Here is a 56,327-nt window from a genome sequence, read left to right as displayed (position 1 = left end):
GTTCCAGCGCCGCAGTGAGCGCGACCAGCTCTGTTTCGATGATGTCGGTGATGATCTCGGGATCGACACGGAAGTACTCGTGGACAAGGATGTTCCGCAGCCCCGCGACGGCCGGCCACGGAACCTTCGGCCGCGCCGCCTTGAACTCTGCCGGCAGCGCACGAACGGCTTCCCCGATGACTGCAAGGTTCCGCAGGACAGCGTCATAGGCCATGCCGGCGATCAGGGCGTCCGCGCTGCGAAGCGACGAGCGGTACGCCCCGATTCGGTCGATCGCCGACAGGATGTCATCCGTTCGTTCATCGTCACGTCGATTCACAACGGCACAGCCTCCGCGAGCGCGGGCTCGGACACGCCATCGCGGAGCAGCGAGGCAGTGACCACATCCACACGGACGCCCAACAGGTCACTGAGTTCTTCACCGAGACCCGACACCCGCAACAACGGATTCCCCGCATCCGGGAGCAGATCCACGTACAGATCAACATCACTCGTTGAGCGCGCGTCTCCCCGCGCCACCGAACCGAACACGCGCGGATTCGCCGCCGCATATCGGGTCAGCACCTCGGTGATCTCGTCACGCCGTGCGAGCAAGGCAGCAAGCGTGACGGGAGCGCCTCCGGCAATGATCGACATACAGGCAGGTTACTCGTCCCACCAATCCGTGGGACGGAGATTGATCGCCGGAAGATAGCCACTCACCGAGATCGGACAGGACGATGCGGGGTCGTCGACCCATACCGTCGTAGCTCATTTGAACGCCCCGATCTTTCCCGGCGTTTACCCATGGAGAACGGCACTCTTCCCCTTCAGTGATAGTCCTGAGAGCCGACGAGTTCGATACCTGCCCGACAAACCGGACCATGACCCGCCAGTTCACATTTGCCCACCGATCACCACCCTCGTTGTCGGGGATCTATCGCGCCACTGACCCCGACGTGAGGAGACATTCCCGATCCATTGGCGCGAGGGCGTCACGGACGAGAGGCCTATTCGGTGATGATCCTGCAGATGGCGTCGGGTGAGCAGTCGGCGGGGTCGAGGTTCCTGCTCCGGGCACGAAGTCGTTCGAGTTCGACCTCGAGTGCGGCGAGTTCGTGCATCCGGCGTCGCACGTCGAGCAACTTGGACTCGATGAGATCGCCGAGATGCCGGCAGGGCGCTGAGCCTTCGTCTCGAAGATCGAGCACGCTCCGGATCTCTTCCAGGGTGAGGCCGGCAGACTGGGCCGCCCTGATGAAGTTGATCCTCTGGATCACGCCGTGCTCATACGTGCGGTATCCGTTCGCAGCTCGCGACGGAGGAGGAAGCAGCCCGTGTCGCTCGTAGAACCGCAACGCCTGAGTGGTCTGCCCCGTTGCAGTGGCGAGAGCTCCGATCAACATCGGTTCAGGGTAGACGCTTGACCTTGTACTTGGGCGCAAGGTTTAGGGTGACGGCCATGCAGATCACTCTTCGGTACTTCGACGGGTGCCCGAACTGGACGACCACCGATCGACGACTCGTGGAACTGGTTGGCGATCGAGAAGACACCACGATCACACGTCACCGTGTCGAGTCGGCAGAAGAAGCCCAGGAGCTCCGGTTCCCGGGGTCACCGACGATCTTGATCGACGACGTCGACCCGTTCGCCGAACCGCTCGCGCCGGTCGGCCTGGCGTGTCGGGTCTATCGCGCCGATGGCGCGCCCGCCGGGGCGCCGAGCCTCGAGCAGCTTCGGATCGCCATCGACACCGCGCGTGGGGGCGCGCGATGAACGGCGACGGTCGTTTCGACCTTATCGTCGTGGGAGCGGGGATGGCGGGTGTCGCCGCCGCGAACAAGAGCGCTGCCGCCGGGTGGAAGACCGCGATCGTCGATGACCTCCCCTTCGGCGGAACATGCGCCCTGCGCGGGTGTGATCCGAAGAAGATCCTTCGGCGCGCCGCAGAGGTCGTCGAGTCCGCGCGGTTGATGTCGGGAAAGGGCATCGCCCCGGGATCGCTGTCTGTGGATTGGGGTGCGCTGATGCGACACAAGCACGGCTTCACCGACCCCGCACCGCACGACGTCGAGCAGTCCCTGAAACGTAACGGCGTCACGACGACTCACGGCACGACGCAATTTGCCGCCCCCGATGCCGTCGCGATCGACGGGAAGGCGGTCACCGCACGCCACGTCCTCATCGCCACGGGGGCCCGGCCCCGCACACTGGCTTTTCCGGGGAGTCACCACGTGATCGACAGCACCGCGTTTATGGAGTTGGAGCAACTGCCGGGCAGGCTTCTCTTCGTCGGCGGCGGGTTCATCTCGTTCGAGTTCGCTCACCTCGCCGCACGCTCGGGCAGCAGCCCCCTGATCGTCGACCATGGAACGCAGCCCCTGAAAGCCTTCGATCCCGACCTGGTGAATCTTCTCCTCGAGCGTGGCGCCGCGGATGGCATCCGTGTGCGCACGGCGACGTCGATCTCATCGATCGAGCCCTCCTCGAGGGGATACAGGGTTCAGCTGGATCATGCCGGACAGCGCGAGTTCATCGAGGTCGCACGGTGCGGGTCGGGAATCCGACCTCGACCGGCTCAATCTCACTGCGGCGGATGTCGCGTCCACCGTGCAGGGCGTGACGGTCACGCGACACCTGCAGAGCACGAGCAATCCCGCGGTCTACGCCGCGGGAGACGCCGCCGATACCGTGGGCATGCCGCTGACTCCCATCGCGGTCGCCGAAGGGAAGGTCGCCGCATCGAACATGATCAAGTCGGCGACGGTCACGCCCGACTACACGGGTATTCCCACCGCCGTGTTCACCCTGCCCGAACTCGCCCGAGTGGGCATGCTGGAGAGTGAAGCACGTCAGGAGGGTATCGATCTAGACGTGCGGTACACCGACACAAGCCGCTGGTATTCGAACTACCGGATCGGGGCTTCGACAGCCGCGACGAAGATCCTGATAGATCGCGGATCGGATCGGATCGTCGGTGCGCACCTCCTCGGCTTCGAATACGCCGAGCTCATCAACATGATCGGACTGGCGATCAAACTGAAGATCCCTGCCCGCCAGCTGAAGTCCGCCGTCGCCGCCTATCCCACCACTGGCTCCGACCTCGGCTCGATGCTGTAGTTGCCGCGCACACCGCATCCGTGGGCTGGTGACTGGGTGGCGACGGGTGCAGCGCGGGGTAGAGCTCATGGTCCACGGCGCTGCGGCTGTGAAGAGGACGAAACCATTGAGTACAGCGCCGTAGGCCTCTCGCGCTAGTCGCCACTGATCATCGTTCACTGTATAGTCATCGCATGCTGACTATTGCCACGCGTTTGGATGTGATGAACCGGCTCGGTCGCTCGATGGCGGACCCGACGCGTTCGCGGATCCTCTTGGAGCTCCTGGAGGCGCCCGGGTATCCGGTGCGCTTGGCGGAGAGTCTGGGACTGACGCGCACGAATGTGTCGAATCATCTCGCGTGCTTGAGGGGTTGCGGCATCGTCGTGGCTATGCCCGAAGGGCGCCAGACGCGTTACGAGATCGCGGACCCGCATCTCACGCGAGCGATCTCTCTGTTGCTGGACACGGTGCTCGCCTATGACGACGGGATGCCCTGCACTGACGAGCACTGCGACGTGCCTTTCTGCTGCGCGCCCGCGGGAGAAGGGGAGCCGACACGATGAGCGAGGAGTGTTGCGGGCCGGACGAATCGCGCAAGGCTCGCACACTACAGCGAGCTGCACTCGCCCGCCCGTCCACGGGGGGCGAGACGGGTGGCGTGTCGACCGGTTACGCCCCGGCTTCGACAGCTGCCGATGCCCACGATGAGGGGGACGCGTGCTGCGGCCCGAGCCCGGCGCAGCGTGCGGCTGAAGAGGGTGAAGCGCCCGAGGTGCGACCGCCATGGTGGCGCGATAAGGCTCTGCTGCCCTCCGTGATCTCCGGGGTCTTCCTTGTCGCGGGGTACTCCTTCGAGTGGTCGGGGCTGGCCGTCCCGGCGACATCCCTGCAAGGGGTCGCGCTCCTCGCCGGGGCCTACACGTTCGTTCCCGGCGCGATCCGCCGCCTGTCGCGCGGACGGCTCGGCGTCGGACTACTGATGACCATCGCGGCAATCGGGGCGGTGCTCCTCGGTCATGTCGGCGAGGCGGCTGCGCTGGCGTTCCTGTTCTCCCTGGCAGAGGCGCTCGAAGACCGTGCGATGGATCGCGCGAAAGAGGGACTGCGAGCCTTGCTCGCTCTGATTCCCGACTCGGTGCGAGTCGTGCGCTCCCACGGAGAGACGACCATTCCCGCAGTAGAGGTTCGCGAGCGGGACGTCCTCGTCGTGGGTGCGGGCGAGCGAGTCGCAACGGACGGCGTCGTCATCTCGGGAAGCTCGAGTCTGGACACCTCAGCGGTCACGGGCGAGTCGATCCCCGTCGAGGTCGAGCCGGGAGACGCCGTGGTCGCGGGCTCGGTGAACGGGTCCGCGACTCTGCGGATCGAGGCAACCGCGGGCGGGCGCGACAACTCCCTCACGCAAATCGTCACCCTGGTCGAGCAGGCCCACGCGCGCAAGGGCGAGCGCGCACGGCTCGCCGACCGCATCGCTCGACCTCTCGTTCCCGCCGTCCTCATCGCCGCGGCGCTCGTCGCCGCCTTCGGGTTCGTCGTGGGCGATCCCGAGCTCTGGATAGAGCGAGCGCTGGTGGTGCTGGTCGCGGCGTCGCCCTGCGCCCTTGCCATTGCCGTGCCTGTCACGGTGATCAGCGCCATCGGGGCCGCATCGAAGTTCGGTGTCGTCATCAAGACCGGCGAGACATTCGAGCAGCTGGGAACCATCCGCGCCGTCGCCCTCGACAAGACCGGGACCCTCACGCGAAACGCGCCGACCGTCGTCGAGGTACACCCCGCACCGGGTGTGACACGCGAGGACCTGCTCGAGTGGGCCGCCGCGGTCGAGGCCACGAGCAGCCATCCCCTGGCAGCGGCGATCACCGGTGCGGCATCACGAACAACTCCCGCAAGCGAGGTCGTCGAAGACGCAGGTCGTGGCATCACCGGCCGGGTCGGCACGCACAAGGTACGCGTGGGCAACGTCCGCTGGCTAAACATCGCTGAGCTCGCGGATGCCGCAGGGAACATGGCCGCGCGCGGGATGACGGTCGTGGCGGTCGAGAACGACGGCCACACCGCCGGCCTGATCGGCGTGCGGGACGAGCTCCGTCCCGAGGCGGAAGAGACGGTGCGGATGCTGCACGCTCAGGGCATCGCCACGGTCATGCTCACCGGCGACAACGAACGCACCGCCCGGGCGATCGCCCAGGAAGCAGGGATCACCGACGTCCGTGCCGAGAAGCTCCCCAAAGACAAAGCCGACGCCATCGCGGCCATGGTCGCCGCTCGCCCGACCGCGATGATCGGCGATGGGATCAACGACGCCCCCGCGCTGGCCACCGCCACCGTGGGCGTCGCGATGGGCGCGAAAGGCGCAGCAGCAGCAATCGAATCCGCCGACGTCGCCTTCACCGGCCACGACCTTCGCCTCATCCCCGCAGCTCTCGCACACGCCCGCCGCGGAAGACGCATCATGACGGCGAACATCGTGCTCGCACTAGCGATCATCATCGTGCTGTTCCCCCTCGCCCTGTTCGGAGTGCTGGGCCTCGCTGGTGTCGTGCTCGTGCACGAGGTCGCCGAAGTGATCGTGATCCTCAACGGCGTCCGCGCAGCCCGCCGCCCCCGAGGGGTTCCACAGGCGTCCGCAACGCCCGCACAGCAGCCGGAACCACTCCTCACGTGATCCGATCGGATCCGATTCGCTACATCCCGGACGTCGCATCACGGTAGTCGACAGCATCCTGACGATTCAGCCAGCGAGCCGCCACGATCATGATCCCGCTGATGTGAGCGGGATCCGGGAGCATGTGAGGCGCGATCGAGTGGGGGGAACGCCACCAGGTCGCGCTCTACCTGGCGGCGATCGTGGGCGGTGGGATCATCGGGCTGGTGATGCCGGAGTGGGGCAGCCCCCTCGAGCTGGTGAGCGATCGAGTGCTGGGTCTGCCGCTCTACGCGACCTTCCTGAATGTGCCGTTCACCGCGCTGGCGCGTGCGTTTCGTGACTGGCGCTTCCTCCTCGCCGTGCTGGCGGTGAACTTCGTGATCCTGCCGCTCGTGGTGTTCGGGCTGAGCCGATTCGTGGCGCATGCCTAAGCGCTACTCGTCGGCGTGCTGCTCGTCCTGCTCTCACCGTGCGTGGATTATGTCATCGTGTTCGCGGGTCTCGCCGGCGGCGCTCGAGACCGGCTGCTGGCCGCCACACCGCTGCTCATGATCGTGCAGATCCTGCTGCTGCCACTCTTCCTCTGGTGGATGGCGGGCGCCGAGGTCGTCGGCGCGTTCGACGTCGACCCGTTCGTGCACGCATTTCTGGCGCTGATCGTGCTCCCCCTCGCCCTCGCCGCCCTCACCCAGTTGCTCGCGCGGCACACGTCGGTCGGTCGCGCACTCCAAACCGGTGTGCCCGCGGCGATGGCGCCACTCATGATGGTCACTCTCGCCGTGGTCGTCGCATCGCAGATGTTCACCGTCAGCGGCTTCCTCCCCGAGCTTCTCTCGGCGGTGCCCATCTATTCTCGCTCGCTCTGCGGCGCCCTGCGCACGGACGGCCGTCGAGGTGCCTCAGATATGAGAAACCGTTGTTAGCATGGGCATGACATGAAACTCGCGGCGCCATCTCGACCGTCGAAAACGTTGTACGAGCGGCTGCTGATAACGAAGATCATTACCGGTCTGGGCCTCGCGTTCGTGCTCGTATCGGGGATCTGGTCCGCGGCCCATTCCGAGCCTGGTGGGGTTTCTTCGATCCTTGCACCTGTGGTTACGGCGAGTGCAGATGCTGCTGCCGCTATGGGGTCGGTTGAACCTGTTGCAGCGGTGTCACAAGCCACAACCCCAGGCGCCCCCGATCGGGCCGAGGTCGGGGCGGACAATTCGAGCGGCATGATGGCGGGGGTCGCCGGGTGCCTTCTCGGAATCTTCTGCTCTCTACTCCTGTTGGTGGTGAAGCGCCTCTACGCGCTGCGGGTCACGCCACGCGTCGTCGCTGTCGGCTCCCGCGCGAGCGCACCGATGAGGGCGGTCGCTCGGCGCTTCACCCCTACGCTCACTCTCGTTCAGCTCTCGCTCTCCCGCGTCTGAAGCGGGCACGCCGTCCCATGTGACGGCTGCGACCTCTGGCGACCGGCCGGGGTCCTTGACGTGCCCGTTGACGTGTTTGGAGTGTCCGTTTGAAAACCCCAATCAAGGTGACAATCGTCACCACTGCGGTCGTAGCCGCTCTGCTGCTGGCCGCCTTGATCTATGTCCTCATCAGTCAGGCGGCCACTTCCCCTCCCCCAGAGGACGGCGAGGAGTCACAAGTTGTACGACCAAATTCACACGTTCTCGACGATGGAGGGGACGGAGCGGTGACGGTGGTGGAGTTCCTGGACTTCGAGTGCGAGGCGTGCGGGGCGTTCTATCCCGTCGTTGAAGACCTGCGCGAACAATTCTCGGGGGAGATCACCTATATCGTCCGGTATTTCCCGTTGCCCGGTCACACCAACTCCACCAACGCCGCGCTGGCGGCGCAAGCCGCCGCGGAGCAGGGGCAGTTCGAGGAGATGTATCACCGATTGTTCGAGACGCAGGCGGAGTGGGGTGAAGCACAGGAATCCCGCGCAGAAGTGTTCCGCGGGTTTGCGGAGGATCTGGGGCTGGACATGGCCACATACGACGTGGCGGTCGCAGATCCGGCGACGCTGGCGCGGGTGGAAGCAGATTTCACCGAGGGACAAGCACTGGGCGTGGGCAGCACACCCACGTTCTTCGTCGACGGAGAACTGCTCGAGCTGCAGAAGTGGAACGACCTCGAGGACGCAATCCGGCAAGCGGTGAACGGCAACTCGTGATGCCGACGAGTCTGCCTCGCCGGCGCGCGGGCTAACGCGATCGCGATCGCCCGGCAGATCGTCGACGCCCGCGAAAGGAGCGAACCGTGGAAGTAGGACACAGCCACGTTGCGGGGGAAGCGACACCCCGCAACAGGCTGCTCATCGCATTCTCGATCACCTCGTCGGTCTTCGTGGCCGAGGTGGTCGGCTCGATCATCACCGGCAGCCTTGCCTTGCTCGTCGACGCCGCACACATGCTGACAGACATGGTTGGCCTCGCGATGGCGCTCACTGCCGCGCACCTGATGAACCGTGCAGCGTCCGACCGGCACACCTGGGGACTGCGGCGCACCGAGGTACTCAGCGCGCTGGCACAGGCCGCCCTGCTGCTGGGCGTCGGGATCTTCGCGCTCGTCGAGGGCATCCGACGGCTGTTCGCGCCGCCGGAGATCGCGTCGGGGAGCCTGCTGTTCTTCGGCATCATCGGCCTGGTCGCGAACATCGCGTCGCTGATGGTGCTACTGAGTGGTCGCAAGCGAAACCTGAACATGCGGGCCGCGTTCCTCGAGGTCCTCAACGACGCGCTCGGTTCGGTCGGCGTGATCGCCAGCGCCATCCTCATCGCCACGCTCGGGTGGTACCGAGCGGACGCCGTCGCCGGCATCCTGATCGCCCTGCTCATCATCCCCCGCACAGTCATCCTGCTGCGCGCCTCCGGGAGCATGCTCCTGGAGGCGACGCCGCCAGGCTTGGATCTTGGTGAAGTGCGGCGACACATCCTCGAGCTGCCCGAGGTGGTCGCAGTGCACGACCTGCACGCCTCCCAGGTCTCCGCCGACCTACCCACCCTGAGCGCGCATGTCGTCGTGGACGACACCCTCTCCCCGGAACAGTCCGCACAGCTACTGCAGGAACTGCAGGAATGTGTCGCCGATCATTTCCCGGTCAGCATCGAGCACGCCACATTCCAGATCGAACCGCAATCCCACCCCGGAGAACACACCACCCATGCGTAGATCACGCCGCACTCTCGCCACCGTCCTCGCTACCGTCCTGCTGGGAGGAGGGATCGCTCTCGCTACCGCGGCCCCGGCCTCAGCGCACGAAGAACTGGTTTCTTCCTACCCGGAAGCGAACACCACGACCAATGGATCGCCTGACGAGATCACCCTTTCCTTCAGCGGTGAGCTCCTCACAGACATGGAGTCCGCAATCATTGAGGTGATCGCTCCGGACGGAGAGAACATCGCCACCGATGCCCCCACCGTGGATGGCACGTGGGTCACCCAGCATCTGGCGCCCGACCCGTCTGACGGGGTCTTCACCGTGTTGTGGCGAGTGGTCACCAGCGACGGGCACCCGATCACCGGCGAGTACACGTACACGGTCGAACCCCTTCCGGTCGACGCCACCCCTGCCCCCGGAGTGAGCGTCGCCGAGCAGACACCCGCGCCATCTCCGACATCCACCGACACGACCGGTAGCGCCGGTGCGGGTAAATTCCCCGGGGCTGAAGCGCTCCTCCCGATCCTCGCTGTCCTCAGCGGCGTCATCATCCTCGGTGCGGCGTTCGTGGTGGTGGCTTCGCGAGGGCGTCGCCAGCGTGATCGGGCAGACGCCGACAGAGCAGCTCGAGACGATGCGGCGAGGAACAGTGAGGGGTCCCCCGATGAGCCGTGACCAGGCCCGCAGATTCGCCGTCGCGTGCATCGCCGCAGCTGGGGTAGTGCTGCTCGATCAGGCCAGCAAGGCGGCCGCACTGGCAGAGCTGAGCGAGCGGGAGCGGATCCCATTGCTGGGTGACCTGCTCGGGTTGCAGCTGGCCTTCAACCCGGGCGCGATCCTCTCCCTCGGTTCAGGGGCGACCTGGTTGCTCACCCTGCTGGGAACGGCCGCCACGGTCCTCCTCGTAGCCGCCGCGGCGCGCGCCCGGACATCATGGTGGGCGGTCGGGATCGGGCTGATTCTCGGGGGCGCAATCGGAAACCTCATCGACCGGATATTCTCCCCACCCGGATTCGCCCGCGGCCAAGTGACTGATTTCCTCGCCTACGGCAACCTGTTCATCGGCAACCTCGCCGACGTCGCGCTCGGCGCCGGCGTCGTTGTGCTCGCTACGATCCTCTGGGCCCGTCGCCCCCGCGCCAGCACGCCACACACCACGCAGGAAGCCATCCCCGGATTGAGCACGGAGGAGGCGACGTGAGCGGGAAGGAACGTGTCGCTTCGCCGTATCAACGCAACGCATTCGCGCCCGGGCTGATCGCGGCGGCGGCGTTGTTTCTCGCCCCGGCGCTGGTGGGGGGTGAGTGGTTCCTGATGGTGTTGTACGTGACCGCCATCCTGGGAGTGATCGTGGCGTGGTTCGCGGTACAGGCGCGCCAGTGGTGGTGGGTACCGATATTCGCCGCGATCGTGGTGATCTGGAACCCGGTGTTGCCGTTCGCGTTCACCGGCCCGGTGTGGACGGCCGCGCAGCCGGTCGCGGCGGTCGTGTTCCTCGTCGCTGGCGGACTGATCAAGGTGCCACGCGCATGACCGCCCCCAACCGAAGTATCGCCCGGGTGGCGGCGATGTTGATGCTCGGCAGCCTTCTCACCGGCTGCGCTGTCAACGATTCACTCGCACAGCAGTACCGGGACGGGAACGAGAAAGGTTACATCTCCGCCGATTTCCAAGTGGTCGAGATCCCGACCGCGGAACGAGGAGATCCTGTCGCGTTCGAGGGGGTCACCGAAACCGGCGAGACCGTGACCAGTGACGACTACCGGGGCGGTGTGCTGGTGGTGAACTTCTGGTACGCCGCGTGCGGGCCGTGCATCGTCGAGGCCCCCATGCTCGAAGAAGTATGGCAGGAGTACCAGAACGACGGTGTCGCGTTCCTCGGCGTCAACACCTACGACCAGCCCGCTACCGCGCTGTCGTTCGCGGAGGACAACAACGTCACCTACCCCAGCGTGATCGATGTCGATGACGGCAAGGTAAAGCTTGCGTTCGCGCAGGTCACCCCGATCCAGGCCACCCCGACCACCCTCGTGATTGACAGGGACGGTAGGGTCGCCGCCCGCGTCATCGGGCAACTCGCCAGCGCCTCGATCCTGTCCACCCTTGTCGCCGACACCCTCGCCGAGGATGCCCGATGAACCCCGGGGTGGCGGTCATCGACGGTGCGCTCTGGGTCGCGATCCCGATCGCGCTGCTCGCTGGACTGGTCTCCTTCGTCTCCCCGTGCGTGCTGCCGCTCGTGCCCGGCTACCTCGGCTACCTCGGCAGCACCACCACCGGAACCCCCAGCGCCGACGCTCCGGAGAGGAAAGTCGCTCCCGAGCGCGCCCGGCTGCTGCTGGGCGTGAGTTTGTTCATCGCCGGATTCACGGTGGTGTTCGTCGCCGTCACGATCCTCGGTGGCACGTTCGGATTGCTGCTGTTGCAGTATGCGAACATCCTCACCCGAGTGTTCGGCGTGGTCATCATCGCTCTTGGGCTGGTGTTCCTCGGGCTCTTCGGCATCGCACAGCGCACCCTCCGTCCCCGCACCCGCGGCCGGGCCGGGTTGGTTGGGGCGCCGCTTCTCGGATTCGCGCTCGGTGTGGGATGGACCCCCTGCATCGGCCCCACGCTCGCGGCGATCATCTCCATGTCCTGGAACCTCGGCGATCCCACCCGCGCCGGACTCCTCGGCCTCGCCTACTCGTTCGGGCTGGGCATCCCGTTTCTCATCCTCGCAGCCGGGTGGGGTTGGGCATCTCGCTCGGTGGCCTTCTTGGGCCGCCACACCCGCACCTTGAACATCATCGGCGGGGCGATGCTCATCCTCCTTGGCCTGCTGATGGTGACCGGGCTTTGGACGATGCTGATGTCGGCGCTGCAGCAGGTGGTGATCAATGTCCCGCTCCCGCTCTGAACTCGAAGCCACGGGTAAGACTCTCGATCCACTTCGACCCAGCGATCACAACGACAGCGCGGCCGAGATCGCCCAGCCGGCGCTGGGGGCGGCGGGGTGGCTGCGGTGGGCGTGGCGGCAGTTGACCAGTATGCGCACCGCACTGCTGCTGCTGCTGTCCCTCGCGATTGCCGCGGTACCCGGCTCACTGTTCCCTCAGCGCAGTGCCGACCCCAACGGTGTCATCCAGTGGGAGCGCGACAACCCCGACCTGTTCCCGCTCGCCGACACAATCGGCCTGTTCGACGTATACCAGTCCCCCTGGTTCGCCGCGATCTACCTGCTGCTGTTCGCCTCCCTCATCGGCTGCGTCATCCCCCGCACCCGCCACCACTACAAGGCACTGCGCTCCCAGCCACCGCGCACCCCTGCCCGCCTGTCCCGATTGCGCGACCACCGCGAAACGGTCCTGCCCGCGCATCAGGCGCAGCAGGATTCAGTTGAGGCCGCGGTCGACGTCGCGGAGCGGCAACTGCGCCGCGCCGGTTACCGAGTTCAACGGTACGACGGAGCGGGGTGGGCGTCGGTGTCGGCCGAGCGCGGCTACCTGCGCGAGACTGGCAACCTGATCTTCCACGTCGCCCTGGTTGGGGTGCTCGTCTCGGTGGGGTTTGGCAGTGCGTTCGCCTACACCGGGCAGCGGGTCGTGGTGGAGGGCACGACGTTCGTCAACGCGCTCAGCGACTACTCCTCGTTCAACGCAGGTCGGTTCGTCGACGGCGCGGGCCTCGCCCCGTACTCACTCACTCTCGATGACTTCCAGGTCTCTTACCGTCTGCCCGGCACCGCTGGGGCAGGGCAGGCGGGGGATTTCTCCGCCGATGTCACGATCCGCACACCCGGGGAAGAGGACGGCGCTGAGAGCGTGATCGTGAACCATCCGGTCACCGTAGCCGGCGACCGCGTCCACCTGCTCGGCAATGGATACGCGCCCACACTGACGATTCGCGACACCGAGGGTGCGGTCGTGTACAGCGAGTCGCAGCCGTTCCTACCGCAGGACTCCAACATGACCTCTCTGGGGATCATCAAGATCCCCGACGGGCTGCCCGAACAACTCGGCCTGGTCGGATTTTTCTACCCCACCCAGGGCGTGCTCCCGTCCGGGGCATTCACGTCGATCTACCCGGACGTGGCCAACCCGGTGCTCACGCTCAATGTCTTCAGCGGCGACCTGGGCATCGACGATGGCACTCCACGGTCGGTGTACACGCTTGAGGTGGAGGGCCTTACCCAGCACACCGGCGGCGATTCGGGCGCTGACTCCCTCGAGCTCACCCCCGGGCGGACCGCCGAGCTCCCGAACGGGTGGGGGAGCGTCACGTGGGAGGACGCCTCGGACGTTGCCGGGGAGCCAGTGAAACGGTTCGCGTCGCTGCAGATCCAGAACGACCCCAGCGGCACCTGGGTGCTCGTCTTCGCAACCCTCGCCACGCTAGGCCTGTTCGCCGGGCTATTCGTACCCCGTCGGCGACTCTGGGTGAAAGCCGGCCCCGCCCCCGGAGGCATCCACGTCGAGTACGCGGGTCTGGCCCGCGGGGAAGACCCCGCCCTTGCCCGAGCCGTCGCCGGCCTCGCCGCACAGCACACGGCCGCCTACACCGCCGACGCGCAGGATCGATGACCGACTGGATCCCCGACACCCCGCCGACCCTGCTCGGCTTCCTCACCCCCGTGGCGTTGCCGTTCCCTCTGCTGCCGCTAGTCGCGGCGGTCCTCGCCGTCGCCTACCTGACGGGTGCGATCCGCCTATGGACGGGACGGCGGCAGTGGCCGGCCTGGCGCACGGTGAGCTTCCTCCTGGGGTGCCTCACTCTCGCCGCAGTCACGGGGCTCGGCGTTGAAACCTACGGGTATGCGCTGCTCTCGGTGTTCATGTTTCAGCAACTCACCCTCATGATCGCCATCCCCCCGCTGTTGGTCCTCGGCTCCCCGGGAACCCTCCTGCTGCGCGCCACACCCCACCGCGGTTTCGGCCGGGCCGTCCTACGCGCCGCCCACGGAGGGCTGCGCAGCCGGTGCGCCCGCTGGGCGCTCAGCCCGTGGATCGCTTTACCGCTCTACCTGTTCGCGTTCTATGGTCTCTATCTCGCCGAGTTCGCTGACGGCATCCTCGCTGCGCCGGCCGGTCACGTCGGCCTCGAGGTGGGGTTCCTGGTCGCGGGGATCCTGTTCACCCTCCCGGTGCTCTCCGCGGACCCACTCCCGGTACGACTCAACCACGCCGGCCGTGCACTCGATGTGTTCGCCGAAGCTGCGCTGCACGCCTTCTTCGGCGTGTTCCTCATGGTGTCCACCACCCTGCTCGTGGACCATTTCGTCGCCTCCACCGAGACGCTCGGTGTCAATCCCCTCGATGATCAAAGAATCGCCGGCGGCCTTGCCTGGTCGTACGGGGAGGCACCGACCCTGCTGATGCTGTTGTTCGTCATGCACCGCTGGTTCCGCGACGACACCTCAAGGGACGCCGCCGCCGCCCGGTTCGCCGACATCCACGGCGACCCCGATCTCGATGCCTACAACGAGTATCTCGACAAGCTCGGCCAGAAGGACAGGTGACCGGTGCCCCCCACCACTATCTCGGCCGAAGCGAACACGGCAGCGGCGGCAGGCAGTGTCTCCCGTGTCGCAGGGAAGGCCGGGGACAGGCTGCCGTTGTGGGCTGCGGTGCCTACGGCTGCGGTGGCAGGGTATGCGATGGATCTCGGGTCGCCCTCTCTCGGGTGGTGGCCACTGGCTTTGGTGAGTGTCACGATGGCGCTGATCTCTTTGATCGGCCGCAGCATCGGGGGAGCGCTGCTGGTCGGCACCGTGTTCGGCGCCGTGTTCTTCTTCGCCCATCTGGTCTGGGTCGGTGAGTTCCTCGGCCCCGTGCCGTGGGTCGCTCTCGCCGGGCTCGAAGCACTGCTGTTCGGTGCTGGCGCGATCCCGATCGCCTTGGCCTACCGGTGGGCGGGGCGGCCTCGGGCACACGGTGGCGTGCAGCTGGTCGTGGTACCGCTGATCGTGGCGGCGCTGTGGTCGACTCGCGAGGTCGTGATGGGTGCGTGGCCGTACTCGGGGTTTCCGTGGGCACGTCTCGGAATGACCCAGGTGGAAAGCCCGTTCCGCGAAGTCGCGTCCTGGACGGGCGTGACCGGGCTGTCCTTCCTCATCGTGGCGCTATGCGCCGCGATCGTGCAGGGGGTTCGCGCCGGTAGCCCGCGGTTCCTGCGCCGCCTCTTCCCCGTGGGGATCGTCGCACTCGTACTTGTCGCGACGCCGCAGTTTCCTACCACCTCCGCCGGCAACCTCAGGGTCGGGTGGGTGCAGGGAAATGGTCCTGCCGGCTACTTCGACCAGAAGAAGCCCGGTGACGTGCTCGCCGCGCAGTCCGAGGCCACGGTACCGCTACTGGGTCAGCCGATGGACCTGCTGGTGTGGCCGGAAGGCGGGGTTGACTCCGACCCCCTCGACAACGTCCGCACTGCCTCGGAGCTCGACCGGTTGGTTCGTGCGGCGGGAGCACCGCTGCTGATGAACGCCGCCACCGCTCGAGGCGAGGATGTCTTCAACACGTCCCTGTTGTGGACTGCCGATCCCGCCGATCGGCAATGGCACGACAAGGTCAACCCGGTCCCGTTCGGGGAGTACGTGCCGGACCGGTCGTTCTACGAGCGGATCGTCCCAGACCTGGTGGGCCTGATCCAACGCGAGTACACCCCGGGCACCAACCCGCCGCTGGTGAGGATCGGGCAGGTCGGGGTGGGGTTGGGGATCTGCTTCGACGTGATCTATGACCAGGTGATCTGGGACGGGGCCCGGTCCGGTGCGCAGCTATACGTGTTTCAGACCAACAACGCCGACTTCCGCGGCAGCGACGAGAACCTGCAGCAACTCGCCTTCGCCCGCATGCGTGCGATCGAGACCGGCCGGGCCGTCGTCAACGTCTCTACCGTGGGTACCAGCCAAGTCATCGCCCCGGACGGCGCAACCATCGACACGATCGGCGTCGACACCGCCGCCGGCAGGGTTACCACTGTCGCCCTGCGCACCGGCCTCACCCCTGCCAGCGTCCTCGGCCCCTGGCTTACTCTGCTGCTCACGATCGGCGCGGGTACCGGGCTGACCATGCTGGGGATCGCGCACGCCCACTCTCGTCCTCGTCCATCACCGTAAGAAGGAGCCCACGATGCCCGATACCGACGCTCTCTCGCTCGACGGGATCTCACTGCTGCTGGTGTGGACGGCGATCGCCACCTACGTGCTGGCCTTCACCGTCTACACGATCGACCTCGCCCAGCGTGCCACTCGCACCGGATCGGCGCAGCATGCGGAGCGCGTACCCGCCCTCGTCGCCGCGAGCGCAAACGCTCGCCCGCAAGGAGAGACCGACCCTGAACACGCCGCGCATATCGACCTGCGCGTACCCCCGCGGCTGCGCCACCCGCTGCTGTGGGCACGAATCGGCACGGCGCTCACCGTGCTGGGATTCCTGTTCCATCTCGGCGGAACCGTCGCCCGCGGTGTCGCCGCCGACCGGGTCCCATGGGCGAACATGTACGAGTTCGCACTCACCGGGACGCTCCTGATCGTGGCCGTCTTCCTGCTGGTCCTCCGGTGGTACGACCTGCGCTTCCTCGGCGGGTTCCTCATTGGGATGGTCGTGTTGCTGCTGGGCGGGGCCACGGTGGCGTTCTACGTCGAGGTCGTCCCGCTGATGGATCCGCTCAAGAGCGTGTGGCTGGTCATCCACGTCTTCGTCGCCTCCCTCGCCACCGCCCTGTTCGCGATCGCCTGCGGCATCTCGGTCACCCAACTGCTGCAGGCTCGCCGGGAACGGCGAGCTGGAGCGACGGCGGGTGCCGCCCGCCCCACCGGTCCGGCATTCTTGCGCACGCTCCCCAGCTCGGACGCGCTCGAGTCGCTCGCCTACCGATTCGCGATCGTGGGCTTCATGTTCTGGACATTCACCCTCATCGCCGGCGCCATCTGGGCCAACGACTCCTGGGGACGTTACTGGGGCTTCGACACCAAGGAGGTGTGGACGTTTGTCATCTGGGTGCTCTACGCCGGCTACATCCACGCCCGCGCAACCCGGGGCTGGCGCGGCACCCGCTCCGCGTGGCTATCCATCATCGGATTCGCGACTGTGTTGTTCAACTTCACCGTCGTCAACATCTTCTTCCAGGGCCTCCACTCCTACTCTGGGCTCAGTTGATGCGACGGCGGACAGATCTTGGAGCCGATTGATAGAGGCGACCAACGATTGTTGGAGGCCCGACAATCGCGCGCAGCATTGGCTAGGCCGCCGCCGTCAGGAACCGAGCGCTACTACCCACGGGTGCACGCAGACAGGGTGCCTGAGCGTCTCGAGGCCGATAGCGCCTACGTCGCGATGAGGATCTTCCGACTTCCCCGGCTGCAACACTCTCGGTCACCGGCCTCTCAGCGTGACAAGCGAAAGATTGAGCGTCTCGACAAGCGAATGTCGGTGATGTCAAGCGATGCAGTGTCGGGGAACGAGCCGCTACTGTGGCCGGACGGGAGATGGAGGAGAGGAATGCACACCGGACTGGCCTCGATGCTCCTGGTCTCCCTGCTCGGTGTGGTCGTGTTGCAGCTGGTTCATCGATGGACGACGGTGGCGGCTAGACCGGTCCAATCCTCGCCCTTCCAGTCCGGCTGGTTGCCGGAGCAGCACGCTCTGTCCCGATTCCACGTGCGCTGGTACCCGGCGACGATCGTGTTCCTTGCATTCGATGTCGAGATGCTGTTCATGTACCCATGGGCCGTCGTCGTCGGTCGGCTTGGTGCTGGGGCAGTCACGGAGATGTTTCTCTTCCTGGGCGCCCTCCTCGTCGGTGTCCTCTGGGCCTGGCGGGAGGGGGTTTTCCGATGGGTGTGACGGAGCTTCTTGCGCGATCCGCCGCCGCAGCCGCCCACGTGCTTGTTGTCGAAGTGCCGGGGTCCTGGCTCCTCCGCCTCCATGCGGAGCGGGTTCTCCGCGAGCGCGGGTGGCGCCTGTCCGGCTCGCCGGCCGATGCAGACATCTTGCTGGTGTGTGGAGCACCGGGCCCCGAGCTTGCCCGGCTTATCGAGCAGGCATGGGACGCCATGCCAGGCCCCCGTGTGTGCATCATGGTGACCGACGAGGCCGACGTCGCGCCGATGCTGGACAGAGCTACGGTGCAGCTCTGCGACACTGCTGCGCAAACACGTGACGCGGAGCAGCGGTCGGGCTTCATGCCACAAGATGACGCAGCCGATGTCGGCGATTCGGATCATCGCGGCATGGGGCACGACGGGACCGAACCTCGGCAGAGGGACCATTCGGCCACGGGGCATGAGGCGATGGATCACGGCCCTTCGCATCCCCGTACAGACCACCATGTCTCCAGCCAGCCTGCCAGTGCGGAGCACGATAAGGCAGATCACGGTACCGAGGATCACGTCGCCACGGACCACTGCGCCCCGGACGTTGGACAAACCGGCCACAACGGGATGAATCACTCGGCCATGAACGACGCGGCTCCGGCGGACAGCGACACCAACCACTCGACAATGGCGCACGGCGACATGGACCACGGCTCTATGGACATGTCACCCTTCGGGATCCCTCTCGCCCAGGGGGCAGAGGAGGACCGCGACGAACTGGAGATGGACGCTCTCCGCGTGCCGTTCGGGCCTATCCTCCTGGCATGGCCGGCCGGCCTCGTGCTGAATGTGACGGTGCACGGCGACGTCATCATGGACGTGCGCGTGAACGTCGTCGATGCCGGTGCCGGTGCCGGTGCCGGTGCCGGTGCCGGTGAGCATCCTGCCTCGCAGGCGGAGTCGGCATCCCTGTCTGCGGCCCGCCTGTACGGGAGAGCCGCAGATCTTCTCTGCCTGGCGGGTGCGGATCGCCCGGCTGCTCAAGCGCGGAAACTGCGGGACGCGCTGGCCGAGAGGAAGCCGATCGACGCGGCCGCCGCCGCGCGACTCCGCTCGGGCGTTGCGCGCTCCATCTTGCTCCGCTGGTCACTTAGGGGTCTTGCGCCGCTTTCCGACGGGGATCTTCGAACTTTGGGTTTACCCGAAGACTGCAAGGGAGACGTGTTCGATCGCCTGTTGACGCTGCTGGACCGGGCGAAGAGCATCGCGACCGGGGAAGAGGCAGACGGCTTCGACGCCGTGCCGCTGTCGGCTCTCCCCGCGTTGCTAACTGGCCTCGACGTAGGTCAGATGCGGCTCACCGTGGCGGGGCTCGACCTGGAAGTGCTGCCGCGGAGGGACCTCGTTGATGGGTGATTTGGTAGGAAGCTCGGCCTACGATCCACTGACCGTCCTCGCCTGGGCACTTGCGGCGGCGGCGCTGCTCGGCGCCTTCGCGCTCTTCGCAGCATCGGTCAACGGGGCCCTTCTCGCGCATGGAGAGGGCCGTCGGGTTTCTGCTGGCGCCGCCCTTCCAGTCCGCGAGACAGCCCGGCTGCTCCGGCAGCGACGGCGGACGACGCCGGCGGCCGATTCGCTGCTCTGGCGGGTGGGAGCCTCATCTTTCCTCATCCTCGCCCTACTCAAGGTTTCCCTCGTACCGCTCGGTGACGCAGTGGTGTTTCCTTCATCGGTTGGTCTGGTCTGGTTCAATGCCTTGGACGCAGCCGTCTGGGCGGCGGTGTGGCTGGCTGGCTGGGGAGCGAACGCCGTACACCCGCTGCTTGGCGGATATCGGTTCCTGGCGCTCGCCATCGCCTACGAACTACCCCTCATGTTTACGTTGGTCGCCCCTGCTGTGGCCGCCGGAAGCCTCGACGTGCAACAGATTGCCGCTGCGCAGAGTGAGATCTGGTATCTGATGCTCATGCCGGTCGCGTTCCTCATCTACTGCATCTCCGTTCTCGCGTTTTCTGTGATGGGCCCCTTCGCTGCTCCCTTCTCCTCTGATATCGCGGGTGGAGTGGATGCGGAGCTCTCAGGCGTCGACCGGCTGCTTGTCGCCGGTGGCCGCTACGCGCTGCTCGCTGCGGGGTCGGCTTTCGCTGTCCCGCTCTTCCTCGGTGGTGGGGCGGGTCCGCTGCTTCCGGGCTGGGCGTGGGTACTGATCAAGGCCCTCGTGCTCCTCGGTGCACTCGTAGCGCTGCGCCGGGCACTTCCACTTGCACGCCCGGATCGGTTCCTCGAGATGGGCTGGTTGGTACTGCTCCCGCTCGCACTCGTGCAGGACCTGGTCGTGGGGATCGGCGCCGTGATGGCCTCCGGAGGGATGTCGATGAATGAATGACGTGGTGTTCTGGGTCCTCGGCGTCCTCGCGGTGGCGGCGGGAGTCGCGGTTTTCCGGACCGACTCGATGGCACGGGCGACGTACGCCCTCGCCGTCTCCTTCATCGCCGTCGGGGTGCAGGTCGTGCTGCTCGAGCAGAGCTACCTGGGCGTCGTCGTGATCTTGATGATGATCATGGAGATGGCGATCATGGCGGTCTTCATGGTCATGTACATGGGCATGAACCCAGCCCTCATGCCGATGAGCATGGTGCACAGCAAGCGGGCCGCCCTGATTGTGTCGGTAGCTGCGTTCCTCGTGCTGGGCGCGGGGGCGCTCTTCGTGCCATGGCCCACCAGGCCCTTGGACGACGTCGCCGGTGTGACAGAGGCCATCGGCGAGGCAGCGATGGAGTCAAAGATGCTCGTCATGCTGGCGATCAGTCCCGCCATGCTCACCACCATCGTCGCCGGGGTCGTGCTCACTCACCCTCGCAGCCGCTACGACCGTTTCGGCGATGACCTCCGCGGCGCCTCGCGCGACGCCAAACAGGGAGGAATGCGGTGACGCTGCAGGCCGTCCTCCTGATCGCCGCGGCCCTGTTCGCGGTTGGTCTGTACGGGGCTATTTCCCAGCAGGTGATCGTCATGGTGATGATGGGGCTCGAGCTGATGATCAACGCCCTTATCCTGGCTGCGGCGGGGCTGTGGTGGTTCCTGTTCCCCGAACCCACAGGCCAGATGCTGCTCCTCGTCATCGTCGCCGCGATGACCCTCGAGATGGCGATGGGCTTTGCCATCGCGACACTTGTCCACCGGCAGCGGCGCTCCGACATGACGGATAGCGCGACGGAGCTGGCCGGATGAGCGCGGCGGAGGCCGCGCTCTGGCTTGTTCCTCTCCTCCCCGCGGTCGTCGGCGTGGCGCTGCTGGTTGCCGGAGTCGGCAACCGGACCGCTCCCGTGATCTCCGTCGCCACGGCCGGCGTGACAGTGCTGCTCGCGGTGACGGTCGGGCTCACCGGCCCCACCGTCACCGCGCCCTTCCTGCCGGGTCTGGACTTCGTGCTCCGCGTCGATCCTCTCAGCGCGCTCGTCGCGCCGACGGTCGCGCTCGTCGCCGCGCTCGTCCTCGCCTCTTCCGTGGCGGACATCCGGCGTGATACCAGCCGCTTCCACGGGCTGATGCTCCTCTTCGCTTCGGCAGCGCTGCTCACCGCCACCGCTGGCACACTGCCGACCTTGCTCCTCGGCTGGGAGGTGATGGGCGCGACGTCCTACGCGCTCATCGGCTTTGCCTGGCGCGAGGAGCGACGAGTGTCCGCGGGGCTCACGGCCTTCCTCACGACTCGCGGCGCCGATCTCGGCCTGTACGTTGCGGCAGGGGCAGCGTTCGCCGGCGGAGCGGGCCTTGACCTCGGCGGTCTCGCCGACGCCGTCCCCGGATGGCGGGACATCATTGCGGCGGGGATCGTGCTCGCCGCCCTGGGTAAGGCCGCCCAGCTTCCGTTCTCGTTCTGGCTCTCCGGGGCGATGCAGGGACCGAGCCCTGTGAGCGCTTTGCTCCATTCCGCAGCCATGGTGGCGCTTGGCAGCTACCTGCTCCTCCGCGTTTCTCCGCTGCTCGAGGCGACTGGCTGGGCCGGACCCCTGGTGGCCTGGGTCGGAGCCGGGACCGCGGTCGCACTGGGCATCGTCGCGGTCGGCCAGCAGGACCTGAAGCAGCTGCTGGCCGCGTCGACTGCGTCGCAGCTCGGCTTCGTTGTGCTCGCCGCAGGGCTCGGCGCAGTGGCCGCCGGTACCGCTCACCTTGTCGCGCATGCGGCCACGAAGGCCGCCCTGTTCCTTGCAGCGGGAGCGTGGCTTACTGCGCTTGGGACGAGGCGGCTCTCGGCGCTTTCGGGAGTGGCACGGAGATGGACGATCACAGGGGTGGCCTTCACCGTGGCGGCACTTGCCCTTGCGGGAGTTCCTCCCTTGTCGCTGTGGGCCACGAAGGACGCCGTTCTGGCCGCTGCACTGGAGGAGTCGGGGTGGCTCTATGGCGTCGGGCTTCTCGCCACTGCTCTTTCGGCAGCCTATGCGGCGAAGATGGTTTGGGTGGTGTGGGCGAGGCCGCCGATGGTCGCCGAGCGCGAGCGGCACTGGGACGAGGAGGAGCGAGGCACAAGGGCGGTGGCCTCGACCCAGTACCTGCCGGTGGCCGTGCTGGCCGTGGGCGCCGCTGTGCTGGGCATCCTGGCGCTGCCCCCGCTCGGACCGGTCGTGGCAGCCTTCCTCGGAGACGCGACGGCGGTGCCTCCAGCGCCGCTAGAACTGCTCATCTCAGCGGCTCTCGCGCTCGCCGTGCTGTTGAGCCTGCGGCGTGTCCGCCTGCCGGAGCCGACGTGGGCCCGGACGTGGCTCGGCATGGAACGTAGCGTTCATGCCGCGCTCGTCCGTCCTGCGCTGGCACTGGCCACCGTGCTGGCCCGCTTCGACGACCGGATATTGGACCGGGGCGTGGAAGCCGCCGCGATCGGCACCGTCCGAGCCGCGCGGGCAATGGGACGCGTCGATGACGCCGTGCTCGACCGGAGCGTTGACGCGACGGGCACCGGCACGCTCCTGGCTGGGGAGGCCGCCGCCCGCGCGGACGATCGTGGCGTCGATGGAGCGGTCAAGGCCCTGGCCGCAGCGGTCCGTCGTGCCGGGGGAGCCGCCCGGCGCCCGCAGTCGGGGTTGCTGCACCAGTACTATCTCCAGGCCGTCGCCGTTCTCATGGCTGTCGGTGCCGTTCTCCTCCTCCTCTCGATCGGGTGAACATGCTCAGCCTCCTTGTCTTCCTCCCCCTCGCTGGGTCCCTCGGGCTCGTCGCGTTGCCGAAGCTGCCGGACCGCGCGGCGCGCTGGGCGTGGGTAGCGATTGCCGGCGCCGACCTGCTTCTCGTCGGTGTCGTCTGGGCGCTCTACCGCGAACCGGGCCCGGGCGGCCTCGCCTGGGAGGAACAAGTGCCGTGGATTCCGGGAGTCGGGAGCAGCTACCACGTCGGCGTGGACGGCCTCTCTCTGCCGCTCGTCGCACTTACGGCGGTCGTCTTCTTGGCCGGTGCGATCTATTCGCTGCGGGAGGAGCGGCACCCGCGGGCGCAGGCCGCACTCTTCCTGTTTCTCCAGAGCGTGAGCCTTGGCCTGTTCGTCGCGCAGGACCTGCTGCTGTTCTTTGTGTTCTTTGACCTGTCGATCGTCGGCATGTACTTCGTCATCACGGGTTGGGGCCATGGCGACGCGCGCCGGTCCGCGCTCAAGTTCTTTCTCTACACGTTCCTCGGCTCGCTGGCACTGCTGCTCGGCTTCATCGGCCTCTACCTCGCAGCCGAGCCGAACACATTCGACATCCCCGAACTTGTCGCGGCGATGCCGCTGCAGGGCAATCCAATGGGGGGCCTCGTGCTCGCGGCAATCCTGTTGGGCCTGGCCGTGAAGACACCCACCGTGCCCTTCCACACGTGGCTGCCGCCGGCACACACCGACGCCCCGGCGGTCGGCTCCACCGTGCTCGCCGCTGTGCTTCTCAAGATGGGCACCTACGGCTTCGTCCGCATCGCCATGCCGATGCTGCCGGATGCTTGGCGGGCTTGGGCCCCCGCCATCATCACGGTTGGCGTGGTATCGGTCATCTATGGTGCTCTCGTGGCGCTCGCGCAGACGAACCTCAAGCGGATGATCGCCTACACGTCGGTGAACCATATGGGCTATGTCGTGCTCGCCGTGGGCGTCGCGGGGCTCGTCGGGGGCGACACCGAGGCGGCTCGCACCATCGCTATCACTGGCGCAGTGACGCAGATGGTAAGCCACGGACTGATCACGGGGGCACTGTTCCTGCTCGCGGGTATTCTCCTGAAGAGGACGGGCACCTACGATATGGGGGCCGCCGGGGGGCTCGCCGCCGCCGCACCCCGCTACACCGCCCTCTTCGCGATCGGCGCATTCGCGTCGCTCGGGCTTCCTGGCTTCTCGGGGTTCATCGCGGAGTTCCAGATCTTCGTCGGCAGCATCGCTGCCGCCCCAATCACCGCAATCGCCCTTCTCGGCATCCTGGTGACCGCTGCACTGTTCCTCCGCGCGCTCCAGCGGCTGTTTCTCGGTGAGCCAAGGGGTGCCTCGACCAGGTTCACAGACGTCCACGGAAGCGAATTCTGGAGTGTTGCCCCGCTGCTGGCCTTGGCTGTGCTGATCGGTGTGGTGCCGCGCGTGCTCCTCGATGTGGTCGAGCCGGCTTCGGCCGTCCTCCTCGAACTTGTCGGGCGCTGACGTGGCGGCAGACATGAACATGGACCCGCTCCTGCTGCTTCCGGAGTTGTTGCTCTTCCTCGGGGGCCTCAGTGTGCTGCTCCTCGGGTCGTTCCTTCCTCGGCGCCGACAGTGGATCGCCGCGGTTCTCACCGCAACCGTGCTCGTGCTTGTGATGGCTGCAACTGCCTTCACGTTCGGTGACCCGACGCTCACCGCCTATGCGGGAACGGAGGCCGTGGATATCGCCACACGCGCCGTGCGCTTCCTGGCTCCGCTCGGCACGCTCCTCGTCGTCGCCCTCGCGGCAGAGGAGGTTCGCGGTGACCGGCGGGAGAGCGAGACGTACGCCCTCCTGCTATTCGCCACGACCGGGACAGTGCTGCTTGCCGGAGCTAATGATCTTCTCGTCCTGGCGGTGGCCTTCCTGCTGACAAGCATCCCGCTTTACGCCCTGATCGGCCTCGGCGGAACGGCGAAGGCGGCCGAGGCCGCGATGAAAACCTATCTACTCGGCAGCATCTTCGGCATCCTGATGCTGGTCGGCATAGCGCTCCTCGCCAGCCTCGGTGGTAGCTCCATCTACTCGGAACTGAAGGAGGGACTGGGCGACGCGCCGATTGCGCCGGTCATCCTGGGCGTTCTCTTCGTGCTGAGCGGGATCCTTTTCAAAGCGGGAGGGGTGCCCGCGCACTACTGGGTTCCGGACGCGGCCCAGGCCTCGGGCGCGGCCGTCGCGGCCTTCGTCACCACCGTCCCGAAGGTGGGAGCGGTGGTCGCCATCTACCGCCTGGTCGTGGCGCTACCGGAGACCGCTGACTGGGGCCTGCTCGTGGCACTCCTTGCAGCGGCCGGCATGGTGATTGGGAACCTCGCCGCATACTTCCAGAACGACCCGCGCCGACTGCTGGGGTGGTCGACAGTCGGTCAGGTCGGCTTCCTCCTGATTCCGCCCGCAGTCGCCACCCCGGAAGGGCTCCCGCTCTCCGCCCTGCTCCTCTACCTCGCTGCATACGTGCTCACGAACATCGCGGCCTTCGCAGTCATAGCAGCTGAGCCGGGGCGACGCGATCTGGCGGAGTACCGTGGCCTTGCCCGCACCCGACCCTGGCTCGCCGCCGCGCTCGTGGTGGCACTGCTGGGACTCGTCGGCACACCCCCGCTCGCAGTGTTCCTCGGCAAGGTGACCGTGACCGCTGCGGCGCTTGACGGCGATGCCCTGTGGCTCGCCCTCGTCCTCCTCGTCACCACGGTGATCAGCCTCTTCTACTACCTTCGCTGGCTGATCATCCCCTTTCGATCAGTCCCGGAAGGCCCGCCCGCGGAGTTCGCTCGTCGCCCTTGGGCAGGGACCGTCGCGGTCGCTGCAGCCACTGGCAGCCTGCTTCTCGGGCTGGGCGCAGGCCTCGCCTGGGGTGCGTTCACTGGCGAGCTGGCGATCTGACTCTCTCTTCCACCTCTCCTTGGTCTGACGCAGCATGCAGTCAGACTCCCTCGGGATAATCGGACGCTTACTCCGCGGGGCACTCCCGGGCGGCGGGCCGATCAAACTCGGGTACGGAACGTGCTTCCGCCTCTGCGGCGGTTGCGGCGATGCCGTTCTCCTGGATGTCCTGGGTTAGCCAGTCCATCTCGAGGATTTCTCGCCGCTGCGCTTCGCTGATCTCGACGGCGAGTTCGCAGACGCGGACATCCTCGATTTGTGCTCGTTCGGAGCGGGTGATGGCGAGCGAGTGGTGCGGGATCATGGCGGTCATGAAGTCCGTGTCGTCGACGGTGATCTGGCTGCGGTCGAGGTAGATGCCTCCGCCGATGAGCAGGACGCCCGCGGTGATGACTGCGATGTTGGCCTTGGTGTTCTTGTACATGTTCAGCATCCACGCGAGCATGACCAGCACCATCGTGCCGCCCATGGTGAGGGCCATGAATACGCGGCTTTCGCTGAAGCGGACGTGGCCCCACTCCCAGGAGCCGACGAACATCACCCAGTACATGATGACCATCGCGGTGAGGATCATGGCCGCGAACCGCAGGTACATCTTCAGCTGCATCCGGGACTTCTGCTTCGCCTGGTGCTCGTCGTGGTCCTGGTGCTGATCGTGGTCTTGGTTGTTCTGATTCGTCGACAACTCGGTCATCTCCTCGTCATGTCATCCATCTAGCGGGGCTTCTTGTCTGTGGGCTGGCATGCCACCGGTCGCCGACGCGGCCGATCACCGCGCCGACGCACGGGGTACTCTCACGCTGCGAGTAGTTCGGCGCACGCCTGTTCGCAGCGGCGGCACGCTTCGGCGCACACCTTGCAGTGCCCGTGCGTCCCGGCATGCTGCTCGCACTCCTCCGCGCACGCAGCGCACGCAACCCGGCAGGCCTCGAGGACGGCGCGGAGGGTCTCGGGGTTGCTGCCGGTCTGACGGGTCAGCACGGCGCCGGTCGTGGCGCAGATGTCCGCGCAGTCCAGGTTCTTGCGGATGCAGGTGGTCAAGTCGGCGACCATGTCCTCGCCCAGGCACGCGTCCGCGCAGGCGGCACACGACTGAGCGCACTCCAGGCACGCGTCGATACAGGCCACCAGCGCGGCGCTCGAGTCGGCCTTCGGGTGGGTGCGCAGCATGTCTTCCGTAACGGTCATCTCTCCATGCTCCTTTCCTACCGGGCGGTCGCCCGGTAGGTACACAAGGTACGGCGGGAATGCCTCTCGTCACAGGGGGGTTGCATACGGCAGGGGGGTTCAGTATGAACTCAGGTGATCGGTCAGTGCGAGTCCCTGGAATACTTGCCCGAAATACCCGAGGGGGGTATGATGATGAGCGTGAACGGTTACATGGCCAACAAGGACGATCTGCTCAAGAGACTGAAACGCACGGAGGGGCAGGTGCGTGGCATAGCGCGGATGGTCGATGAGGACAAGTACTGCATCGACATCCTGACGCAGGTGTCGGCGGCGACGAGGGCTCTGGAGGCCGTGGCGCTGTCGCTGCTCGGTGATCACCTCACGCACTGCGTCGCCGAAGCCAGCGCAGAGGGAGGACCCGTGGCCGCCGAGAAGATCCGCGAGGCCAACGAGGCGATCGCGCGCCTCGTCCGTTCCTGACCGGCAAACCCGTCGACGATTGAAGAGGAGTCAGCCATGACTACCGAGAACCGCACTGACCTGGGCCTGAAGGAATCGGGAGCCGGCTGCGCCTGCTGCTCGTCGCCGTCCGCAGCCGCCGAAGCCCCTCTGTCAGAGGCCGCCGTGACCCAGCAGATCCTGGTGTCGGGAATGACGTGCTCACACTGCGTCATGAGCGTCACCGAGGAGCTCACCGCGCTCGACGGCGTGGAGAGCGTCGCGGTCGACCTCAACGCGGGTGGCGCGTCGCGCGTCAGCGTCCGCAGCTCCGCGCCGGTCGACCCGGCGGCGGTGGAGGCCGCGGTCAAGGAGGCCGGATACGCCCTCGCCGGCCACTCGTCATGAGTGCCGTCGATGTTGAGCTCGACATTGCGGGGATGACCTGCGCGTCCTGCGCGACCCGCATCGAGCGCAAGCTCAACAAGCTGCCCGGGGTCGAGGCGAGTGTGAACTATGCCACCGAGAAGGCCCGCGTTCGCAGCTCGGATGCCGAGGTCGCCGAGCTGATCGCCACGGTCGAGTCCGCGGGCTATCACGCCGCGCTGCCGGCGCCGCCCGCCGGCGACAGCGGCGATGCGGGGGATTCACGACACGCCGACGTGGCGTCGCTCCGGCGTCGTCTGCTGATCAGTGCGGCCTTCGCCGTGCCGGTCGCGGCGCTGTCGATGGTGCCGGCGCTGCAGTTCATCACCTGGCAGTGGGTTGCGCTCGCCCTGACCCTTCCGGTGGCGATCTGGGGTGCGTGGCCGTTCCATCGTGCCGCCGCGGTCAATGCTCGTCACGGCGCCGCGACCATGGACACCCTGATCAGTCTCGGGGTCATCGCAGCTCTCGGCTGGTCGCTGTACGCCCTGTTCTTCGGCGGTGCGGGGGCGCCGGGGATGACCATGACGTTCACGCTCATCGGCGCGCCGCAGGCGGGCGGCCACGAGATCTATCTCGAGGTCGCGGCCCTGGTCACGGTCTTCATCCTCGCCGGCCGGTACGCAGAGGCCCGGGCACGGAAGTCCTCTTCAGAGGCGCTGCGCGCACTGCTGGAGCTGGGTGCGAAGGACGCCGTCCGGCTCGTCGACGGCGTCGAGCACCGGGTGCCGGTCTCCCAGCTCGCCGTCGGGGATGTCGTGGTCGTCCGTCCCGGCGAGAAGATCCCCTCCGACGGTCTCGTGATCGACGGATCCTCCGCCATCGATGCGAGCATGCTCACGGGCGAGTCCATTCCCGTGGAGGTCGCAGCCGGCGCTCGTGTCGTGGGCGCCACGGTGAACGTGGGCGGGCGCCTGGTCGTCGAGATCACCCGCGTGGGCGCCGACACCGAGCTCGCTCGGATGCGCCGGCTGGTCGAGGAGGCACAGACGGGCAAGGCCCGCGTGCAGCGGCTCGCCGACCGGGTCTCGGCCGTGTTCGTGCCCGTCGTCATCGCGCTCGCCCTGACGGCGTTCACGGGGTGGCTCATCGCCGGCGGGTCCCTCGAACTGGCCTTCACGGCGGCGGTGGCGACGCTGATCATCGCCTGCCCGTGCGCGCTGGGCCTCGCGACGCCAACCGCGCTGCTCGTCGGCACCGGCAGAGGGTCGCAGCTGGGAATCCTGATCCGCGGGCCCCAGGTGCTGGAGCAGACCCGCAGGGTCGACACCGTCCTCCTCGACAAGACCGGCACCGTCACGACGGGGAAGATGACCGTCGCCGCCGTCCTTCCCGCGCCCGGCGTGGAGCATGACGACCTGCTCTCCGCTGCTGCAGGCGTGGAGTCCGGCTCGGAGCACCCCGTCGCACGCGCAATTCTGAGTGCGGCACCGGCACGACCCGCCGCGCAGAGCTTCGCCTCCCACGCCGGCGCGGGCGTGCAGGGTGTGATCGATGGCGCCCTCGTGGTGGCGGGTCGCCCCCCGTGGCTGGCCCAGGAGTGGGGGATCCGCCTGCCGCCCGGCGTGCTGCCCGAGGTGGAGGAGCTCGCGGCGGCGGGCGCGACGGTTGTCACCGTCGCGCGCGACGGGGAGTATCTCGGCGCGATCGCCGTGGCCGACGCCGTCAAGCCCACCAGCGGGGAGGCGATCGAGCGGTTCCGTGCCCTCGGCCTGCGCCCCGTGCTGCTTACCGGCGACAGCGAGGGCACCGCGCGCCACATCGCCGCATCGGTCGGCATCGACGAGGTGCACGCCGCCGTCACGCCCGCCGGCAAGCTCGATGTCGTCCGCGGCCTGCAGGAGGAGGGCCGGGTCGTGGCGATGGTGGGCGACGGTGTCAACGACGCCGCCGCTCTGGCCGCCGCGGATCTGGGTTTGGCGATGGGCGGAGGCACCGATGCGGCCATCGCGGCCAGCGACATCACCGTCGTTTCAGGCGATCTTCTCGTGGTCGCCGACGCGATCAGGCTCGCGCGACGAACCCTCGGCACGATCAAGGGCAACCTCTTCTGGGCCTTCGCGTACAACGTCGCGGCGATCCCGCTCGCCATGCTCGGCCTGCTGAACCCCCTGGTGGCCGCGGCCGCCATGGCGCTATCGTCCGTCTTCGTCGTGACCAACAGCCTCCGGCTGCGCAGCTTCCGCCCCGTCGCTGCATCGGAACGCAACGCGAACGCACCCCGCACCAGCATCCCGCAGCCCGTTCCATCCGATAGCCCGCCGCCATTGCAGGCGTAGGTCGACGAGACTCGGCCCAGCGAGCGTCGGAATCGCCGTCGGCGCCGGCACACACACCACGTGGCCCCTGACCGGAGTCATCCTCGCGAACGAAGACCCCCGCTCCGTGCTTCGTATCGTGTTCCCTTGTGGCTGCATAGACTGCACCTCAGTCGCGAACGACTCAGCGGCATCCACCGCGGACTGAGCGCATCAGCCGAGCGGAACGACTCTCGGCGGCGGCGCCCGTGGCGCCTTACGGAAGAGAGCCAGCCGGGCGTGATTCACACAGCGTGCGGTCAGGAGGTATACCTGCAGTGGCACCCCGCAACGCCAGAGGCCACGCTCCGACGGTGGGGTAGGCGAGCGCCATCAACGTCCCCGCTCCCCCCAGCGCGTCTAGGGTCACGATGCGCAGAAGGGGGCGACGGGGCGCGCGGGTCCGGCCGTCTCCGAGCTTGCCGCGCGAACCGCCTCGGGGAGAAGAGAAGGGGTCACGATGGTGGGCGATGGTCGCGTGATGCAGCCGACGTCGGCTCGGGTGCATCCCACGTCGATCTGCGATGCCGTCCATCATGCTCGGGGTCGCCACGACCGTCCCGATCGCTCCCAATGTCGAACGCCTCCGGCGTGCGCCCCGGTCGGTAGATATTCGGTTCGGGCTCCGGGTGGTGGATCGACTGGATGACGATCAGGGCCACACCGGCGACGGCGACGGCGAGGGCGGTGAGTACGTTGATCTTGATCCCAGCCAGTTCCAGTTCGGTGGGGTCGAGTCGTATTGATTCGAACCATGACCTGCCCGCGCCGTAGATCAGCAGGTACGCGCCAAGCGCCTTTCCCCACCGTAGCGCGTGGCGGCGCTCGAGGAGGAGGATCGTCGCTGCCCCCGCGAGGTTCCACAGCATCTCGTAGAGGAAGAGCGGGTGAAAGAGCGTTCCGGGCGTCAGCCCCTGGGGGTAGGCAGGACTCTGTGGATCGATCTGAAGACCCCAGGGCAAAGTGGTCGGGAGGCCGTAAAGCTCCTGATTGAAGTAGTTCCCCAGCCGGCCCACGGCTTGTGCAACAAGCATTCCCGGGGCCAGTGCGTCTGCGAATGACAGGAATCGAACGCCCGTGATCCGGCATCCGAGGATCGCGGCGGCACCTCCAACCAAGACCGCCCCGAAGATCGCCAGCCCACCCTCCCAGACGTAGAGCACGCGCCACAGGTCTGCCCCGGGGTAGAAGTAGTCGCCCGGGTGGGTGAACACGTGGTAAGCGCGCCCTCCGACGATGCCGAAGGGGACCGTCCAGAGTGCGATATCCACGACGGCGCCGCTGGGGCCGCCGCGCCGCTGGAGTCGGCGAGAGGTCATCCAGGCGGCGATGACTGTTCCCCCGATAATGAAAAGCGCGTAGAACCGGATCTCGACAAAACCCAGGTCGACTGCATCTATCGTGGGACTGGGGATGCCTGCGGAGGTCATGGGAGTCCCCCCGGTCATGGCTTCACTCGCGCTGACAGCCACGCGTAGGGATCTATGTAGGTGCCGTCCGCTCGCATCAAACCCAGGTGAAGGTGCGGCCCGCCGCTGAGTCCGCTATTACCGACGTTGCCGACCAGGTCGCCGACGCTGACCGCGTCCCCGGCACGGAGTGCCAGGGTGCCGATGGCCATGTGAGCGTACAGGCTGCTGACACGCTCGCCGTCCACGACGTGGTCGATGATCGCGTATACGCCCAACTCTCCGGCATCGGTGGCGGAGACTTCCCTCACGACCCCGTCAGCGATCGATTGGATCGGCGATCCCGCACCGGGGCTCATGTCAATCCCCCGATGGTCGGTCGGGCAGCCTGCGCATGGCGCGGGGCGCATTCCGAACCCGCTGCTGATGGGGACGCCCGTCAGGAAGGGCCATTGAACCTCGCCGCGATAGTTGACGAACGTGGATGCTGTCTGCGCATACACGGCGTTCGTCGCGGCGCTCTCACTGAGGTAGGTGCCCCGGTCGAGAGGCTCGGTGTCCGCTCGGATGACGGGGTCCAAGGCCTGTGGTTGCTCCACGGAACCGTTCGTCTGCTTGGTGATCTCATCCGTTGCTGGCAATTGAGCGGCCGTCGCGGGCAGGGCGAGACTGATTGTCAGAGCGACGGCCGAAGCCATTGCGGTCACGGACATGATCTGTCGCTGAGAAGGTGGGCGCCGCATCGAGAAGGCAGCGGTGCGGGGCCGCAACGGAGCCGGGAGACTCGCGCGGGCCGCCGCGTTCTCTCGGATGCTTCGGCGCGTTGGCGGATCGGTGGGTAGAGGCGTGTGGGGGGTGGAGGGCATTGTGCAATTCCTGAAGGAGACAGTGGCCGCGCGCACGCGGAAGAGAAGGACGAGCAGACCCTGTTACGGGTCCCCCGGGGCGGCTGCATGATCGTGCGCGGCACGACAGTGGCGCCTGGCGCGGCATCAGCGTTCCACGGACATGCCGCCGTAGACGCCGTAGCTCGCAACGTGACGAGACGGTCGACTCAGGTCCGGTTGATCGAAAGCACGTGCAGATCGGGCCCACGGTGCAGAAGGGCCCGGGCGAGGGCGGTCCGAGTCGAGGGCGGTCCCAGACGGGACGATAACCAGAACCTCTGCGAGACACGCAGGAGGCCAAGGCCTGAGGCCGCGAGGAACGCACAGAGGACGACGGTCATGCAGGCGAGCAGATCGCCGACATGCGTAGAGCACTCGGTGCCACAGGCTTCGCCGGCGTCGGTTAAGCCGATCTCCGCGAGCGACGCCGACGGCGCCGCGGCGGTGCCTTGCGAAAGCGACAGCTCACTCCCCGCCGATGCGTCGTGGTCGGCTTCGCCGAACGAATGCATCGTCAGCAGTACCAGCAGCGATAAGACAGCGAGCAGCCAGAGTGCCGTACCCGCTCCGCGCGAGGCGTCACGGAGAGCGTTCACGCACGCACCTTCCTGTCGCCGGGCCCGTTACTGAACCGTGATGATCCTCACCAGGGTACAAGATCACCCGTCGGGATTTTCCTGTGAACTGCCTTCCGGGCGGGGCTACCGGAATCGCGCGGCGTTCAGCTCCCGGCCGTCTCTCCCAAGAAGGCATGTAGGATACCCCGCGACCGTATACGCCTCGAGCGAGTAGATGGAGGGTTTGCAGATGAGAGTGATGCGCCTGCGCGACGCCCTCACCTTTCGCAAGACTCTCATAAGCCCGTTTCTTCTCGCCGTACTCGGCATCGCGATGATCGTCGTCGGGCTTCTGTCTATGCACGGGATGGGCGAGGCCGCCCACCATTCCGCCCCCGTCGCACCTTCTTCATACGACGTCGCAGAATCCCACCAGTCCCAGCCGCTCAACCCGGTAGAACAGCAAGAGTCCGCCGGTGACTGCGAGTCGGGGTGTCCTTCTGGGGAAGTCATGGCCATGGTCGGGTGCGTGCTGGCTCTCCTGGTCGGCGCCATCCTTGTCGGCATACGCCCCAGCGCAACGTGGATCCACCGCCGCCATGGGGTCGGCGCTCCCGCCGGAAACAAGAGGGGGACCCTCGCGCCCTCCTGCCCGCCGGACCTCACTGTCCTCTCCATCAGCCGAACGTGACCGGGGTGCTGCCAGCAGGCAGTTCGCGTGCAAGCGCATACGTCCCACACCAACGACTGATCTCTTGAGGAATGAATAAGTGTCCACCCGATTCACCCTGCTTTCAGCAGGAACACTCGCTACCGCCCTCCTTCTTGCCGGCTGCACCGGCACGACGACGCCGGCGATGAATGGCAACGAGCAGTCAGGCAGCATCGCCGTGGAGGCGACGGAGGGCGACTACAACGACGCCGACGTGGCTTTCGCCATGGAGATGATCATGCACCACCAGCAGGCTATTGAAATGGCGGACGTGTTCCTGGCCAAGGACGACGTCGCGCCGGAGGTCTTCGCTCTCGCCGAACGCATCAAAGACGCCCAACAGCCCGAGATCGACACGATGAACAAGTGGCTCGCCTCCTGGGGCCAGGAGGCGATGAGCGGGACCGAGAATATGGGCTCCATGGATGGGATGGACCACGGATCCATGAGCGGCATGGGCGGCATGATGTCCGCGGAGGACATGGCTGCCCTCGAAGACGCCTCCGGACCCGAGGCGTCGCGTCTCTTTCTGGAGCAGATGATCGTGCACCACGAAGGCGCCGTGGAGATGGCCGAGTCCGAGCTGACCGACGGGCAGCACCCCCTGGCCATCGAGCTCGCACAGAAGATCATCGACGACCAGACGGCGGAGATCGCGGAAATGGAAGAGCTGCTCAACCAGCTCTGAGACCCGTAGCGCTCGCTCCGACATTTACGCGTGGGGCGCCAGAAGCGGGGCGCTCCCACTCGCAGAGTCCCATCAGCAAGCAAGGAAGTACCCAATGATCACGCTTATCCGCCACCGTGTCCCCGGCTCCACAAGGAGGAAATACCTTCAAGCCACCGTGGTGGCGTCTCTGGCCGCCATCGCCCTTGTCGGCTGTAGCAGCCCCCAGAGCGAGGCTGATCCGACGACCGCGCCGCCCCTCGATCACGTGCACGGCATCGTTAGCGACCCCGACAGCGCCGGCATCCTTATCGCCACTCACGTCGGCATCTACCGCCTCGACGGGATGGAACAGGGAGGCGAAATGAGCGGACCTGTCGGCGGGCTGGACTTCGATGCGATGGGCATCACGTCAACCGCTGACACCCTGTACGCTTCCGGGCACCCTGGCCCCACCACTCCGGATGAGTTCGGCAGCCCGAACCTCGGCTTGATCCGATCCGACGATAGCGCCCTCACCTGGCAGACCGTGTCGCTCTCCGGTGAAGCTGACTTCCACGAACTCACCGCCACGCGCGACGGAACCGATTTCATCTACGGGCTGCAAGGAGAGCAACTGCGTCGCAGCGACGACGGAGGCCAAACGTGGATCGACCTTCCCCCGATACAGGCGCGGGACATCGTCGTGTCACCCGGCGCGGCGAGCACACTGTATGCGACGACCGAAGCGGGCCTGGCCGTAAGCAACGACGGCGGGAATGAGTTCGTCGTCGACGCCTCGGCGCCCATCATGTACGTGATCTCAGCGGGACCGGAACGTGGCCTCGTCGGCGTCGACCTCAACGGAACGATTCGACACCGGGACGGTGCTTCCTCAGAGTGGTCCTCCGGCGGAACCATCGCGGGGGCAGCGCAAGCTTTCACCTACCTCGAGGAGGCCGGAATGCTGCTCGTCGCAGATGACCGCGGTGTCCGAGCATCAGAAGACTTCGGTCTCACGTGGGAGATGCTCGTCCCACGATGAAACGCCGAGACGTGGCGAGTCTCCGCCTGGCGTCATGACGCGTGCAACAAGAGCAGACCTCCAAGCGCGACAAAATCAGCGGCGGCGGCGGATGAGCGCCACCAGGAAGAGCGCTGCGCAAAACACCGTTCCTGCAAGCACAGCAGCCAGGAGGGAGGGCGTTTTCCACTCCGGCGGATGAGCATCGTCGGATATCGGGCGGTCACCCACCTCGCGGGACTCAGCGACCGCACCGCCGGTGTCGGCGCGAGGCTCAACGACGCCCCGCGCTGGGCCGCCATCTGCGAAGCGGCTTGAACCGCCCGCCGGGGGCAACACTTCCATCGAGGCTGATCCATCAGTCGGCACCCACTGCATACGATTCGAAGACGTGACCACCCCGGCGTCCGCCTCTACGGATAGCAACGGCGCACCGATGGCTACAGCAAGCGCGCACGCGCGTAGGAGCGATGAGGTGTGCATAGATGATGTCGTGGAGATTTTCTCGATGTATCCGAAGATCGTGTTCCCGATTTCGACCCGGTCTTCCACCTGCATGCGTTCAGTAACCCGATCTGCATCTGCACGCTGCACGCCTGCCGGGGATCTCTGGTGCGAGGCACCAGCGGTCGAGATTCTAATGGGTCACGTCAGCCCGACACAGGAATGAGCCGCACCAGGACGGACCGAGCCGCGACGCCAGAAGCGATCGTCAGCGACGAGAATCACGGACTGTTGCGTCAATGCTTCGCTGCGGCGATCGGCCCGTGCCGCGCGGCGAGGATCGGCATCCCTCTGAAGGTCCACGACTACTGAAGACACCGCGGCAGGCCACAAGTTGTCTTCGTGCTGCCGGCTGCCGGAGCACAGGACACTGCTCACCTCGGACGGCGAGCGCTGTGAGCCGAGGTGCAATTGACGTCGTGTCGACCTGCTTCAAGGCGGCGTTCTCTCCAGTGAGGCACATGACGACCACGGAAACCCACGAAGGATACGTACTAGACCGCTCCCCACGCTCAGAACCGGGGAACCAGAGTGTCGGCTGCCACACGGAGCAGGTCTATCGCACTGAGGCGTCCGGCCCCCAAGCCGGCGGAGACAAGCCTCATGAATGTCCGTTCGTTTCGTGCGCTGGCCGCGACGGCGGCGGAGACGATGCGAGGCCGATCTACCAGGCAGGCCAGCAGACGGACCTGGCGGTGGTGCGCCCCCAGCCGCCGTCGGAGCTCCTGGGAGTAGGTGCGTGCGGGCTCCGCTTGCACCGCCGCGCGCCCCGCCAACGCGCCCGAAGCCAGTGCATAGAAGATGCCTTCGCCTGTCAACGGGTTCACTAAGCTCGCGGCATCGCCGACGAGCAGCACCCTGCCATGGGCCGGGGGCGGTCGGCAAGACGCCAGCGGCAGCCGGTGCCCTCTCAGCTGCGCCGATTCCACGGCGAACCCCGGAAGCAGTTCGGCGGCACGGGCGGCCATCCTCGCCTTACTGCGTTCGGGCGCAGCGGTCCCGTAACCGACGTTCACCGTGCCCCTCGCGGTCGGGAACGCCCACGCGTAGCTGAGACCGTTTCCGGGCACTGGATCCCAGCGGATGTGCAGTTCCTTGAATCCGGCCGGCGCCGGTGCGTAGCCTCGGATGGCGACCGCCATGTCCCTGCCGCGATTCTGCGCCGCTCCAAGAGCCCGGCGCACCGTGGAGTTCGCCCCGTCGGCGCCGACCAGCACCCGTGCTCGGAACTTTCCATCGACGAGCACACCGTCGCGATCCCAATGAACCTGGCGCACCGTGTGGTGCTCGAACACTGCGCCGGCGGCGAGGGCCGCAGCCATCAGCCGGGCGTCGAACTCGGCCCGGGGCACGACGTACCCTGGCTCGGGCGTCATCCCCTGCCAGTTACGGGACGGGGTGACCAGCCGCAGCGCAGGTACTCGCTCATCGCGGCGGAGCAGATCCGTCAACCCGAGTCCGGTCAATTCGTCGACCGCATCAGCCCCCAGACCATCCCCGCAGACCTTGTCCCGTCCAAGCGGTGAACGGTCGAGAATCAGCACGCTGGCACCGGGTTGCTCCCGGAGTGCGGCCAGGGCAGTGGCTGCGCCGCCGGGCCCCGCACCCACGACGATCACGTCGATCGTCTGGACCACCTCCCCCTGAGCTCCCATTCCGGAAATGGTTTCCGATCGAGCGTACGCCGTCAGGAGCCGCAACGCTCCCGTTGTGGCCCCACCCGGTCCCCAACGGGGTGTTCCTTAAGGGTCTGGCGGGCGAAGGCGGAACCGCATCTTTGGTCAGATCTCGCCGATCTCCTGTCCGAGCTGGAGATAAAGATCGGTGACGACGGCGTTGTTGACGCGGTACACCGGCCACTCACCTTGCTTCCGATCCGAGCGGGGCGGGTCGCCGATGAGGACGCCGGCTTCTTCGAGTTCGCGGAGGTAGCGAACGAGGGTCGGTGGCGGTACCTCAATAGCCTCGGAAATGGCTTTGCGTCCTGCGTTCGGGTTTCGACGAAGGTACGCGATCAGGCTGGCCTTGCCGAGATTACCGAGAACGGTGACTGCCTCGGCTGCGCGTTCGCTATTGGCGGGTTTGACGAGCTTCGGCATGAGCCCATTGTTTCGCGTTCGGCTTGGCGCGACAAGCACCTGCATAAATTAGTGCTTCACATTTCCAGTGCATCATTATACGATCCACGCATGAGTCGAAGCGGATGCCTGCGGGATCGAAAATCACAGGTGGATGAAGAATCGGCGGCGCACGGGTCAACGACATGCCAGCCCTCTCTGAGCGGCGCACGTGATCGCGCTTTCGAGTGCTTGTCGAGCGATGACCGACAACTCCGCTACCAGGCTTTCACGTGCCTCCGTGACCGAATCGTTCCTTTTGGAAATGATTGGCCTCTGCGTAGTATTCCTCCACTGCGACCTGCTGGTGTGTCCTGGGGATTCAAGGTCGTTGCTCTTCGAGCGAAGGCGGTGCTGTCATGAGTGCAGCGACAGTGCGGGGACGTGGGGTGATGTGGGCGCTGATCGGCGCCGCGGTCCTGGTCGCGGGGATCATCGCCATCATCGTGGCGTCGGCTCTGCCTCGTTCTGACGGTCCGTCTCCGAGCCCGTTGGAGGGGACATCACAGGCACCCAACGGCGTGACGTCGCCCTCCAGCGTTCCCCCAGAGGACGAGGCGGTCGACGCCGCGGTGACGGATCGTGGTTGGGTGGCGGAGCCGATCACGACCGACCCGGAGCTGTATGCGCGTGCCGCTCTCGCTGCCGCTTCGACCTTCGATACGACCCTCGCAAGTCGTGAAGCGTGGCTGACCTATCTCGACACCTGGTTCACGCTTGACACTCGATACACGTCGGACGCCGATCGAGCTGACGCTCTTCGTGCAGCGCAACTTGAGATGCGTCAGGGTGTGGTGTTGCCGGAGGAGCAGTGGGATTCGATGGCGGCCGAGGATGGGCGCGTCGCTGCGCAGACAATCGGCGAGATGACGTTGATGCCCGTGCCTGAGGATACGTCCGGGGGTATGGCGATCGGGACGGCGGATGTGACGTTGTCGTTCATGATGACCGGAGGGGACGGAGAGTCATCCTTTGATGAGACCGTTCGGGTAAGCGTCCAGGTGCTGTGCGGCCCGGAGTCGGTGCCGACTCCGGGGTCAGCGCAGATGCCGGGGGACTGCAAAGTGGTGCGGTTCTTCTCGGAGCCGATGGAGCCGTGACATGGGAGCCCCCGTTGCGGTCGCCGCCGCTGTCACCAGGACACGCATCGGCCGCCGCCTGATCGGCCTCTTCGCCGGCGCACTGGCGTGCGTCGCGGCGGCCGTATTCGCGCCCGTAATCGTGCTGCCCCTGGCGGTCGCAGCGCAGTCCTCGTCTACCGCCTCGAGCGAGGGCCTGAACGGCTCCCCGATGGTTGTCGGCGAATGGGGCTACCCCTACGCGGGTGGTTACACAACGGGCCGCGGCTATGGGTGGCACCCGGTCCAGGGATGCGCATACTGCCCCTCCGCCCATTTCGGCTACGACATGTCGCGGGGGTGCGGCGTGGACGTCTTCGCCGCTGGTCCCGGCACCGTGACGCTCGCTGGGCGGTTCGGGCAGTTTGGCAACAGCGTGATGATCGACCACGGCTCCGGCACCGTCACGCTCTACGCGCACCTCGCCGACGGTTCACTATCCGTAGCCACGGGTCAATCGGTTACCGCCGGAACGCGGGTAGGCGGGGAAGGCCAGACGGGTCTTTCCTTCGGCTGCCATCTGCACTTCGAGGTGCGGCAGAACGGCGCGCGCATCGACCCGGCCCCATTCATGGCCGCCCTCGGTCTCCCTCTGACTTGACCACGCACGACCACACGCGCTGCAAGGAGCGATCATGACACCCACCTCACTGGTCCCGTTCGACGTCGATGTGCCGGACGTGAATCCGGACTTCTCTGCCCCGTTCTTCCAGGGATTCCAGGTCATCGCGTCCTACATCCTTGCTGGAGCGATGATGGTGGTGCTGATCATGCTGATCATCGCGGGCGCCGCCCTCGCCTTCCGCGGGATCGCGTCCGACCGGGTGCGGACCTGGGCCGGAGAGAACATCCTTTGGATCTTCATCGCCGCGGCCGTCTTGGGAGCCGCAAGCGGGCTATTCCAGTGGTTCGTGAACTTCGACTTCGGCTTCTGATGCACCTCCCTCGCATGCTCTCCTTGGGCGTCGTCCTCGGCGTGACCCTCGGGGTTGGCGTGCTCGCTCCGGCTACCGCGGCGCCGGAGCCGCGAGGCGACATAGCCATCGCATCCGTCGTCCCTGCCGCCGTGGTGGAGGACGAGCCGTGGAGTTCCCCCGCTTATCCGGTCGATTGCGATGGGGCGAACGGACAGATCGCCTGCACACCGACGAACCCGGCCGACGTCACGGCGCAGCAATGCTTCATCCAGGTCGTGATAAATGGAACGAGGGCGACTGTCTGCACGGCGTATGAGGGCCATGCGGCGGCGATTCAGGGGGCCGGGGGCAAGCCGGTGGTTGTTGCGTATGGGTGCAGTTTCGGGGATGTGTTGTGTGCGTCGTTCGAGAATTTCGGGCGGGGTATGGCGATCGCGACGACGGGGATGATGTACGCGGTCGCCTTGAACATGCAGTTCGATACCTCGTCGCTGTTGTGGACCGCGGCAGTGGGCGAGTGGTCGTTCTGGCAGTGGGCGATCCTCATCATCGTGTTCGGCGCAATGGTCTGGGCCGTGACTGCCGCTGTGGTCTCCGGCGACCGGGAACAACTCGTCAGCGCAATCGTCCGATCGTTTATCGCGATTCCCGCGGTGCCGCTCACCTTGTGGTTGACGGGGCATCTGTTGAACACGGTCGATGAGATGACCTGGTATGTGATGAACCGGGAGGGGCCGATCGCGTTGTTCTCGACGCTGCAGTCGGTGATGTGGGCGGGTGGACAGGCGAACTACTTCTTCGCCGTCATCATCCACGGGCTCCTGATGGTCGGGATGCTGCTGCTGATGCTGGTGTTTGCGTTCCGCAACGTCGTCCTCGCCGCACTGATCGCGGTCGGTCCGGTCGCGTGGATGATCTTCCCCGTCCGGGGCATCGGACCGCAATGGGTGATCCGCTACGTGTCGGCTGTCGTCGTGTTGTTGCTCACGGGCCCATTGACCGTCGGGTTTGTGACGTTGATCATCAACGGGCTCGCGGACGTGCGGACGATTTGGGACCCGCAGTCGTGGCCGCTGCTCATCGGTCTCGTGCTGGTCGCATTCGCGCCGTTCGCGATCTTCGGACTGTTCTCCTTCGTCGGAGGCGTCGCCGCGGACTCCCTCGGCTCCGCTCTGGGATCCGGGGCCCGTCGTGTCGGCGGGAACGCCGCACGGTCGGTGGCGAGCGTCCCCACCCGCCTCGGCGGATCCCCGGCCGGCATCCCGTCCGGATCCCGCGGCGGCGCGAGCCCTCGACCGCCGTCGAGAGCGGGCGCTGGCGGGTCGGCACGTCCCGGCGGCGCAGACGGCCCAGCCGGCACGAGCCCCACAAACCCCGCCCGCCAGAGCGTCCCTGCTTCGGCGGGTGCAGCATCCACCCCAGCGCCGACGACCGCGGGAACACAGGCAGCAACTTCGGGACCGAGGGCCGCGTCGGTGGCACCGACCCCGCTGAGTGAGAGGAGGCCGTGATGACGGTCACAGGCGATACAGACCGGCCGGTACGGCTGCCCCGCCGGTCACGACAGGGCATCGTGCTCGGCATGGACAGCTGGCAACTTGCATTCCTCACCGCCGCAGCATTGGTGGTCCTGATCGCGGTGAACAGGTTCGGGCCCCTCGGTCTGCTCTACTCCTCCCCCCTCTTCCTCCTCCTCGGCGGCACCGCCCTCGCCACCATCCATGGGGTCTCCGCACCCCGCATGGCTGGCCTGTGGGCGATGAAGCAGGTCCGGCATGGCATGGGTGGCACGAAGGACACGTTCCGCCCTGAGGCGCCGAGGATCGCCGGAACGCTGAACCTGCCGGGGGCGCGGGCGTCGGTGCAGTTGTGGGAGTTCGAGGACATCGGATGCGTCTACGACCCGCAGCACCGCACCGTGTCGGTCACCGCGGAGCTCGAGGTGCAGGGATTCCTGATGCATGACACCCCGGAACGGTACGACCTGGCGCAGCAGTGGTCTACGGTGCTGGCATCGTTCACGCAACGCCCGGGCATCAAGCGGGTCACGCTGCAGGAGCGCACCATTCCCACCACCATTCGCGCCGCCCGCGACCACTTCGACAGCGTGCAGGTGCGCCGGAACGCTGACCCTGGAACACCGGTGGCGGCGAACTACCGGGAGGTGATGGATCAGTCGGAGCGTTTTGCGGTGTCACACCGCAACTACCTCACCTTCACCCTCGACCTGATCACGCTCGGCTCCCAACTGCGGTCCCTCGGTGGAGGGAAACCGGCGATCCAAGCACTCGCCGCACTCGAAGCGGGGAACCTCGCCGACGCCCTCGAGTCCGCCCACATCAAGGTGCGGAAATGGCTCGGCCCACGAGATATCGCGACGCTCGTCCGGGTCTCGATGGACCCCGAGTTCGCGCCGGTCGCACAGAACCGCATCGACGCTCAGGCCGGCGTCGACCCGGTCGCGATCGGACCGATGTATCTCGAGGAGCCGAAGGGCCGGAATGGTGTCGTCTACACCGACTCGGGGGTTCACACCACGATGTGGGTGCACGAGTGGCCCCGCTCGGATGCGGCGGTCGGGTTCGTCGCCCCGATCGTTTTCGCCCGTCACCCCGGCAGCGGAGATGCCGTCACCCACATTCTCTCCCTCGTGCTCACGCCCGTGCCGGTTTCGAAAGCGCTGAAGCGGATTCGGGATGAGAAGAAGGTATGGCGAGGCAACGAACGGCTGCGTGCGAAGCGCAGCGTCGATGGGTCGGCCGCAGATGCGGCGGACTGGGAGGCGTTGGAGAGGCAGGAGCAGGAGATCGTGAACGGGCACGGCAAGTTCCGGTACGGCGCCTACCTCACCGTCACCGAGCGCACCGAGGAACGCCTCGATCACGCCGTCGCCGGGATGCGCAACGCCCTCGCCCGGGCCGGCATGGAACCGCAGATCCTCTACTGTCAGCAAGCTGAAGCGCTGCTGGTGAACGCGCTTCCGCTGGGTTTGGGGATGAAGTGATGACCCGCCGCACCCTCTCCTTCACCCCCGGCGACGCTACCCGTAAAGACCGCGCCCGCCTCCGTGGGGAAATCGCCGCCGCGGCGCGGGACGAACGCCCCTCCCGGTCAAGCCAGCGGGAGCGCGCCCTGCCGACGCCTGCGGTACCGGGTCCGTTCGGTCCGGGCCTTGCCGCGGGCGGGTATTGGAATGTGGCAGGCCTGCACGTGGCGGCGCATGAGGCGACGTCGCAGCACATCGCGGGGATCTACCCGTTCGTCGCCGATGCGGGGCTCGGGCACCGCGGCCCCATCGTCGGGGTCGACTTGAACGCCGATGCGCTTTGGCATTTCTCCCCGTGGGAGGCCTACATGGACCAATCCGACCGGGGCTCGTTCTCCACCAACATCCTCGTCCTCGGCGCGTACCGGTCCGGCAAATCCGCGACCGTGAAGACCCTCGTCACCCGTTCGATCGCGTTCGGCCACCAGGTCGTGGTGCCCTCCGACCCGAAGGGCGAATGGGTCGCCGTCGCAGAGGCGATGCCTGGCGGGCAGGTGATCCGGCTCGGCGGCGGCACCGCAGCCCGCCTCAACCCTCTCGACCGGGGGCCACGCCGGTCGGATGCGTCCGACGAGCAGCACGAGCAGATGGTGAAGCAGCGCCGCATCGGCACTCTCATCGCTCTGGTCGAGATGGCCCTCGGTGGGCAGCGCCTCACGGCAGTGGAACACGCTGCGATTCACGTCGCCCTCGACCGGTCCGTGGCACGAACAGGCGACCGGCCCACCTTGCGGGGCATCTACAGCGAGCTCGGTCACCTCGCGGGGGAGACCGCGACCGCGTTCCGGGCCGCAGAGGGGGCTGTGCAACCGCGGTTCGTGCTCCGCCGCTTCGTGGAAGGCGACCTTGCCGGGCTATTCGAGAACGAATCGACCGTGGAGTTCGATCAGGACGCCCCCATGGTCGTCACCGACACGTCCGAACTGTTCGCTCGCGGGGAGCTCGCCGCGCAGCTGACCCAGGTGTGCTCCACGGCGTGGATCCAAGCTGTGATCAGCGACCGGGCCGCACGCCGCACCCGGTATGTGGTTCGGGAAGAGGGATGGCGAGACATGACGTCGCTGGCGTCCTTGCAGATGTTTCAGCAGTGGTTGAAGCTGTCCCGCCATTACGGGATCAGCAACATTGTCATCCTGCACAAGATGGGCGACCTCGATGCCGTCGGCGACGCCGACAGCCTGGAACGGTCCCTGGCGTACTCGATCGTGGGGGACATCGAGAACAAGTTCATCTTCCGCGTCAACCACCAAGAACAGGCAGCCCTCCGGCAACGCCTGAACCTGCCCACCCCGCACGTGGACATGGCGAGGCAACTCCGCAAAGGCGAATTCCTCGCCTACGTCGGCCAGTACTCCTACCTCGTGGACTGCTTCGCCACCTCCACCCCGTGGGAGTACAACCTGTTTTCCACCGACGACGCCCTCACCGCCGCCGGCGACGACACTGCGCCCCCCGCCCTCACCGACCCCGACCTCGACGCCCTCTGGCCGACCCCCGCTCCGGCGGCCGAGGGGGATGTCGGTGGGTGGTTGACACCGCTGACGGATGCGGTGAGCGACGGGTTTATGTCCCACGGCTCTCTGGCTGTTGAACAAGGAGTAGAGCAATGACTACTGTGCAGACGCCGCGCGCGTACGCGACCGTCACGGGACCCACCGCCACCTACATCGCACCCGACGGGCATACCGAACCAGTAACCGCGAACGGCGCCGAAGACATCCGCCACGCCGTGGTCCGCCGAGCCAGCGCCGACGCCCGCACCGCCGGCATAGCGCTGGAACTGGTGACCTCCGGCGACCGCGGCACCCACCGCCTCCTCATAGACACCACCGGCACCATCACCGCCGTTCCCGCTTTGCCCACACCACGCCCATCGAACGGCGGACCACCCACTACTGCCGCTGTTACTGACGGGGCACGCAACGACGCGAGCGCAACGCCCACGGCGTTGCGCCTCGAGCCCATTGCCGAGCGCCGTATCGGAGAGGAGGTGGAGGACGGGTCTCCACCTTCGGGGGAGACCGCTCCGATCCCGGATGCGGAGCCCACCCACGTGGGGCGGCCCAGTTTCATCACCCCTGCCGCCGAGACTCCCGAGGCCATCCCCGGGTGGCGCGGGGTCCTCGTACAGCTCGGGATAGCCGTGCCCCCGTCTGCGAGGCAGCAGCGGCATGCGGGGTTGGTGCGGACGGTTTCGCGGCAGTGGGCCGGGTGCCGAAGCATCGCGGTCGCGAACGGCAAAGGCGGGGTTGGGAAGACAATGACAACCGCGATGCTCGCCGCCGCCTACGCGCGGTGGGGAGGCGGGAACGTGCTCGCCTGGGACAACAACGACACCCGCGGCACCCTCGGCTGGCGCACCGAGACCGGGCTGTACGACACCACCGTCCGCGACCTCCTGCCCACCGCCGAGGAGCTCCTCACCCAGGGGGCAGGGGTGTCCGACATTTCCCGGTTCGTGCACCACCAAGGTGTGGACCGGTACGACGTGCTCCGCAGCAACCCAGAACTTCTCGCCACCGACCAGCGCATCGTGGCGGATCAGTTCGATCTGCTGATGCAGGTCGCCGCCCGCTACTACCGGCTCGTGGTGTTCGACTCCGGAAACGACGAATCCGCCGACCGGTGGCTGCGGATGATCGACTCCAGCCACCAACTCGTGATCCCCACCCTCGCCGCCCTCGAATCCGCCGAATCCGCCGCACTCCTCCTCGACGCGCTCCGTCACCGCGATGACCACTCCGCGGCCCTCGCCGAGAACGCCGTCGTCATCGTGACCCAAGCCGAGCCAGGCGGACGGGACGTGGCGCGGATCGCGGACGGGTTCGTCGGGCACGTCCGCGCCGTGCACACCATCCCCTACGACCGGGCCCTCAAATCCGGTCCGCTCCGCTTTGACACCCTCCACCCCCGCACGCAGAACGCCTGGCTTTCCACCGCAGCGTCCGTCGCCAAAGGTCTCTAACAGGCGGGTGAAGATAATGAACCAAGGACTGCTCGGCCGGGTGCTCGCGGTGATGATCGCGTGCAGCATCCTGCTCTCGCTGGCGTTCTCCTTCCTCGCCGAGACCCTCACCACCTGGCTATGCGGGGCTCGCCCCACCCCGACGAGGCTGTTCTCCGGGCTCTGGCTGGCCATCAGCGGTGACCCCACGACCTACACGGCCGCGCCGGGGTGCGTGCTGCCGGTGTGGCAGATCCGTGCCGTCGACGCCCTCGCCCTCGCTCTTCTCGCCGCCGGGGCGGTGGCCGCGCTCGTCGCGTGGCACCGCTACCAGCAGTCAGACCGTTCGTTCATCGCCGACCTTCGGCTACGCCCGGGCTTCGCCGCGGCCTCCGAGATCAAAGCGCATCTGTCCGCGAATGCGGTCCTCCGGCGCGCGAAGCAGCTCCGTCCCGACCTCCCGAAGCCGGCGGCGTCGGACGTCGGGTGGCGTGTGGGCCGCTCCCGTGGGATGGACGTGTACGTGTCGATCGAAGACTCCGTCGCCCTCGAAGGCCCACCCCGCTCGGGGAAGGGGTACCGGGTGCTGATCTCCGCGATCCTCGACTGGACCGGGCCGCTGATCACCACCTCCACCACCAACGACAACCTCACTGCGACCATGCGGATGCGGCAGGACCACGGTGACGTGCACGTGTTCGACCCGCAAGGCCTCTCCGGCATCCGCCACCCCTTGCGGATTTCCCCCATCACCGGATGCGAGAACCCGCTCGTCGCGATGCAGCGCGGCACCGCGATCATCACCGGCACCGCGCTTGGGTCGTCGACGACGAACGCGGAATGGGCGCAAGCATCAGGAGTCGTCCTCGGTCGACTCCTGCACGCCGCCGCCGTCGGCGGCCGCACCATGGCCGACATCTACGACTGGGGCTCCAGCCCCGCCCTCGCCCGAGCCGCCGTCGATGTGCTTCGCACCGACGGCGCCCCCGGCTGGGGCGACTCCCTCGAAGCCACCATCACCGGCGACGAGAAGCTCGTCTCCGGAATCTGGTTCGGAGTCCAAGGCGCCGTCGCGCCGCTCGCCGTCCCGCAGATCCGCGACACCCTCATGCCCCGCCCCGGTGACCCGGTCTTCGAGCCCGACAATTTCCTCGACGCACCGAACACCCTCTACCTGATCGGGTCCTCGGCTGGGTCTGCGGCGATGGGCGGATTCCTCGGGGCGATGCTCGACGACATCGTCGAAACCGCCCGTACCAGGGCGCTGTCCTCCCCCGGCTCCCGGCTGCACCTGCCGCTCGGGCTGATTCTCGACGAGATTGCGAACATGTTCCGGTGGGGCAACCTGCCCCGCACCATGGCCGACGGCGGCGGCCGCGGGATCTGCACCTTCGTCGTCCTGCAAGCCCTCTCTCAAGCCGAAACCGCATGGTCGAAGGCCGAAGCCGACACCATCTGGGCCGCCGCGACCGCGAAAGTGCTCCTCGGCGGCGCCAGCCATGTCGACCACCTCCGCGACGTCGAAACCCTCCTCGGGGCCAGAGACAAACGCCGCACCCAACGCTCGTGGTCCACCGAACACACCGGGCATCAGACCAGCGAACAGCACGAACGTCTCCCGCTGATGTCGGTGGACGAGATCCGGCGGATGCCGCAGAACATCGGCCTGCTCGCCTACCGCAACCGCCGTGGCGTGCTCCTCGACCTCACCGGATGGGACGAACGCCGCGACGCACGCACCATCACCACCGGCAAGACCGCCACCGAAAAAGAGCAGCGAGCCGTCTTCACCGACGCCTACCGCATCCCACCCCAGCCACCGCGACCGGAAACAGGCGCGACCGAGGGAGGGGAGGAGAGGTGACCAACCATCGCCGCGGCGACGTCAAAAACCTCTACCGGTATGGGTTCCTCCGCTCGCCCGCCTGGTTCGCCCGCAGAGACAGCTGGTTCACCGCCGAAACCCGCATCACCGGGCTGCTGGTCTGCGCAGGGTGCGGGGAGCTGGCCGGGAAGGACCAGCTCGAGCTGCACCACCTGGACTACAGCGGCGTCACCCTCGAAAGCGGCCGATGGCGTGCCCACGAGGAACACGACGACCTCACCCCGATGCACCCCTACTGCCACGACCTGCTGCACCGACTGCTCGATCGCGACACCGTCCTCGCGAAGCACCGAGACCGGCGCACCGCGTCCCTCGCCGCCCTCGAACGGCTACGCATCAAACTCACCTCGGAGACCTCATGAATACCCGCCCCGAGCCCTTCGACCCCGTCGCGCTGATCGCCGCGGACGCCGCCCGCGTCGCCGACAAGAACAGCCGCAGCGGCTCCTCCGCACCGCTCGGCGCGACAGTGATCAACTGGCGGACCCTCACCGGCTCCGCCGCCGCGATGGCATGGGCGGACCTGCGGGACTGGGTGGAATGGTTCACCAGCCGCTACAACGTGCCCGTTAGCACCGTCCCGGACTGCTGGTGGCAGCACGGTGCGCTCGTCGAAGAACTCACCGCACTCCGCACCGCCCACGCCGCCGCGTTCGATCCCACCGACACCGGCTACGGGCCGATCAGCTGGCACGAACGACTCACTGTCGCTCTCCCCCGTCTCACCCGCGCCTACAGCGGCGGCTGCAACACCACGCACCGCTCCAACAAACCCCGCTCATGGTCCAACGTGACCGACGAGCAGGAATGGGAACAGTGGACCAGCCAGGCCCACGCCCACTGACACCACCCGGTGTCCGCAACCGAAAGGAACGATCACCATGACCACCAGAATCCCGGTCACCATCGTGGGCAACCTCACCGGCGACCCTGAACACGGAACCGCCGACAACGGCACCGACTACGCCAGATTCAGCGTCGCCGTCAACGACCGACGTCTGAACGAAAGCACTGGACGGTGGGAGGACGCCGGCTCGGTGTTTCACCGCGTCGTCGTGTTCAACCAGCAATCCCGGCACGTCGCCGACTCGCTCCGCAAAGGCGACGCCGTCGTCGTGGCCGGCGACCTGCGATTTGGCAGCTACACCGACACCGCCACCGGACAAACCCGCGAAACCCGCGACATCGTCGCGGACAACGTCGGCGCGTCACTGAAGTACTCCGGCGTCGACATCACCCGCAGCCCAAAAGCTAACGGCCCCGCGGCCGAAGCTTCGGGGCCGACGATCACACCGGCTGCCACCGGTGCAACATACGCACGCTGACCTGACATACAGGAACGGGCAGGAGTCATGCTACTCCCGCCCGTTTCCTCTGTCATCAGCTGCTTCCTCAGGCACGGTCGACCGCCGACGTCCACACCCACACGAGCTGATCCCGGTCGTTCGATACGAACTGCACCTGCACCGCAGTTCTAGCGCCCCGCACGCCACAGACAACAGAGGCGGTCATCGTCAACCGACAGACCGGCGAATGCCTACCCAGCGACAGAGCGCGTATTATCTGCATATGCGCGCAGATAAGCAGCCATGCGGGTATCGTCCGGACAGTACTTTCGTCGAGCTCGCGGTCGAGGTCTTCGCGATGCTGGCCGATGCCACCCGCGTACGGGTCATCCTCGCCCTGCAGGACGCGACCGAGCTGTCGGTAAACGCCCTCGCCGAGCTGGTCGGCAAATCCCCCGCCGCGGTGTCGCAGCATCTGGCGAAGCTTCGGTTGGCGCGGATCGTGGTGACCCGGCAGGACGGGCAGAGGGTCTTCTACCGGCTCGAGAACGAGCACGCGTCACGGCTTGTGGCTGACGCCATCTTCCAGGCCGAACACTCCCTCGGCGGTACCCCCCGCCACCATCACCAGGACCGAGTCGAAGAGTGAGCCACGCACACGACGACCACGACCACGACCATCACCATCCGTCGGGGTGGCGGCGAGTCCTGTCCGGTCTCTTCGTGCCGCACTCCCATGATGCGGCGGACGCGATCGACGACGCCATGGCGGCGAGCAGGTCTGGGATCCGCGCCCTGAAGATCAGCCTGGTGATCCTGCTCGCCACCACCATCCTCCAGGGCATCGTCGTGTTCTTCAGCGGGTCGATCGCGCTGCTGGCCGACACAGTCCACAACTTCTCCGACGCGCTCACCGCCGTGCCCCTATGGATCGCATTCATCCTCGGACGCCGCGCCGCATCACCCCGATACACCTACGGGTTCGGCCGTGCAGAAGACCTCGCAGGCCTGTTCATCGTCGTCGTCGTCGCACTTTCGGCACTTGTCGCCGCATGGCAATCGATCGAGAGGATCCTCAACCCGCAACCACTCGACAACATCGGCTGGGTCATCGCCGCGGGCATCGTCGGATTCCTCGGCAACGAGATCGTCGCCATCTACCGCATCCGCGTCGGACAACGGATCGGCTCCGCTGCGCTCGTCGCCGATGGCATCCACGCCCGCACCGACGGATTCACCTCACTCGCCGTCGTCGCCGGCGGCCTCGGCGTCCTCCTCGGCGTCCCCCTCGCCGATCCCATCGTCGGACTCCTCATCTCCACCGCGATCTTCGTCCTCCTGATCGGCACGATCCGCAGCGTCGGACACCGCCTCCTCGACGGCGTCGAACCCCACCTCGTCGACAAGGCCGCCCACGCCCTCAACCACGTCGAGGGCGTCACTCACGTCGACCGCATCCGACTCCGCTGGAACGGACACCGCCTCGAGGGCGACGCCACCCTCACCATCGATCCCACAGCCTCACGCGAATCCCACGACGCCATCACCGCCGCCGCACACTCCACCGTGCGCGCACACCTGCCGAACATCGACGAATTCCTCATCACCACCCGACCAGGCAAGCGCTGACCGGCGGCGCCTCGCCTGCCTAGCCGACGACGCCTACGAAGTCTCTCTCGAAGCGCTCCTCGACCACTTCGATAGCGAACTCACTCAGTAGATTCATCGCGTCGCCGGCCCGCTCTGCTCGCGGTGCAGCCCCGGGTCACTTTTCAGCTCGCCCAGCCGTGTCGATGGTCGCGTGCTACCCTAAACGCATCACGATCAGCCCGCTCGCCTCACGGCTCGGGCTGATTTTCTTTGTGCAGGAGACGTGATGGTCGCATACGACAAACCGTGGTTGCCCATCGAGGCGCAGATCGGCAAGCTCGCCAGCCGTGGCGTCGAGATCGGTGACGCGACAGCCGCCGTCAACCTGCTGCGCGCCGTCGGGTACTACCGTCTCACCGGATACCTATACCCGTTCCGCAGTTCGGAGCGCTACGACGACGAAGGCCGCACTCGTGTGCGCGTGCTGAGCGGATACCGCAAAGGCACAACGATGGCGCATGCAGCGAAGATCATCGACTTCGACCGGGCGCTCAGAATCCTCGCGCTCGACGGCATCGAACGGGTCGAAGTCTCACTGCGAATGCAACTCGGCCACACCCTCGGCGCAAAGTCCCCCTTCGCACACCCGGACCCGGCGACATTCGTACCGCCGTTCACCGCTGAATACACGGACCCGATCTCAGGACTCCAGACGAGCAAGCACCTCCAATGGATAGCGAAGGCCAACGCCCGCCGGGACGCGTCGGATGAAGCATTCGTCGCGCACTTCCGCGACAAGTACGACGGACAGATGCCGATCTGGGCCCTCACCGAGATCCTCGAGCTCGGCCACCTGAGCCGCCTCTACGGCGGGCTGAACAACTCCCTCGCCACCGCGATCGCACACTACTACGGTGCGGGTCATGGCGAGCAGGATCGCCAGCTTGAACTACGTCCGGAACGTCGCCGCCCACCACGCCCGCCTGTTCAACCGAAAGCTCGTCATCGCCCCCAGCCGGCCACCCGTCGGAGACGCCCCGCTCCTGGACCATCTTCGAGAAGATAGCAGCGCGAAAGCGGTCTACGGGGTCTATAACGCCCTCGCCGTCACCGCCTACCTCCTCCGCACGATCGACCGCGACTCCGAATAGCCAGAACGCGTGCCCCACCTCGCGCGCATATTCCCGGGCACCCCCACCTTCACCCTCGACGCGATGGGCGCCCACCCGCACTGGGATCGCCTCGAGCTGTGGGCGAAGTAGCGTCGTCATCGAGACGGTCCCCAACTCGGCACCGCAGACGACAGAACCGTTAGTTGCGCCGGATGCTGCCGAAGACGATCTTCAGCCGCCCGATGCTCTGCGCCCATCGAGCCGCGGAGCCAACGTTCCACGCCGACCTGATCAAGCCACACCTGGAGATGCTCTCGTTCGTGCTCGAGCACGTCGCTCTCCGCCGTGCGCGTCTCGACGAGCGCAGCGACTTCTTCCCAGGCGGAGTCGGAACCGTCGTCCGCTGACGGAGCACGCCCTGTTCCATGTCGAGAGCTTTCAGTCGCAGCGAGGGCACCTGCGCGTTCGAGCAGTGCGCGCCGCGTGGTGGCAAGCCAGGCATCCAGCTCGTCCCGTGAAGCCTGCCTGGCGATCAGCGCGGCGGTGATCGGCTCCTCGACGCGATCGAGATCAGGGGACATGCCCCAAGGTCGGGCACGCGCATCGTCCAGTCGAGGGATCCGATCGGTCGCGATCGCCTCCGGCGTCCTCCCGGGCTCTCGCGCCGCGCGCCCCAGTTCCACCCGCGCCGCACGTGCACTGTCGTCGACCGTAACCTCCACGGTGCCGCGCAGCATGCTCTCGGCGATCGCGTCGCGTGCCGCAGCCCGGGTGCGGGCGACGGTGATCGCGGCGTTGTGCTCGCGGCCGCGGGTCATCCCGACGTACAGGCCCGACGCGTCGACGCCCGGGCCGACGATAGACGCGTCGGTGGTCTCACCCTGGATACCGTGCACTGTCGACGCATACGCGAGGTGCACGTGCTCGGCGAGGTAGTCGTGCGACACGACCCGCACATCTCCCGCGTCATTCACGCTACCGAGCTGCACCGCGGCGCGACCAATGAGCTGAACCGTCCAGAGCGCTCGGTTTTCAACTCCGGCCGTCGTGTCGTTGCGGCGAGTCTGGACGATGTCCCCTTCGAGGATCCGCAGCTCCCCCTGCCCCACAGCGACCCTGCCCAGGTGAAGCGCGCCGCAGTCGAGCCGGTGTTGCTGGATGGCCTCGTTGATGGCGTCGGCTTCGTCGTTCGTACTGGTCACCAACGCCACCCGTTTCCCTGCACCCGTCCACCGGAAGTAGGCGTCGACCATTGCGTCGCGCGCTTCCGCATGGTCGGCGACGCGGTGGATGAGCCCGCGGTCATCAAGGTCTTCTGCGACGGCGAGGGCGGCATCCTGCGACGCAGGTTCCCGCATCCGCAGCGTCAGCGCTGCATATTCGGGGTCACGGAAGCGGTGCACCGCCGTCAGCTCAACCACCGCGCTCGCTCGACGGGTAAGACATACCATCGCCCCCGAATGCCCGACCGGCATCGCCTGCAGATGATCGCCAACCATCGCGATGCCCGCCCCCGTCTCGGCCGCAAGCACGGCCAGAGCGTTCGCGGTGTGCAGATCGACCATCCCGGCCTCATCGACCACCACCCGATCGCCCGGCGCCAACGGGTAGCGGCGCGGCCCGGTGAACACGTGTCCGCTCGTCGGGTCGATGTCCCCCACGCTCAATCGGGACCATACCGACGCGCCGGCGGTGTCGTGTGTCCACCGCCAGCCGTGGTCGGCGAGCAGTGCGTGCAGGCTGGATGCTGTCGCCCCGATCTCCCGCGACGCAACCGCCGCAGCCTTCTTCGTCGGGGCGACGACCACCATGCGCCGCCCCTGCCGCGCCAACGCCCCGCTCGCCACACGAAGCATTGTCGTCTTTCCCGCACCCGCCGGCCCCGTCACACTCACCAACCGATCCGTGCCCGCAATCGAGGCAGCCGCCTGCGCTTGCGCCGCATCGAGCACCACACACTCGGTGACAACGCGGCGGGCGACATCTTCGACCAGGTCTGCGTCAAGCGGTTCCCCGGGCACGGCGAGAGTATCCAGGCGCGCGGCGAGATCCACTTTGAGCGACGCCGTCGCGACCGACATGAATCCCTTCACGTGCCCCGGCCGCGTACCCTCCCCCGCGAGCAAATCGACCGTGAGCGTGAGGGCACGCGCCTGGATGTCATCTATGAGGCGTTGGAACGAGTCACGGTCGCCCACCAGCCCCGCGCCAGCGAGAGCGCGAATTACCCCTGCGCGTAAGTCAAAGGTGCTGAAGCGTCCACCATTCGAAGCCGATCGGGCATCCGCATCCACCACCGCCTTCGCCGCCCGTACCTCACGGTCCACACCCGCAGCCCCCTCCGGGGCCACCACCGGCGCGCGGGGCTCGACCAGGGCCAGGTCGATCGTGGCGACCTCGTTTCGAATGAGGTGCTCCCACTCGTCCTCATCGATCCGGATCGGTTTGTTCGGGCGGCGGGTCGCCCACGCGAGCCGGTCGATCTGCTGCTGCACGTCATGAGAGGGCTCCTGCCCTGGATGCTCAGCGCGCCACTGCGCGACCAGGACCGCACGGTTTGCCTCGATCTGATTCGACCGGCGCGACAACGGCCGTACCGCGCGCGCCAACTCCGCGATCTCCCCGTTCGCGTCGAGGGTGTAGCCGTGACGGGCGAGCGCGGCAATCCACGCAGGATCCGTTCGGGCCGCGAGTTCACCCTCGGCATTGATGACGGTGTGGAACTTCATCGCGACCCGCGAGTCCACATTCGACCATTTGCCGTCCTCGCCCTGCACCTTCACGTTCAGCCACAGGTGCCGGTGAATGTGCGGATCCAGCGCCCGCGACCGGCGATGCTGCAACTCCACCACCTCAACGCGATGAAGAGACTCACGGATACTGCCACCCGCGCCGCGACGCGCGTTTAGCTCGTGCTGCCAGGTCGTGATGATCCGGTCACGGAGACGATCCTGGAGCGCCTGGAACTCGGTCGCCAACTCCGGATGCAGGAGCACTGCGATGCTGTACGACTTCGGCGCGTTGATCGTGCCATCCAGGATCAGATCCGCGGTCGGGCTGGAAAGATCCCGACCGCGCTGCTCCCCCGATGCCGGGTCTCGACCGTCCACCCACTGACGGAGTTGCTCGGCAGTGAGCATGTCGCGGGTGATGTCACCGCCCACGACAACGAACCGCGTCACTCCCCGCGCACTGGACTCGCTGTACGCGGCGAGCGCATCAACCCCGGGCGCGGTGCGTAAGTGTGAATCGCACGCCCCCTGGAACGCGTACGCCATCGCCTGCCGGACGCCCTGCGACCGGACGCCACGCTTCCACCGCTGCAACCCACCCCGCACGCTCCGAGCGTACGCCTTGTTTGCTTATCCCGCTGCGTGATTCACAGAAAGTGCCTGCGTGCATCGCCCTTGTTTTCTTCTGGGGGCGTTTCGTGCTCTTCCTGTCGTGGGCCCTGCTTTCGGCGTGCGGGCATCGGGCATCTTCGCGTGTCGGGTATCCGGGCTTCGCGCGTTGCGCGAGCGCGTCGGGGTGACGTCCCCTGGGGTGGTGTAGTTCTCGGCGGTGGTGTCGGCGTCGTAGACGTTGGTGAGCCATCGTGCGATGGTCAGTGAGAACCGATCAAAGTCACTCACAGAAGGACACAACGCACGATGGCTCTAGACCAGTCTGCCCTCCTCGAGCTCCTCGGGGAACTGAAACTCACCGACGTCTCCGACCGAATCCGGGTCGCGACCGAGACGCTCTATCAGGAGCTGATCGACGCGGAAGCTGCCGCGTTCATCGGCGCCGCCCCGTTCGAGCGCACCCTGTCGCGAACAACGCAACGCAACGGCACCCGGCCACGAACCCTCACGACCACGGCGGGAGAACTCGATCTGCGGATCCCGAAGCTGCGGGCGGGATCGTTCTTCCCCTCGTTGCTAGAACGCCGCCGCCGGGTCGATCAGGCCCTGTTCGCCGTGGTGATGGAGGCCTACGTCCACGGCGTGAGCACCAGGAAGGTCGATGATCTGGTGAAGGCGCTCGGCGCGGACACGGGCATCTCGAAGTCGGAGGTGTCGCGGATCTGCGCGAATCTCGACGAGGATGTCGCCGCGTTCCGGGACCGGCCTCTCGCGGACACCACGTACCCGTACGTGTTCCTCGACGCGACCTACTGCAAAGCCCGCGTCGACCGGCGGGTCGTGTCCCAGGCCGTCGTCGTCGCGGTCGGTGTCGCCGCTGATGGGAGGCGGGAAGTGCTCGGGTTCGAGGTCGGCGACACCGAATCGCAACCGTTCTGGACCACGTTCCTCCGCTCCCTCAAGGCCCGCGGTCTCGACGGGGTCAAGCTCGTCATCAGCGACGCGCACACCGGGCTGATCGCCGCGATCGAGACCGTCTTCGTCGGCTCCAGCTGGCAGCGATCACTCGTCAACATGGGTAGTGGCGGGATCGTCCCGCTGGTTCATCCTCACCGTCGGGAGAGGACCTTGGCAGCGTG

At 66.9% G+C, this 56,327-nt stretch carries 59 protein-coding genes (1 of these 59 running past the window's edge); 48 read left to right on the top strand and 11 right to left on the bottom strand.

Going from position 1 to position 56,327, the window contains the following annotated elements; all coding sequences use genetic code 11:
- The 3 genes from M4I32_RS13165 to M4I32_RS13155 all read right to left on the bottom strand — a co-directional run.
- Nucleotides 1–319, bottom strand: partial view of a DUF86 domain-containing protein gene (locus M4I32_RS13165; protein WP_319034938.1) — the 5' portion only. The gene continues 17 nt to the left of window position 1, outside the view; 319 of the gene's 336 nt are visible here — the first part of the coding sequence; its start codon is at nt 317–319; its stop codon lies beyond the left edge, outside the window.
- Nucleotides 316–636: a nucleotidyltransferase family protein gene (locus tag M4I32_RS13160; protein WP_319034937.1), complete on the bottom strand. Its 321-nt coding sequence runs from the start codon at nt 634–636 to the stop codon at nt 316–318. Before M4I32_RS13160 ends, M4I32_RS13165 begins: the two co-directional genes overlap by 4 nt.
- A 353-nt stretch (nt 637–989) precedes the next feature.
- Nucleotides 990–1,385: a heavy metal-responsive transcriptional regulator gene (locus M4I32_RS13155; protein WP_319034936.1), complete on the bottom strand. Its 396-nt coding sequence runs from the start codon at nt 1,383–1,385 to the stop codon at nt 990–992.
- 56 nt (nt 1,386–1,441) lie between these two features.
- On the opposite strand from M4I32_RS13155, the gene M4I32_RS13150 reads away from it, so the two are divergent.
- The 27 genes from M4I32_RS13150 (at nt 1,442) to M4I32_RS13020 (ending at nt 25,759) form a co-directional block, all read left to right on the top strand.
- Complete coding sequence (locus M4I32_RS13150) at nt 1,442–1,756, top strand: thioredoxin family protein (RefSeq protein WP_319034935.1); 315 nt, start codon at nt 1,442–1,444, stop codon at nt 1,754–1,756.
- Nucleotides 1,753–2,826, top strand: coding sequence for an FAD-dependent oxidoreductase (locus M4I32_RS15250; RefSeq protein WP_413466830.1), 1,074 nt, complete (start codon nt 1,753–1,755; stop codon nt 2,824–2,826). Before M4I32_RS13150 ends, M4I32_RS15250 begins: the two co-directional genes overlap by 4 nt.
- Nucleotides 2,729–3,100, top strand: coding sequence for an NAD(P)/FAD-dependent oxidoreductase (locus M4I32_RS15245; RefSeq protein ID WP_413466829.1), 372 nt, complete (start codon nt 2,729–2,731; stop codon nt 3,098–3,100). Before M4I32_RS15250 ends, M4I32_RS15245 begins: the two co-directional genes overlap by 98 nt.
- Before the next feature lie 173 nt (nt 3,101–3,273).
- Nucleotides 3,274–3,645, top strand: a complete 372-nt coding sequence (gene cmtR, locus M4I32_RS13135) for a Cd(II)/Pb(II)-sensing metalloregulatory transcriptional regulator CmtR (protein WP_319034933.1) — start codon at nt 3,274–3,276, stop codon at nt 3,643–3,645.
- Complete coding sequence (locus tag M4I32_RS13130) at nt 3,642–5,747, top strand: heavy metal translocating P-type ATPase (RefSeq protein ID WP_413466828.1); 2,106 nt, start codon at nt 3,642–3,644, stop codon at nt 5,745–5,747. Before cmtR ends, M4I32_RS13130 begins: the two co-directional genes overlap by 4 nt.
- 182 nt (nt 5,748–5,929) lie before the next feature.
- Nucleotides 5,930–6,160, top strand: a complete 231-nt coding sequence (locus tag M4I32_RS13125; protein WP_319034932.1) for a hypothetical protein — start codon at nt 5,930–5,932, stop codon at nt 6,158–6,160.
- 15 nt (nt 6,161–6,175) lie between these two features.
- Nucleotides 6,176–6,652, top strand: a complete 477-nt coding sequence (locus M4I32_RS13120) for a hypothetical protein (RefSeq protein WP_319034931.1) — start codon at nt 6,176–6,178, stop codon at nt 6,650–6,652.
- Nucleotides 6,653–6,664: 12 nt separating this feature from the next.
- The gene (locus M4I32_RS13115) at nt 6,665–7,147 is read left to right on the top strand and encodes a hypothetical protein (protein WP_319034930.1); all 483 of its coding nucleotides are present in this window, start codon (nt 6,665–6,667) and stop codon (nt 7,145–7,147) included.
- Nucleotides 7,148–7,236: 89 nt separating this feature from the next.
- Nucleotides 7,237–7,899, top strand: coding sequence for a DsbA family protein (locus M4I32_RS13110; protein WP_319034929.1), 663 nt, complete (start codon nt 7,237–7,239; stop codon nt 7,897–7,899).
- A gap of 86 nt (nt 7,900–7,985) precedes the next feature.
- Entirely contained in the window at nt 7,986–8,897 is a 912-nt protein-coding gene (locus M4I32_RS13105) for a cation diffusion facilitator family transporter (RefSeq protein ID WP_319034928.1), read from the top strand.
- Complete coding sequence (locus M4I32_RS13100; RefSeq protein WP_319034927.1) at nt 8,890–9,561, top strand: copper resistance protein CopC; 672 nt, start codon at nt 8,890–8,892, stop codon at nt 9,559–9,561. The genes M4I32_RS13105 and M4I32_RS13100 overlap by 8 nt, the downstream gene beginning before the upstream one ends.
- Nucleotides 9,551–10,087, top strand: a complete 537-nt coding sequence (locus tag M4I32_RS13095; protein WP_319034926.1) for a signal peptidase II — start codon at nt 9,551–9,553, stop codon at nt 10,085–10,087. The genes M4I32_RS13100 and M4I32_RS13095 overlap by 11 nt, the downstream gene beginning before the upstream one ends.
- Entirely contained in the window at nt 10,084–10,419 is a 336-nt protein-coding gene (locus tag M4I32_RS13090; protein WP_319034925.1) for a DUF6804 family protein, read from the top strand. Before M4I32_RS13095 ends, M4I32_RS13090 begins: the two co-directional genes overlap by 4 nt.
- Entirely contained in the window at nt 10,416–11,024 is a 609-nt protein-coding gene (locus tag M4I32_RS13085) for a TlpA disulfide reductase family protein (RefSeq protein ID WP_319034924.1), read from the top strand. The genes M4I32_RS13090 and M4I32_RS13085 overlap by 4 nt, the downstream gene beginning before the upstream one ends.
- A complete protein-coding gene (locus tag M4I32_RS13080) occupies nt 11,021–11,785 on the top strand; it encodes a cytochrome c biogenesis CcdA family protein (RefSeq protein ID WP_319034923.1) in 765 nt (254 codons plus the stop codon). Before M4I32_RS13085 ends, M4I32_RS13080 begins: the two co-directional genes overlap by 4 nt.
- Entirely contained in the window at nt 11,766–13,448 is a 1,683-nt protein-coding gene (locus M4I32_RS13075; RefSeq protein ID WP_319034922.1) for a cytochrome c biogenesis protein ResB, read from the top strand. The genes M4I32_RS13080 and M4I32_RS13075 overlap by 20 nt, the downstream gene beginning before the upstream one ends.
- A complete protein-coding gene (locus M4I32_RS13070; protein WP_319034921.1) occupies nt 13,445–14,383 on the top strand; it encodes a cytochrome c oxidase assembly protein in 939 nt (312 codons plus the stop codon). The genes M4I32_RS13075 and M4I32_RS13070 overlap by 4 nt, the downstream gene beginning before the upstream one ends.
- A 138-nt stretch (nt 14,384–14,521) precedes the next feature.
- Nucleotides 14,522–15,982, top strand: a complete 1,461-nt coding sequence (gene lnt / locus M4I32_RS13065; RefSeq protein WP_319034920.1) for an apolipoprotein N-acyltransferase — start codon at nt 14,522–14,524, stop codon at nt 15,980–15,982.
- 13 nt (nt 15,983–15,995) lie between these two features.
- Nucleotides 15,996–17,024, top strand: coding sequence for a c-type cytochrome biogenesis protein CcsB (ccsB, locus tag M4I32_RS13060; RefSeq protein ID WP_319034919.1), 1,029 nt, complete (start codon nt 15,996–15,998; stop codon nt 17,022–17,024).
- Nucleotides 17,025–17,366: 342 nt separating this feature from the next.
- Nucleotides 17,367–17,711, top strand: a complete 345-nt coding sequence (locus M4I32_RS13055; RefSeq protein WP_319034918.1) for an NADH-quinone oxidoreductase subunit A — start codon at nt 17,367–17,369, stop codon at nt 17,709–17,711.
- Nucleotides 17,702–19,096 carry a hypothetical protein gene (locus tag M4I32_RS13050; RefSeq protein ID WP_319034917.1) on the top strand — a complete coding sequence of 465 codons (1,395 nt, stop codon included), beginning with the start codon at nt 17,702–17,704 and terminating at the stop codon, nt 19,094–19,096. Before M4I32_RS13055 ends, M4I32_RS13050 begins: the two co-directional genes overlap by 10 nt.
- Nucleotides 19,089–20,066 carry an NADH-quinone oxidoreductase subunit H gene (locus M4I32_RS13045; RefSeq protein ID WP_319034916.1) on the top strand — a complete coding sequence of 326 codons (978 nt, stop codon included), beginning with the start codon at nt 19,089–19,091 and terminating at the stop codon, nt 20,064–20,066. The genes M4I32_RS13050 and M4I32_RS13045 overlap by 8 nt, the downstream gene beginning before the upstream one ends.
- Complete coding sequence (locus M4I32_RS13040; RefSeq protein ID WP_319034915.1) at nt 20,059–20,613, top strand: NADH-quinone oxidoreductase subunit J; 555 nt, start codon at nt 20,059–20,061, stop codon at nt 20,611–20,613. Before M4I32_RS13045 ends, M4I32_RS13040 begins: the two co-directional genes overlap by 8 nt.
- Entirely contained in the window at nt 20,610–20,912 is a 303-nt protein-coding gene (locus M4I32_RS13035; protein WP_319034914.1) for an NADH-quinone oxidoreductase subunit NuoK, read from the top strand. Before M4I32_RS13040 ends, M4I32_RS13035 begins: the two co-directional genes overlap by 4 nt.
- Complete coding sequence (locus tag M4I32_RS13030) at nt 20,909–22,846, top strand: proton-conducting transporter membrane subunit (RefSeq protein WP_319034913.1); 1,938 nt, start codon at nt 20,909–20,911, stop codon at nt 22,844–22,846. The genes M4I32_RS13035 and M4I32_RS13030 overlap by 4 nt, the downstream gene beginning before the upstream one ends.
- A gap of 2 nt (nt 22,847–22,848) precedes the next feature.
- Complete coding sequence (locus M4I32_RS13025) at nt 22,849–24,336, top strand: NADH-quinone oxidoreductase subunit M (protein WP_319034961.1); 1,488 nt, start codon at nt 22,849–22,851, stop codon at nt 24,334–24,336.
- Nucleotides 24,337–24,349: 13 nt separating this feature from the next.
- Nucleotides 24,350–25,759 carry an NADH-quinone oxidoreductase subunit N gene (locus tag M4I32_RS13020; RefSeq protein WP_319034912.1) on the top strand — a complete coding sequence of 470 codons (1,410 nt, stop codon included), beginning with the start codon at nt 24,350–24,352 and terminating at the stop codon, nt 25,757–25,759.
- Nucleotides 25,760–25,826: 67 nt separating this feature from the next.
- Here the strand turns inward: M4I32_RS13020 and M4I32_RS13015 are convergent, their stop codons facing one another.
- Both M4I32_RS13015 and M4I32_RS13010 read right to left on the bottom strand, forming a co-directional pair.
- Nucleotides 25,827–26,453, bottom strand: coding sequence for a DUF305 domain-containing protein (locus tag M4I32_RS13015; RefSeq protein WP_319034911.1), 627 nt, complete (start codon nt 26,451–26,453; stop codon nt 25,827–25,829).
- 101 nt (nt 26,454–26,554) lie between these two features.
- On the bottom strand, nt 26,555–26,947 hold the full coding sequence (locus M4I32_RS13010) for a four-helix bundle copper-binding protein (RefSeq protein WP_319034910.1): 393 nt from the start codon (nt 26,945–26,947) through the stop codon (nt 26,555–26,557).
- A 180-nt stretch (nt 26,948–27,127) separates the two neighbouring features.
- Here M4I32_RS13010 and M4I32_RS13005 point away from each other — a divergent pair, with 180 nt between their 5' ends.
- The 3 genes from M4I32_RS13005 to M4I32_RS12995 are packed head-to-tail and all read left to right on the top strand — an operon-like array spanning nt 27,128 to nt 30,072.
- The gene (locus M4I32_RS13005) at nt 27,128–27,409 is read left to right on the top strand and encodes a metal-sensitive transcriptional regulator (RefSeq protein ID WP_319034909.1); all 282 of its coding nucleotides are present in this window, start codon (nt 27,128–27,130) and stop codon (nt 27,407–27,409) included.
- A gap of 36 nt (nt 27,410–27,445) precedes the next feature.
- Nucleotides 27,446–27,775, top strand: coding sequence for a heavy-metal-associated domain-containing protein (locus tag M4I32_RS13000; RefSeq protein WP_319034908.1), 330 nt, complete (start codon nt 27,446–27,448; stop codon nt 27,773–27,775).
- Nucleotides 27,772–30,072, top strand: coding sequence for a heavy metal translocating P-type ATPase (locus M4I32_RS12995; protein WP_319034907.1), 2,301 nt, complete (start codon nt 27,772–27,774; stop codon nt 30,070–30,072). Before M4I32_RS13000 ends, M4I32_RS12995 begins: the two co-directional genes overlap by 4 nt.
- Nucleotides 30,073–30,545: 473 nt before the next feature.
- Here M4I32_RS12995 and lgt read toward each other — a convergent pair whose 3' ends face one another.
- The 3 genes from lgt to M4I32_RS12980 form a co-directional block, all read right to left on the bottom strand.
- Nucleotides 30,546–31,520, bottom strand: a complete 975-nt coding sequence (gene lgt / locus M4I32_RS12990) for a prolipoprotein diacylglyceryl transferase (RefSeq protein ID WP_319034906.1) — start codon at nt 31,518–31,520, stop codon at nt 30,546–30,548.
- A 14-nt stretch (nt 31,521–31,534) separates the two neighbouring features.
- Nucleotides 31,535–32,212 (bottom strand): M23 family metallopeptidase, encoded by a 678-nt coding sequence (locus M4I32_RS12985; protein WP_319034905.1) that lies wholly within the window; start codon nt 32,210–32,212, stop codon nt 31,535–31,537.
- Nucleotides 32,213–32,553: 341 nt separating this feature from the next.
- Nucleotides 32,554–32,982 (bottom strand): hypothetical protein, encoded by a 429-nt coding sequence (locus M4I32_RS12980; protein ID WP_319034904.1) that lies wholly within the window; start codon nt 32,980–32,982, stop codon nt 32,554–32,556.
- Between the two features lie 211 nt (nt 32,983–33,193).
- Here M4I32_RS12980 and M4I32_RS12975 point away from each other — a divergent pair, with 211 nt between their 5' ends.
- From M4I32_RS12975 to M4I32_RS12965, 3 genes are all read left to right on the top strand, one after another.
- Nucleotides 33,194–33,634, top strand: a complete 441-nt coding sequence (locus M4I32_RS12975; RefSeq protein ID WP_319034903.1) for a DUF6153 family protein — start codon at nt 33,194–33,196, stop codon at nt 33,632–33,634.
- A gap of 79 nt (nt 33,635–33,713) precedes the next feature.
- Nucleotides 33,714–34,343, top strand: a complete 630-nt coding sequence (locus M4I32_RS12970) for a DUF305 domain-containing protein (RefSeq protein WP_319034902.1) — start codon at nt 33,714–33,716, stop codon at nt 34,341–34,343.
- Nucleotides 34,344–34,437: 94 nt separating this feature from the next.
- Nucleotides 34,438–35,346, top strand: a complete 909-nt coding sequence (locus M4I32_RS12965) for a F510_1955 family glycosylhydrolase (protein WP_319034901.1) — start codon at nt 34,438–34,440, stop codon at nt 35,344–35,346.
- 995 nt (nt 35,347–36,341) lie between these two features.
- On the opposite strand, the gene M4I32_RS12960 is transcribed toward M4I32_RS12965, so the two are convergent.
- A complete protein-coding gene (locus M4I32_RS12960; protein ID WP_319034900.1) occupies nt 36,342–37,529 on the bottom strand; it encodes a geranylgeranyl reductase family protein in 1,188 nt (395 codons plus the stop codon).
- A gap of 81 nt (nt 37,530–37,610) precedes the next feature.
- On the bottom strand, nt 37,611–37,928 hold the full coding sequence (locus tag M4I32_RS12955) for a helix-turn-helix domain-containing protein (RefSeq protein WP_319034899.1): 318 nt from the start codon (nt 37,926–37,928) through the stop codon (nt 37,611–37,613).
- A 410-nt stretch (nt 37,929–38,338) separates the two neighbouring features.
- On the opposite strand from M4I32_RS12955, the gene M4I32_RS12950 reads away from it, so the two are divergent.
- The 14 genes from M4I32_RS12950 (at nt 38,339) to M4I32_RS12885 (ending at nt 51,798) form a co-directional block, all read left to right on the top strand.
- Nucleotides 38,339–39,046, top strand: coding sequence for a hypothetical protein (locus M4I32_RS12950; protein WP_319034898.1), 708 nt, complete (start codon nt 38,339–38,341; stop codon nt 39,044–39,046).
- 1 nt (nt 39,047) lies between these two features.
- Nucleotides 39,048–39,665 (top strand): M23 family metallopeptidase, encoded by a 618-nt coding sequence (locus M4I32_RS12945; RefSeq protein WP_319034897.1) that lies wholly within the window; start codon nt 39,048–39,050, stop codon nt 39,663–39,665.
- A gap of 34 nt (nt 39,666–39,699) precedes the next feature.
- A complete protein-coding gene (locus M4I32_RS12940) occupies nt 39,700–39,999 on the top strand; it encodes a hypothetical protein (protein ID WP_319034896.1) in 300 nt (99 codons plus the stop codon).
- On the top strand, nt 39,918–41,492 hold the full coding sequence (locus tag M4I32_RS12935) for a hypothetical protein (RefSeq protein WP_319034895.1): 1,575 nt from the start codon (nt 39,918–39,920) through the stop codon (nt 41,490–41,492). Before M4I32_RS12940 ends, M4I32_RS12935 begins: the two co-directional genes overlap by 82 nt.
- The gene (locus M4I32_RS12930) at nt 41,492–42,985 is read left to right on the top strand and encodes an SCO6880 family protein (RefSeq protein ID WP_319034894.1); all 1,494 of its coding nucleotides are present in this window, start codon (nt 41,492–41,494) and stop codon (nt 42,983–42,985) included. The genes M4I32_RS12935 and M4I32_RS12930 overlap by 1 nt, the downstream gene beginning before the upstream one ends.
- Nucleotides 42,985–44,637, top strand: a complete 1,653-nt coding sequence (locus tag M4I32_RS12925; RefSeq protein WP_319034893.1) for a hypothetical protein — start codon at nt 42,985–42,987, stop codon at nt 44,635–44,637. Before M4I32_RS12930 ends, M4I32_RS12925 begins: the two co-directional genes overlap by 1 nt.
- Nucleotides 44,634–45,992 carry an AAA family ATPase gene (locus tag M4I32_RS12920; protein ID WP_319034892.1) on the top strand — a complete coding sequence of 453 codons (1,359 nt, stop codon included), beginning with the start codon at nt 44,634–44,636 and terminating at the stop codon, nt 45,990–45,992. The genes M4I32_RS12925 and M4I32_RS12920 overlap by 4 nt, the downstream gene beginning before the upstream one ends.
- A gap of 16 nt (nt 45,993–46,008) precedes the next feature.
- On the top strand, nt 46,009–47,835 hold the full coding sequence (locus M4I32_RS12915) for a type IV secretory system conjugative DNA transfer family protein (protein WP_319034960.1): 1,827 nt from the start codon (nt 46,009–46,011) through the stop codon (nt 47,833–47,835).
- Nucleotides 47,832–48,218 carry a hypothetical protein gene (locus M4I32_RS12910; protein WP_319034891.1) on the top strand — a complete coding sequence of 129 codons (387 nt, stop codon included), beginning with the start codon at nt 47,832–47,834 and terminating at the stop codon, nt 48,216–48,218. Before M4I32_RS12915 ends, M4I32_RS12910 begins: the two co-directional genes overlap by 4 nt.
- Nucleotides 48,215–48,700, top strand: a complete 486-nt coding sequence (locus M4I32_RS12905) for a hypothetical protein (protein WP_319034890.1) — start codon at nt 48,215–48,217, stop codon at nt 48,698–48,700. Before M4I32_RS12910 ends, M4I32_RS12905 begins: the two co-directional genes overlap by 4 nt.
- Before the next feature lie 37 nt (nt 48,701–48,737).
- The gene (locus tag M4I32_RS12900) at nt 48,738–49,181 is read left to right on the top strand and encodes a single-stranded DNA-binding protein (protein WP_319034889.1); all 444 of its coding nucleotides are present in this window, start codon (nt 48,738–48,740) and stop codon (nt 49,179–49,181) included.
- A gap of 244 nt (nt 49,182–49,425) precedes the next feature.
- Nucleotides 49,426–49,791 (top strand): metalloregulator ArsR/SmtB family transcription factor, encoded by a 366-nt coding sequence (locus M4I32_RS12895; protein ID WP_319034888.1) that lies wholly within the window; start codon nt 49,426–49,428, stop codon nt 49,789–49,791.
- Nucleotides 49,788–50,771, top strand: coding sequence for a cation diffusion facilitator family transporter (locus M4I32_RS12890; protein WP_319034887.1), 984 nt, complete (start codon nt 49,788–49,790; stop codon nt 50,769–50,771). Before M4I32_RS12895 ends, M4I32_RS12890 begins: the two co-directional genes overlap by 4 nt.
- A gap of 271 nt (nt 50,772–51,042) precedes the next feature.
- A complete protein-coding gene (locus M4I32_RS12885) occupies nt 51,043–51,798 on the top strand; it encodes an Abi family protein (protein WP_319034886.1) in 756 nt (251 codons plus the stop codon).
- Nucleotides 51,799–51,999: 201 nt separating this feature from the next.
- On the opposite strand, the gene M4I32_RS12880 is transcribed toward M4I32_RS12885, so the two are convergent.
- Nucleotides 52,000–55,026, bottom strand: a complete 3,027-nt coding sequence (locus M4I32_RS12880) for an AAA family ATPase (RefSeq protein WP_319034885.1) — start codon at nt 55,024–55,026, stop codon at nt 52,000–52,002.
- 468 nt (nt 55,027–55,494) lie between these two features.
- Here M4I32_RS12880 and M4I32_RS12875 point away from each other — a divergent pair.
- Nucleotides 55,495–56,327: IS256 family transposase (locus tag M4I32_RS12875; protein ID WP_319034884.1), on the top strand; the 833-nt coding region annotated here is incomplete at its 3' end.

This window comes from Microbacterium sp. LRZ72, from assembly GCF_033792225.1.
Taxonomy (GTDB): Bacteria; Actinomycetota; Actinomycetes; order Actinomycetales; family Microbacteriaceae; genus Microbacterium.
This window is presented reverse-complemented; position numbering and strand designations above follow the sequence as displayed.

Coding starts and splice junctions, on each gene's coding strand:
- M4I32_RS13160 (WP_319034937.1), bottom strand. CDS start 636: ATGTCGATCATTGCCGGAGGCGCTCCCGTCACGCTTGCTGCCTTGCTC.
- M4I32_RS13155 (WP_319034936.1), bottom strand. CDS start 1,385: ATGTTGATCGGAGCTCTCGCCACTGCAACGGGGCAGACCACTCAGGCG.
- M4I32_RS13150 (WP_319034935.1), top strand. CDS start 1,442: ATGCAGATCACTCTTCGGTACTTCGACGGGTGCCCGAACTGGACGACC.
- M4I32_RS15250 (WP_413466830.1), top strand. CDS start 1,753: ATGAACGGCGACGGTCGTTTCGACCTTATCGTCGTGGGAGCGGGGATG.
- M4I32_RS15245 (WP_413466829.1), top strand. CDS start 2,729: ATGATCAAGTCGGCGACGGTCACGCCCGACTACACGGGTATTCCCACC.
- cmtR (WP_319034933.1), top strand. CDS start 3,274: ATGCTGACTATTGCCACGCGTTTGGATGTGATGAACCGGCTCGGTCGC.
- M4I32_RS13130 (WP_413466828.1), top strand. CDS start 3,642: ATGAGCGAGGAGTGTTGCGGGCCGGACGAATCGCGCAAGGCTCGCACA.
- M4I32_RS13115 (WP_319034930.1), top strand. CDS start 6,665: ATGAAACTCGCGGCGCCATCTCGACCGTCGAAAACGTTGTACGAGCGG.
- M4I32_RS13100 (WP_319034927.1), top strand. CDS start 8,890: ATGCGTAGATCACGCCGCACTCTCGCCACCGTCCTCGCTACCGTCCTG.
- M4I32_RS13095 (WP_319034926.1), top strand. CDS start 9,551: ATGAGCCGTGACCAGGCCCGCAGATTCGCCGTCGCGTGCATCGCCGCA.
- M4I32_RS13085 (WP_319034924.1), top strand. CDS start 10,416: ATGACCGCCCCCAACCGAAGTATCGCCCGGGTGGCGGCGATGTTGATG.
- M4I32_RS13080 (WP_319034923.1), top strand. CDS start 11,021: ATGAACCCCGGGGTGGCGGTCATCGACGGTGCGCTCTGGGTCGCGATC.
- M4I32_RS13075 (WP_319034922.1), top strand. CDS start 11,766: ATGTCCCGCTCCCGCTCTGAACTCGAAGCCACGGGTAAGACTCTCGAT.
- M4I32_RS13070 (WP_319034921.1), top strand. CDS start 13,445: ATGACCGACTGGATCCCCGACACCCCGCCGACCCTGCTCGGCTTCCTC.
- lnt (WP_319034920.1), top strand. CDS start 14,522: ATGGATCTCGGGTCGCCCTCTCTCGGGTGGTGGCCACTGGCTTTGGTG.
- ccsB (WP_319034919.1), top strand. CDS start 15,996: ATGCCCGATACCGACGCTCTCTCGCTCGACGGGATCTCACTGCTGCTG.
- M4I32_RS13055 (WP_319034918.1), top strand. CDS start 17,367: ATGCACACCGGACTGGCCTCGATGCTCCTGGTCTCCCTGCTCGGTGTG.
- M4I32_RS13050 (WP_319034917.1), top strand. CDS start 17,702: ATGGGTGTGACGGAGCTTCTTGCGCGATCCGCCGCCGCAGCCGCCCAC.
- M4I32_RS13045 (WP_319034916.1), top strand. CDS start 19,089: ATGGGTGATTTGGTAGGAAGCTCGGCCTACGATCCACTGACCGTCCTC.
- M4I32_RS13040 (WP_319034915.1), top strand. CDS start 20,059: ATGAATGACGTGGTGTTCTGGGTCCTCGGCGTCCTCGCGGTGGCGGCG.
- M4I32_RS13030 (WP_319034913.1), top strand. CDS start 20,909: ATGAGCGCGGCGGAGGCCGCGCTCTGGCTTGTTCCTCTCCTCCCCGCG.
- M4I32_RS13025 (WP_319034961.1), top strand. CDS start 22,849: ATGCTCAGCCTCCTTGTCTTCCTCCCCCTCGCTGGGTCCCTCGGGCTC.
- M4I32_RS13020 (WP_319034912.1), top strand. CDS start 24,350: ATGAACATGGACCCGCTCCTGCTGCTTCCGGAGTTGTTGCTCTTCCTC.
- M4I32_RS13015 (WP_319034911.1), bottom strand. CDS start 26,453: ATGACCGAGTTGTCGACGAATCAGAACAACCAAGACCACGATCAGCAC.
- M4I32_RS13010 (WP_319034910.1), bottom strand. CDS start 26,947: ATGACCGTTACGGAAGACATGCTGCGCACCCACCCGAAGGCCGACTCG.
- M4I32_RS13000 (WP_319034908.1), top strand. CDS start 27,446: ATGACTACCGAGAACCGCACTGACCTGGGCCTGAAGGAATCGGGAGCC.
- M4I32_RS12995 (WP_319034907.1), top strand. CDS start 27,772: ATGAGTGCCGTCGATGTTGAGCTCGACATTGCGGGGATGACCTGCGCG.
- lgt (WP_319034906.1), bottom strand. CDS start 31,520: ATGACCTCCGCAGGCATCCCCAGTCCCACGATAGATGCAGTCGACCTG.
- M4I32_RS12985 (WP_319034905.1), bottom strand. CDS start 32,212: ATGTCCGTGACCGCAATGGCTTCGGCCGTCGCTCTGACAATCAGTCTC.
- M4I32_RS12975 (WP_319034903.1), top strand. CDS start 33,194: ATGAGAGTGATGCGCCTGCGCGACGCCCTCACCTTTCGCAAGACTCTC.
- M4I32_RS12965 (WP_319034901.1), top strand. CDS start 34,438: ATGATCACGCTTATCCGCCACCGTGTCCCCGGCTCCACAAGGAGGAAA.
- M4I32_RS12955 (WP_319034899.1), bottom strand. CDS start 37,928: ATGCCGAAGCTCGTCAAACCCGCCAATAGCGAACGCGCAGCCGAGGCA.
- M4I32_RS12950 (WP_319034898.1), top strand. CDS start 38,339: ATGTGGGCGCTGATCGGCGCCGCGGTCCTGGTCGCGGGGATCATCGCC.
- M4I32_RS12945 (WP_319034897.1), top strand. CDS start 39,048: ATGGGAGCCCCCGTTGCGGTCGCCGCCGCTGTCACCAGGACACGCATC.
- M4I32_RS12940 (WP_319034896.1), top strand. CDS start 39,700: ATGACACCCACCTCACTGGTCCCGTTCGACGTCGATGTGCCGGACGTG.
- M4I32_RS12930 (WP_319034894.1), top strand. CDS start 41,492: ATGACGGTCACAGGCGATACAGACCGGCCGGTACGGCTGCCCCGCCGG.
- M4I32_RS12925 (WP_319034893.1), top strand. CDS start 42,985: ATGACCCGCCGCACCCTCTCCTTCACCCCCGGCGACGCTACCCGTAAA.
- M4I32_RS12920 (WP_319034892.1), top strand. CDS start 44,634: ATGACTACTGTGCAGACGCCGCGCGCGTACGCGACCGTCACGGGACCC.
- M4I32_RS12915 (WP_319034960.1), top strand. CDS start 46,009: ATGAACCAAGGACTGCTCGGCCGGGTGCTCGCGGTGATGATCGCGTGC.
- M4I32_RS12905 (WP_319034890.1), top strand. CDS start 48,215: ATGAATACCCGCCCCGAGCCCTTCGACCCCGTCGCGCTGATCGCCGCG.
- M4I32_RS12900 (WP_319034889.1), top strand. CDS start 48,738: ATGACCACCAGAATCCCGGTCACCATCGTGGGCAACCTCACCGGCGAC.
- M4I32_RS12895 (WP_319034888.1), top strand. CDS start 49,426: ATGCGCGCAGATAAGCAGCCATGCGGGTATCGTCCGGACAGTACTTTC.